Source organism: Vibrio sp. 05-20-BW147 (assembly GCF_013369385.1).
Classification (GTDB): domain Bacteria; phylum Pseudomonadota; class Gammaproteobacteria; order Enterobacterales; family Vibrionaceae; genus Vibrio; species Vibrio floridensis.
Map to the genome: position 1 here is coordinate 173,015 of NZ_SZTO01000006.1, position 57,671 is coordinate 230,685.

A 57,671-nucleotide genomic window follows, 5' to 3' on the forward strand; every position below is an offset into this window, starting at 1 on the left:
GACAAAAGCAAAGCTGATGTTTAGGTTGTGTGGAACGCGCTGGTCCAGATCACCGTTGATGGTCACTGCTTCCATGTCTTTCACGCCGTCTAGCAGACGATTACGCAGCGCTAACGCATGTTGGTAGTCTTTTTCCATATCAAGTTTGGCGATGCGGAAAGCTTCACCCATACCAACGATTTGGTGAGTCGCTAACGTCCCTGAACGGAAACCGCGCTCATGACCCCCACCGTGCATTTGAGACTCAAGACGAATACGTGGTTTGCGGCGAACGTAAAGTGCACCAATGCCTTTCGGACCGTAAATCTTGTGTGCAGAAAGCGAGATCAAGTCTACCTTCAGTTGCTGAACATCAATCGCCACTTTACCTGCTGACTGTGCTGCATCGACGTGGAAAATGATTTTACGTGAACGGCAAAGTTCACCAATGGCTTCGAGATCTTGAATCACACCAATTTCATTGTTCACGTGCATGATAGAAACCAAGACAGTATCTTCACGCATTGCGGCTTCAAGCTTGCTTAGGCTAATTAAACCATTTGATTCTGGCTCAAGGTAAGTCACTTCAAAACCTTCACGCTCAAGCTGACGGCAAGTATCCAGTACTGCTTTATGCTCTGTTTTGCTGGTAATGATGTGCTTACCTTGTTTTGAGTAGAAGTGAGCCGCACCCTTGATCGCTAAGTTATCCGATTCGGTCGCGCCTGAAGTAAACACGATTTCACGAGGATCGGCATTCAACAATTCTGCAATTTGCTCACGAGCAGTATCTACTGCTTCTTCTGCCTGCCAACCGTAACGATGAGAACGTGACGCTGGGTTACCAAAGTTACCATCCATCGTCATGCACTGAACCATTTTCTCAGCGACACGTGGATCTACAGGGCAAGTCGCCGAATAGTCTAGATAAATAGGCAGTTTCATTCTTCACTCCAATGTAAACTTTTTGGCCGCTTAAGAGCGGAAATTTACACCGATGGGCGCGGTGTTAATAGTTTTGTTAGCCAACCCATGATTCACCGCTAGGTTAATGTCCTGACGGTCAGAAATTTCGATGACTTCATTATCACTCATGAGCTCGCCAAGCGTGATGTTGTTTAGGAAGTCTGTAATGCGTGAACTCAGGTCACGCCAAAGTGTATGAGTAAGGCAGCGAGTGCCACCTTGGCAATCTCCTTTGCCCTGACACTTAGTTGCGTCAACCGATTCGTCAACGGCCGCGATCACCGTACCAATTGAAATGGTAAATGCGTCTGCGCCGAGACGGTAACCACCGCCAGGACCACGAACACTCGCGACCAAGCCCGCTTTACGCAGTTTGGAAAAAAGTTGCTCTAGGTAAGAGAGCGAAATCCCCTGACGCTCGGAAATATCAGCCAGAGGTACAGGACTTTTTTGCGAATGCAGTGCCACATCCAGCATTGCCGTTACCGCATATCTTCCTTTAGATGTCAGTTTCATATCACACCGTATCCACACTGTTTGTAATGATACGGATTTTTCCATACCCGACTAAAATGGTCAAGTATTTATTTGACTAAATTAGTCAGGTATTCATCCCTATGAATATAGGGGGTACTCGTATTACTTAAGGTTCTTCTCAACCGAGGTCAAAATGCCACGCAAAATATTGAGTTCTTGCGCTTCGGGACGGGCACGGCTAAATAGCCGACGCATTTTATTCATCACTTGGTTAGGCTGATCTGCTCGCACAAATTCGGTTTTCAATAACACTTTCTCTAAGTGCTGATAAAAGAGTTCTAGCTCATTGTGACGAGGATATTCAGCGACTTCTTGTGGCTCAAATTGACTTTGCTGGTGACGCAGATAAGCCATACGCACTTCATAACTGAGTGTTTGTACTGCCATCGCTAGGTTCAATGAGCTGTATTCTGGGTTGGCTGGAATACATACGTGATAATGGCAGCGTTGCAGCTCATCGTTGGTGAGACCAGTACGTTCGCGGCCAAACACCAAGGCAACATGACTCGTTTGCCCCTCTTGGACAAACTTTTCTGCGCATTCAAACGGTTCTAGCATCGGCCACTCAAGCGTACGGGAACGGGCACTTGAACCAACAACCAGCGCACAATCGGCCACCGCTTCTTCCAACGAGTTCACCACTAACGCATTCAATGCGATGTCCGCGGCTCCCGATGCCAAAGCGATGGCTTGAGCGTCAACCTCACATTCAGGCTGAACCAGCACAAGCTGAGATAAGCCCATCACCTTCATGGCACGAGCTGCAGACCCAATATTTCCAGAGTGTGAGGTACCAACAAGGACGACTTTTACTTTATCTAACATGCAAACTTTCAATGGCTGATTTCAAACCGCGGGATTTTATCATAGTTTTTTCCCACACCCTAGATTGGATATGAGGAGAACCGTTGTTATGCTCCCTGCACACTTTTTCATGTAAACGATTTCTTGAGCTTTGTCACATCTCGTCTAACCAAAGGTACAAAAATTAACCACTTCCTTTTTGAGTTTTCTCTGGTATACTCGCCGCCGCTTTAATTTGTTCTTTAACATCCGTTGGGAAATTCGTATGCATCCAATGCTAAACATTGCTATTCGCGCAGCGCGAAAAGCAGGTAACCATATTGCTAAATCACTAGAAAACGTTGAGAAGATTGAATCTACTCTAAAAGGCACAAACGACTTTGTGACTAACGTAGATAAAGAAGCTGAAACCATCATCATCGATACCATCAAAAACTCTTACCCAGAGCACTGCATCGTGGCTGAAGAAAACGGCCTGATCAATGGTAAAGATAAAGATGTGCAATGGATCATCGACCCACTGGATGGCACGACAAACTTTGTAAAAGGTTTGCCTCACTTCGCTGTTTCTATCGCCGTACGCATCAAAGGCAAAACAGAAGTTGCTTGTGTATACGATCCAATGTTAAACGAGCTATTTACCGCTCAACGTGGCTCTGGCGCACAACTGAACAACGCACGTATCCGCGTTAAGCAACCAAAAGACCTTCAAGGCGCAATCATCGCAACAGGTTTCCCATTTAAGCAAAAGCAACACTCTGAATCTTACTTCAAGATCATGTCTGCGATGTTTGTTGAAGTAGCGGATTTCCGCCGCGCTGGCTCTGCTGCACTTGATCTCTGTTACGTGGCAGCTGGCCGTGTTGATGGTTACTTTGAGCTAGGCCTAAAGCCTTGGGATATCGCAGCAGGCGAACTGATTGCTCGCGAAGCAGGTGCGATTATCACTGACTTTGCTGGTGGCACTGAGTATGTCAAGTCAGGTAACGTTGTTGCATCAAGTGCTCGTGGTGTTAAATCACTACTGAAACACATCCGTGAAAACGGCAACGAAGCGATTCTGAAGTAATCTCTAGCCCGTCACGCTGATTACTTTTGAATGAGCCCTCGCATTATGCGGGGGCTTTTTTATACCACCAAGAAAGTAACAAAAAAGCCACTGCAATTGCAGTGGCTTCAATCGATGATTCAAACAGAGCGTTAAGGCATCTCTTCGAATTCTGCACCTTCTTTCTCGACTTGCGGAGGCATTAAGTGCTCTTTCTGGATACCCAGTTTGAGCGCCAAAGCGGATGCCACATAGATAGAAGAGTAAGTACCAACGGTAATACCAAGTAGCAATGCGGTCGCGAAACCGTGAATCATCGCCCCACCTTGAACAAACAATGCAATCACCACAAATAAGGTCGTACCTGAGGTAATCAACGTACGGCTTAGTGTTTGTGTGATCGAGCTGTCCATGATCTCCGCAGGTTCACCCTTACGCATTTTGCGGAAGTTTTCACGAATACGGTCAAAGACAACAATGGTATCGTTGAGTGAGTACCCCACCACCGTCAGCAATGCCGCCACAATGGTAAGATCGACTTCGATTTGCATCAAAGAGAATACACCCAATGTGATGATAACGTCATGCGCCAGTGCCATTACCGCACCTGCCGCCAAACGCCATTCAAAACGCATCGAGACGTAGATCAAGATACAGATCAACGACACCAAGATCGCCAGACCACCCGCTTCTGTCAGCTCATCACCTACATTTGGACCAACGAATTCAATACGGCGCATCTCGACTGATTTGCCCGTACCTTCTTTGATCGCGCTTAGGATTTGGTTACCTAAGGTTTCACCCGCCATATCTTCACGAGGGCGAAGGCGAACCATGACATCACGAGCAGAACCAAAGTTCTGTACCGTTGCGTCACCAAAACCTTTGGCTTCAAGTGCACTGCGGATCTCTTCAAGGTTTGCCGGCTGCTCAAAGCCCACTTCAATCAGAGTACCGCCTGTAAAGTCCAGGCCCCAGTTCAACCATTTGGTTGAGAGAGTAAAAATCGACGCACCGATCATCAACAAAGAGAAGACAAATGCGAACTTCGACCAACGCATAAAGTCGATCGTTTTCTCTGCTTTTAGAATTTGAAACATAACAATTCCCAGCCTTAGATCGACAGTTTATTAATGCGTTTACCACCATAAAGCAGGTTCACGATACAACGTGTACCAATAATGGCCGTAAACATTGAGGTCAAAATACCGATAGAGAGCGTCACAGCAAAGCCTTTGATTGCACCCGTACCGACGGCAAATAGAATAATCGCGGTAATCAAGGTTGTGATGTTCGCATCCGCAATGGTGCTAAATGCATTGGCATAACCTTGGTGAATCGCTTGCTGAGGATTGCGTCCTTCACGCAGTTCTTCACGAATACGTTCAAAGATCAGTACGTTTGCATCGACCGCCATACCGACCGTTAAAACAATACCGGCAATACCTGGTAGTGTCATGGTCGCACCTGGAATCATAGACATCACGCCGATGATCAGGACAAGGTTTGCCATCAAGGCGACGTTCGCAATCAGACCAAACTTGCGGTAGTAAAGCAGTGTGAACAACATCACCGCAACCATGCCCCAAATACACGCTTGGATACCCATATCGATGTTTTGCTGACCCATTGATGGACCAATGGTACGCTCTTCAACGATTGAGATAGGTGCGATCAAAGCACCAGCACGCAGTAGCAGCGCAAGGTTATGTGCTTCAGCAGCAGAATCGATACCCGTAATGCGGAAGTTACGACCAAGAGCCGACTGGATCGTGGCTTGGTTAATGACTTCCTCATGCTTGGTCAAAATGACTTTGCCTTCTGGAGATCTGCGACCGCTGTCTTTGTATTCCGCAAACACGGTAGCCATTAGCTTGCCAATGTTTTTCTTCGAAAACGCCGCCATCTTGTTACCACCTTCGCTGTCTAGCGAGATGTTTACTTGAGGACGACCATATTCATCAACACTTGAACTTGCATCGGTAATGCTTGCCCCACTGAGAATAACGCGTTTCTTCAACACCACAGGACGACCATTACGATCTTGCTTGATCTCGCTGCCCGCAGGCGCTCGACCACTTGCGGCAGCGGCAAGATCCGCTTTGTCATCCACTTCACGGAATTCTAGCGTTGCTGTCGCACCTAAAATCTCTTTGGCACGGGCAGTATCTTGAACGCCTGGCAGTTCAACCACGATGCGGCTAGCACCCTGACGTTGAACCAAAGGTTCAGCAACACCTAGCTCGTTCACACGGTTACGTAGAATGGTGATGTTCTGTTCAACAGCGTAGTTACGAATTTCTTGCAGACGGGTTTCAGTAAAGGTAGCAATTAAGGCGTAACGACCATCTTTGTCTGACTCAACAAACGCCATGTCTGGATGTAGTTTTTCCAGTTCACGCTTCGCTTGAGCCAACTCTTCTGAATCGCGCAGCAACACTTCAACAGCGTCAGTGCCAAGTGGACGAATAGAACGGTAGCGAATTTTGGCATCACGAAGTTCGCTACGGAAGGCGTCCTCTTGCTGCCCAACCAGTTTTTCCATCGCGGCATCCATATCCACTTCCATCAAGAAGTGAACACCACCACGTAGGTCAAGACCCAGTTTCATAGGAGCAGCACCAATCGATTCAAGCCAATCTGGCGTTGCAGGTGCGAGGTTAAGTGCAACAATTTTGTCTTTGCCCAACGCTTCACTGATGATATCGCGAGCACTAATTTGCGTATCGGTGTCGTTGAAACGAACAAGAATGGATCCATTCTCTAAAGCAATGGATTTATGGGAAAGATTCTCTTTATTAAGAGCGTTAGTGACAGCATCCAGCGTTGACATATCTACAGAGGCGCCACGCGCCCCTGTAACTTGAATAGCCGGATCTTCACCGTAGATATTTGGAAGTGCGTACAAGGCAGAGATGGCAATGGCAAACATAACCATCAAGTACTTCCATAAAGGATAACGGTTCAGCACAGCGAGGATCCTCTAGCTGTTTTATAGAGATTTAAGCGTACCTTTTGGTAGCACAGCGGTAACGAAGTCTTTTTTGATCACAACTTCGTTGTTTGGGTTAAGTTCAATTGTCAAGAAGTCATTGTCTTCTGCAATCTTAGTGATTTTACCCACAAGACCGCCATTGGTCAGAACTTCATCACCTTTACCCATGGATGCCATTAGGCTCTTGTGCTCTTTAACACGTTTTGCTTGTGGACGGTAAATCATGAAATAGAAAATCACACCGAACATACCCAACATGATGAGCATTTCGAACATGCCGCCTTGTTGTGCGCCTTCTGCTGCTGCGTGAGCTTGAGAGATAAACATTAAAACATCCTCATTAACTTTTATTAATAATCCAATAAATTGGGTAACGCCACCTCATTTTCAAGCGAGTTCACTCACAAAAACAAGATGGCGTAACACTTTTTTACTATTGCGAACTTATGCCTGTTTACCGAGTGGTGGCACTTCGCGATTGCGTCGAGCGTAGAACTCTTCCACAAACTGCTCGAAGCGATCTTCATCAATCGCTTTACGAATGCTTTCCATGAGACGTTGGTAATAACGCAGGTTATGGATAGTGTTTAAGCGAGCACCAAGGATTTCATTACAACGGTCCAAGTGGTGCAGATACGACTTAGAGTAATTTTTGCAAGTGTAACAGTCACAGTGCGGATCGAGAGGGGTTGTATCCGTTTTATGTGTCGCATTACGGATCTTGATCACACCACCAGTCACAAATAGGTGTCCATTACGCGCATTTCGCGTTGGCATTACACAGTCAAACATGTCGATACCGCGACGAACCCCTTCAACCAAGTCTTCTGGTTTGCCCACGCCCATCAGGTAACGCGGTTTATCTTCTGGTAACTGAGGACAGGTGTGCTCAAGTACGCGATGCATGTCTTCTTTAGGTTCGCCAACCGCAAGACCACCGACCGCATAGCCATCAAAACCAATCTCTGTTAGGCCTTTAACTGACACATCACGAAGATCTTCGTAGACACCGCCTTGAACAATACCAAACAGGTTGTTTGGGTTTTCGAGCTTATCGAAATGGTCACGCGAGCGTTGTGCCCAACGCAGAGACATTTCCATCGACTTTTTCGCTTCAGCGTGAGTCGCAGGGTAAGGCGTACACTCATCGAAAATCATTACGATGTCAGAACCGAGGTCTTTTTGAATTTCCATCGATTTCTCAGCATCCATGAAAATCTTGTCACCGTTCACTGGGTTGCGGAAATGCACGCCTTCTTCGGTAATTTTACGAATATCACCAAGGCTGAACACTTGGAAACCGCCTGAGTCAGTCAAGATAGGACCTTGCCAGTTCATGAAATCGTGCAGATCGCCGTGCATTTTCATCACTTCTTGGCCAGGACGTAACCATAAATGGAATGTGTTGCCTAGTAGAATTTCTGCACCCGTCTCTTTGACTTCTTCTGGTGTCATACCTTTAACGGTACCGTAAGTACCTACAGGCATAAACGCCGGGGTTTGCACTGTTCCACGTTCAAATGTCAATTGACCACGACGGGCATTGCCATTTTTCTTTTTAAGATCAAATTTTAATTTCACGAAGCCTCCAACGTCAGAGAAACAGTCTGACGGTATTGTCACGGACGTTTCCGTCCCACCAGAGCGGTCGCGTTTTCCTTGCGAAAAAATGGAGTGAATCCATCCCTCTAGCCTGCTGCTAGCACTCGTTTTGCATGCAGCCAAGATTATCCCGATCTGCACCACTAAAATGAAACTTACTTCACTTTAGATAACATTTGTTGCGCTTTTTATTGCTTATTGCGTTTTCTTCTCAATGAACATCGCATCCCCGTAAGAGAAAAAGCGATATTGATTGGCCACGGCATGCTGATACGCATTCATGGTATGGTCATAACCGGCAAATGCACTCACCAGCATAATCAGCGTCGATTCTGGCAAATGGAAATTGGTGATCAAACAGTCCACCAACTGATATTGATAGCCAGGGAAAATGAAGATTTCCGTATCGCCAAAGAAAGGCATCAACTCTGTGCCGTTTTTCAACGACTCTTGCGCCGCGCTCTCTAGAGAGCGTACTGACGTGGTACCAACCGCAATGACGCGGCCACCACGTGCTTTCGTGGCTTTAATCGCATCCACCACCTCTTGTGGTACTTCTGCATACTCAGAGTGCATGTGATGCTCAAGAATATTGTCCACTTTCACTGGCTGAAATGTGCCAGCACCGACATGCAACGTCACGTACGCAAACTCAGCGCCTTTGGCTTTGATCTGCTCAAGCAGTTGATTGTCAAAATGCAATCCCGCCGTCGGTGCAGCAACCGCACCCGGTTTTTGGTTATAAACCGTTTGGTAACGCTCTTTATCCGCATCCTCATCTGGGCGGTCAATGTAAGGTGGAAGAGGCATATGGCCAATTTCTTCCAACACTTCGAGAATGGTTTTGTCTGCCTTTAAATGGAGCTCAAACAACGCATCTTGGCGTGCTACCATCTCTGCTGAGTATTGGTCTTCTTCCCCAAGAAAGACTAACGTCCCCGGTTTCGGAGACTTAGAACTGCGTACATGCGCGAGGAAGCGCTTCTCATCAAGCATACGCTCGACCAAGACTTCCAACTTGCCGCCCGATTCTTTACGGCCAAACATGCGTGCAGGAATCACTCGTGTGTTGTTAAACACCACAAGATCCCCTGCTTGAACCAGCTCCAACACATCTTTGAACGAGCCATCTTTTACAGCGCCGGTGTTGCCATTTAGCTGAAGTAGACGACTGGCGGTACGCTCCGATTGAGGATAACGAGCGATCAGTTCATCAGGTAAGTCAAAGTGAAAATCTGAAACTTGCATGCTACTGCTCTTGGTAAATTTGTCGAAATAAAGGAATTCTGTTGCGAGTAAAATTTTCGCAGTGGGCTAGTATAGAGCGAGACCAATCAATAGCAAGAAAAGTTCAGACTGAGAATGTAACAACTCGCCGCGCTCCTGACTTTGAGCTTGGAATGAAAAACGCACCACTCAATATGAGTGGTGCGTTTTCTTAGAAAAGACCGCGTGCGGCTAAGTTAAGCAATTTTTCGACGATACCTACCCAGCACAAACAGGGCGAAAAGCGTCAACGCACCAAGGCTTCCACCTTCTGCAGTGCCAGTAAAACTGCAACTGTTGGTTGAAATCCCGCCATGGCAATTGTCGCCATTTCCATCCGTCCCATCGCCATTGTCGCCTGAGTCACTGTCACCGCCTGAACCTGCATTCAAAATGAAGTCTGGTTTTAGAATGTGGCTGCTTGGAGGGTTAGTAGCCGTTATATAGCTTTGAATCCAGTCGTAATAATTGCTCACTCTGGTATAGAAACTCGGCTGCGTGACCGAGGCACAAATCGGCGTAATGAGCGGAATGCCGCTGACAATACCAATTTGTTTGCCAGTGACATCGTCAATCAAAGGACCACCACTGTCGCCTTTGCACACGTTATTGCCATATTGGGTGCGCTCATCAGGCTTCCAAGGCAACACTTCATTGGGCATGGTGCAGATTTTGGTCACGTTGGTTGGAGCTTCAATGATACCCGGTAGATCATTACCCAATTCCAATCGTTGATAGCAAGAGGTGATGGGCAAATAGGTTAGCTGTGTTTTTTGTAAGGTTTTAGCTGGCGTTGAAGCATCAGCAACTGTCGCTCCCCAACCGGAAGCAGTAACATTTTTGACACGGAGATTGGTGACAAACTCATCGTTCCAATCGCCATTGAGTCGACTTTCTATCTGGCTCATTTCTGCAACCGTTGGCAAATCAGAGAGAGGAATGCCCGTAACGGGACGATCAAGATAGAGCAATGCGATGTCACTATCTAAACTGGTGCTAACCAAGGTATAGCTACCATTACTATTGCTTTTGTATTTCGTTAAACGTGTGTATTTCGGGTGCACCACCACATGAGAAACGGCAAAGTAATTGTTTGTTGTCGAGCTATTAAGTGCAGGTGTTCTCGCTGTCACCGAAATATCGCTGGGCTTTGTCACATAATAACTCGCAACATTGTTACCTTCGCCCATGACAACACAATGTGCAGCAGTAAGTACCCACCGTTCGGCCACCATGGTCCCACCACAAATGGGGAATTCCGCCATATTACTGGCTCGGATTGTCACCCTGTAGGTTGCATCGGGGTCTTCTTCCCCCATAATGATAGCTTGAGAGTTCACACTTACGGCTAGCATCCCAATCAATAGAAACGTTTTTTTCCACATAATTTAAAGCCATTAATCGCTCAACTGCACTCATATTCGTGCAGTCCAAGCCATTGTGAAATCCTTGCCCCAAGAATATGCGAGGAATGTCCTTTCATCCCTTATTCCCTGCGCAACTGTTGCTTGGATAATGCAAAGTGACTCGCATCAAATTTGTTGCGGAAAAATGGTCTAGCTCCCAGATATTTATGCCATTTGTTTCTATAGTAAATAGAGAACGGAACTCTAGGAGGACACCATGATAAAAGTCGAAGATATGATGACTCGCCACCCTCATACCTTGTTGCGTTCACATACTCTTGCGGATGCAAAAAACATGATGGCAGCGCTCGATATCCGCCATATTCCCATTGTCGATGGGAACAAACAGCTTCTTGGCATCGTCACCCAGCGAGACATATTGGCCGCTCAAGAGTCAAGCCTCAACCGGACATCACAAGAGTCATCTTTTACCTTAGCAACTCCACTCTACGAGATGATGCACACCAGCATTATGACGGTGGAACCCAAAGCGGGATTAAAAGAAAGTGCAATTTATATGCAAAAGCACAAAGTGGGTTGTTTACCGGTGGTTGAAAAAGGCCATTTAGTCGGAATCATTACCGACACCGATTTTGTCACTATTGCGATCAATCTGCTGGAGCTGCAAGAAGAAGCCGAACCAGAAGAGTTAGAAGTCGAAGACGATTTGTAATTCCCGCGACACTCTTAGTAGCGAGCACCTTGTTTGTCCTGATAGGAAAAGAAAAAGAGCGGCTTTCGCCGCTCATGCAGTGGTTAATACCTAAAGATGGAAAGGTATTAATGGAACTGGTCTTCTTCGGTAGAGCCCGTCAGTGCCGTGACTGAAGAGTTACCACCTTGGATGGTGTTGGTCATCTTATCAAAGTAACCCGTACCCACTTCTTGTTGGTGTGCAACGAAGGTGTAGCCTTTTTCCGCCGCTTCAAATTCAGGACGCTGAACTTTCTCGACGTAGTGGCGCATACCTTCACCTTGAGCATATGCGTGTGCCAGTTCAAACATGTTGAACCACATGTTGTGAATACCAGCTAGGGTGATGAACTGATACTTGTAGCCCATATCTGCGAGTTCTTGTTGGAACTTAGCAATGGTCTCAGCATCCAAGTTTTTCTCCCAGTTAAATGATGGCGAGCAGTTGTATGCCAACAGTTGGTCTGGGTATTCCGCATGAATAGCCTCAGCAAACTTACGCGCTTCTTCAAGACACGGAGTTGCCGTTTCACACCAAATAAGATCCGCATATGGCGCATAAGCAAGGCCACGTGAGATCGCTTGGTCAATACCAGCACGTACACGATAGAAGCCTTCCTGAGTGCGTTCGCCAACAATAAAGTCCGCATCGTATGGATCGCAGTCAGAAGTAAGAAGATCTGCTGCGTTAGCATCGGTGCGTGCGATAACGAGAGTCGTTGTACCTGCCACATCAGCCGCCAAGCGAGCCGCAACCAGTTTTTGCACCGCTTCTTGCGTGGGTACCAATACTTTACCGCCCATATGGCCACATTTCTTCACCGAAGCCAATTGATCTTCAAAGTGTACACCCGCAGCCCCCGCTTCAATCATCGACTTCATTAGCTCATACGCATTCAGTACACCACCAAAGCCCGCTTCTGCATCGGCAACGATAGGCAGGAAGTAATCAATTCCACCCTCTTCTGGCGACTTACCATTCGACCATTGGATTTGGTCTGCGCGACGGAACGAATTGTTAATGCGTTTGACGACTGAAGGAACCGAATCCACAGGGTAGAGTGATTGGTCTGGGTACATGGTCGAGGCGGTGTTGTTATCCGCTGCAACCTGCCAACCTGATAGGTAGATCGCTTCTATCCCCGCTTTAGCTTGCTGCACCGCTTGGCCACCGGTTAGTGCGCCTAGACAATTCACATAGCCTTTTTTCGAGCTACCATTCACCAACGACCACAACTTGTCGGCACCACGCTGCGCGATGGTATTTGCTGGCACCATAGAGCCGCGCAATGCAACCACTTCTTCTGCTGTGTAGGTACGTTTAACATGTTTCCAGCGAGGATTGGTTGCCCAATCTTTTTCTAGAGCTTCGATTTGTTGGCGGCGAGTTAAATTAGTCATCGGTCTTTCCCTCTGTTGATGAGCGCTGATTATTAAAATTGAGTGCGCTATATTTTCCATTTCGTTAGCGGTACATCCTGCTCCGCCATTGAAGGTTCACGTTATTGGTTGTTGATTGGTTTACTCATTAATCCAGGTAGTCATAACCCGGTACGGTTAAGAAATTGGTTAGCTCGTCGCTGGTGGTCAAAGTAGCCATCAACTCGGCAGCTTCATGGAAACGGCCTGAGTCAAAACGAGTCTCCCCCACTTCTTGTTTCACGACTTGAATCTCTTCGTCGAGATAACGCTTAAACAACGCTTTGGTCACCACTTCACCGTTATCTAACGACTTACTATGCTGAATCCACTGCCAGATAGAAGCGCGTGAGATCTCTGCCGTTGCCGCATCTTCCATCAAGCCATAAATCGGCACACAACCATTCCCAGAGATCCATGCTTCAATATATTGCAATGCAACGCGGATATTGTGTCTCATACCTTGTTCTGTTCTTGCTCCATCACAAGGCTCCAGTAACTGTTTAGCAGTAATCGTCGCATCGTTTTGGCGAGTGACATCAAGCTGGTTTTTACGCTCACCTAGAGCACGATTAAACACGTCCATGGCGGTATCAGCTAAACCAGGATGCGCCACCCAGGTGCCATCATGACCATTGTTGGCTTCGAGTGACTTATCGTTTTGGATCTTATCCAATACCTTTTGATTCTCTTGTGGGTCTTTGGCTGGGATAAAAGCGGCCATCCCTCCCATCGCAAACGCACCGCGTTTATGACAGGTGCGGACAAGTAAACGCGAGTAAGCATTGAGGAACGGCTTGTCCATGGTAACCACCTGACGATCCGGCAACACACGGTCTGGGTGCTTTTTCAGTGTTTTGATATAGCTAAAAATGTAATCCCAACGGCCACAGTTGAGGCCAACAATATGCTCTTTTAACGAGAAGAGAATTTCATCCATTTCAAAGACGGCAGGCAGCGTCTCAATCAGTACCGTTGCTTTGATCGTGCCTGTATCCAAACCGAAATACTCTTCGGTGAAATGAAACACTTCGCTCCACCATTTCGCCTCATGATGCGACTGCAATTTGGGGAGATAGAAGTAAGGACCACTGCCTTTTTGCAACAACGCTTTGTGGTTGTTAAAGAAATAAAGTGCAAAATCAAATAAGGAACCTGGAATGATCTGACCGTGCCACGTTACATGCTTTTCTTTTAAATGAAGGCCGCGAACACGGCAGATCAACACCGCTGGATTTTCCGCCAGCTGATAATGCTTGCCATTGTCAGGGTTGGTGTAGGAGATGGTGCCATTGACCGCATCACGCAAGTTGATCTGGCCATCTAACACCTTATCCCACGCGGGAGACATCGAGTCTTCGAAATCCGCCATAAAGACTTTTACATTGGCGTTTAGAGCATTGATCACCATTTTGCGGTCGGTTGGCCCGGTAATTTCGACTCGACGATCTTGCAGATCGTTGGGAATCCCCAAAACTTTCCAGCTCCCTTCTCGAATATCCTGAGTCTCTGCCAGAAAATCAGGCAACTCTCCTTGATCGATCTTGTTCTGTCTCTCTTCTCGGGCAGTTAACAATTGATCGACGCGCGATGAGAATCGCTCACACAGCTGAGATAAAAAGGTTTGGGCTTCAACAGGGAAAATAGCTTGATGTTCAGGAGACAGCACTCCCGTGACTTCAAGCGTGCCTTGGGTCTGTTGTTCAGTCTGTGTGTTTTCTTTGTCGGGCGTTTGAGCAAGCATCATTATTCTTCCTTTCATTTTGCTAATAGTGAACAACAAACAACATTTGTAAGTTTAAAACCACACTTAAAAACCTACGGGCTTGCGTGTTATTTCACTTAGCATCTCGTCTTTACGCTTATAACATCCATGATGCGCAGTTGATTTACAATCTAGACATAAGTCTTACAAGCCTTTAAATAACTTACACCAACAAGCATTAGAGTAAAAGTTCAAAAGTAAACAAAAAGTTAAATTCAAAGTTTTATTCCGTTTCAAACAAGTGATTGATTTTTTACTGATATTTGTAATTTATTACGTAATTAAATTACACAACAACTTTGCTGATGAACAAGTTTTAAACGGCCGTATGAATTTTAAAAAAGGTGCGGTAACCCTTTATCATAGAGGCTCTACGCCAACGAATGGGACAATAATTAAACAGAGAAACTGGTTGAGTATGTAAAATTAACAATGTGAAATTTCACAATTTTATGAAAGGTTCATCAAAGATGGTGTGTAAAATTTTACAAGCCAAGCGTGTTGAATAGAATAAAATGCTAAAAAGCACACCATTACCAGTGTGCCTTTTGATGTTTGAAGGAAAAATCAGGCTACTACTATTTGCTAAAGCAGTTCAGAAACCACTTCAGCCAGTTGATTAAATGTTTTCGTGCGCGAAGAACTCGGTCGCCAAACCAAGCCGATATTACGATAAGCCTGCTGACCGGGTGGTTCAACGACAACCAAATTCTGGTTGTCCAACAAACCGTGATCGATAGCCATTTGAGGAATAAAGGTGGTGCCTAAACCATTGGCCACCATTTGCACTAAGGTATGCAAACTGGTCGCACTAAATGGGTTAATTTTCTCTTTGTCAGTCAGTTTGCAGGCCGACACCGCGTGCTCGGTCAGACAATGTTCTTTTTCCAATAAAAACACCGACTCATCAGGCAAGTCGTCATATTTGATTGGCACTTTAATCGCCCCGACTTGGTTTCGACTGATCACCATTTTAAAAGGATCTTGCCCAACAACGCGACTTTCCATCCCATCGATCTCAACCGGTAAAGCAAGGATCAATACGTCCAATTCACCATGACGTAAAGCCGTCAATAGGTTGGTTGTTGTATCTTCACGCAATAAAAGATTCAGTTGAGGAAAACGTTGGTTGATCTCTTGTACTAAATCGCACAACAAAAATGGCGCGATGGTAGGAATACAGCCCAGTTTCAGTTGCCCTTGCATACTATCACCCTGACACAAGTTCCCCAACTCAACGAGATCTTGCCCCTTTGCCAATAGCTCTCTGCCATGCATTACCACCAGTTCACCTGCCTGAGTAAAAACCAATGGGCTTTTTTTGTCTTTTTTCTCATAAAGCGGGCAACCAATTAGCTCCTCAAGATTTTGGATACCTTTACTTAAGGTCGATTGACTGACAAAACAACGTTCAGCGGCATCACTAAAATGTCGCGTTTCATGCAAAGTAATAAGGTAGTGCAACTGCTTCAGACTGGGCCATTTATTCATAAAATTATTAATACTTACCATCGTTTGTATGATTAACTCGATAGAATTGCTCTTATCGCTTTTTTCGATGAAGTTAATCTATTTAATTCGCTTTTTTCAATACTACAATCTGTACTATAGTTTGTCGCGTACAAACACGGACTAAACCCGAAACTTAGATTGTGGTTTAGAAACAATACATTTTTAGGAGCAAAAAAATGGTACTAGTAGGTCGTCAAGCCCCTGATTTTACTGCTGCTGCTGTTCTAGGTAACGGTGAGATCGTTGATAACTTCAATTTTGCAGAGTTTACTAAAGGTAAGAAAGCGGTTGTTTTCTTCTACCCACTAGACTTCACTTTCGTTTGCCCATCTGAGCTGATCGCATTCGACAACCGCTACGAAGATTTCCAAGCGAAAGGTGTTGAAGTTATCGGTGTATCTATCGACTCTCAGTTCTCTCACAACGCATGGCGCAACACGCCAGTTGAGAACGGTGGTATCGGTCAAGTTAAATACCCTCTAATTGCTGACGTTAAGCACGAAATCTGTAAAGCGTACGATGTTGAGCACCCAGAAGCAGGCGTTGCTTTCCGTGGTTCTTTCCTAATCGACGAAGATGGTCTTGTACGTCACCAAGTAGTAAACGATCTGCCTCTAGGTCGTAACATCGACGAAATGCTACGCATGGTTGATGCTCTGAACTTCCACCAGAAGCACGGCGAAGTATGTCCTGCTCAATGGGAAGAAGGCAAAGCAGGTATGGACGCATCACCTCAAGGTGTTGCAGCGTTCCTATCTGAGCACGCAGCTGACCTTAAAAAATAAGGTTCTTTAACACCCGAGCTCAAACGGGTGAATGGTTGGAAGTTCTCAAAGAGAGACAATAAAACAATAGATTGCGGAAACCGCAACGCGCCAATCAGTATAAAGTAAAGTCCTTCCAAAGCCCGATGCATTGCGTCGGGCTTTTCTTTTTCGCGCAAAACATCCTTCTAAACCCGGTAATTGAAGCGAAAAAGTTTACCCCTATTCTTCACCATGCTCCTGCTATGATGAACTTCTGTTCTCTCTATTCAAACGAAAAAACATGAGTTACCAAGTCGAAGTTTGTATCGATAATATCGAATCTCTACACAATGCTCTTGAAGGTGGCGCGACTCGGATTGAGCTTTGCTCATCCCTCGCGTTAGGTGGGTTAACCCCTAGCTATGGGTTTATGGCCCTCGCGGCAAAATTGTCGACGGTTCCGGTTTACGCCATGATCAGGCCAAGACAAGGAGACTTCTTATACAGCGATGATGAATTTGCAATCATGCAGCAAGATATTTTGTCTGCTCAGCAAGCAGGCCTACAAGGCGTGGTATTTGGCCTGCTGACAGCAGATGGCGATATTGATGTTGCAAGAACCCGTGTATTAGTCAAACTCGCCCACTCGCTAGAGCTTGGCGTGACTTTTCACCGTGCTTTTGATCAATGCCGAGTGCCCTTTACCGCTTTAGAGCAGATCATTGACCTTGGATGCGAGCGAATCTTGACCTCTGGGCTTGCCGCCAGTGCCCCGCTAGGTAAAGAAACGCTGACTCAGCTCGTGGCTCTCAGCCAATCACGCCTCGCTATCATGGCAGGCGCAGGAGTCTCCCCCGATAACGTTGCCGAACTGACACAGACAACGGGGGTTAAAGAGCTGCATCTTTCAGGCAAGAGCACTCGCCCAAGCAAAATGACCTTTATTGCTTCTGACAGCAAGATGGGCGCAACTGATCAAGATGATTTTATTATCCCAATTACCCATGCAGCCACCATTCGCAATACCGTATTAGCTCTCAAATCAATCAGCTAACTGCCCGAATTTCCTCCTTCAATGCTATGATTTAACAAAGCAAAGGAGGGCGTATGGGAAAGTTGAAAAAGAAGTTCTATGAACATGAACTCGAGAGTTTGCAAATCGAGCTAGTCAAACTGCAAGAATGGGTTAAGTTCAAAAAACTCAAAGTGGTTGTGATATTTGAAGGTAGAGATGCCGCTGGGAAAGGCGGAGTGATCAAGCGCATCACCGAGAAACTTAACCCTCGTGTTTGTCGAATCGCCGCACTGCCAGCGCCAACTGAGAAAGAAAAAACGCAGTGGTATTTTCAACGCTATGTCGCGCATTTACCTGCCGGCGGTGAAATCGTGCTGTTTGATCGCAGCTGGTATAACCGCGCTGGCGTAGAAAAAGTGATGGGGTTTTGCACCGATGATGAATACGAAGAGTTTCTACGTTCTTGCCCAGAATTTGAACGCATGCTACAGCGTTCAGGTATTGTGCTCCTAAAATACTGGTTCTCGGTTTCCGATGAAGAACAGGAGAAACGCTTTATCGAACGCATCAACACCCCAATAAAGCGCTGGAAATTCAGCCCGATGGACTTAGAATCACGTAACCGCTGGGCTGAATATTCAAAAGCTAAAGATGAAATGTTTGCTTATACCGACACCAAACATTGCCCATGGTGGGTGGTTCCCTCGGATGATAAACGCCGAGCACGACTCAACTGCATCAGCCATCTATTGAGCAGTATTGATTACCAAGAAGTGGTTCATCCACCCGTTACGCTTCCTGAACTCAACAAAGAAGGGTATGTTCGTTCTCCAGCAGAAGAGCAAACCTTTGTTCCTTTTAAATACTAATTGACACAATATGGCTAAAGATCTTTTTTACTCTCTCGATTTGAACTTATTGCGCACTTTCATGGTGCTCTACCAAGAAAAAAACATGCGTAAAGCATCAAAGCGATTGTTCGTTTCGCAGCCAGCAATTAGCCAAGCACTACAGAAGCTGCGACATCATTTTGGTGATGAGCTGTTTGTCAAAGTCCCCACCGGTTTAGAAGCCACTCCATTTACTGAAACCGTGTTGACGGCCATTACGCCGCATCTCGACGGACTGGCTTCAGCGCTCAATCAAACCCATGAGTTCAATCCCATCGAGCTTTCTGGTCGGATTAAAATTGCGCTTTCACCTATTGTTATGGCCTCTTTAACTGGCGCTTTGTTTACTCGCTTTATCACCCAAGCACCGAATTGTACGATTGAACTGGTCGGTTGGAATAGAGACACCTTCACTGGCCTCCAACAAGGAACTATCGATTTCGGTGTGAACTTAGAACAAAATGTTCCGCAAAATATTTCTTGTAAAAAGCTGGTCGAACTGACCGGAAAACTGATTGTAAGACGTGGTCATCCGATTGATAAACAAACAGTGACAGCAAAAGATCTCGAGCCTTACCCGATCGCTTCCATTATCACCCCAGGATGGAATGACAACTTTACCCATGCGGCGCAGCTGATGGAAAAAGAAGGCGCCACTCCAACCGTTGGTTTTCGCTCAGAAATCATGCTTGCCGTGATCGATATTGTTCAACATACCGACTACTTTATGCCTCACTCCAATTTGTTTCCCCTCGCGCAATACCCCACCCTAAGAGCGCTTAATATTTTGGTTGCTGGACAGCCGTTTACGCATGGTGTATTTAGCTACTACCACAGCAGAAATCGTAATAATCCATTGATGCATTGGATACATCACGAAATCAAAACTGTCCTTGAAAATCAGCTTAGCGATAACTTAAGCTTATCGCCAAAATAACCAACCAATATTAGATAACCAAACACTTATCAATCATTATTGCCATCAGAAATTGTCATGTGAAACAAGGAATCGATTTCTGAGGCAAATTGATGGTTACAAGCAACCCTACCATATCAATACTTGCCTCTTGCTGAAGGATTAGACGAATCCCGTTTGCTCATTAGCCGTGAGCCCAACTTCAAGATTGTAGGTATTGATATGAAAAAATCACTGATGTCGCTGGTCATTACTAGCTCACTTGTTTTAGCTGGTTGTTCCTCTAGCGCCAACAACGCTGGCCATTCAGGTACAGAAGCGACACCTGATCGACTTCCACCAGTATGGCACTCACCAGAAGACGCAGTAAACACACCGGATCGCCAACCACCGCTATGGGGTGGTCCAACTGACGAAGGCCACACCCCAGATCGCCAGCCACCACTATGGGGAGGCCCAACTGACGATACTAATACGCCCGATCGTTTGCCACCAACTTGGAATGACCCTGAGCAACCCCCGATGTGGAACTCACCGCTTTACTCTTACGTGATCGACGGCGATAAAATTACCGACGCCAATGGTAATGAGTACACAATTTCACGTGAACATTGGATTAGCAATGAATTTACTGTTCAAGATAAAGATGGCAACGTCTATTGGGTTCGAAGAGTGACGTCCGGTGAACACATTGGCAGTTTCGCGATCTTCCATAACGGCGATGTTATTTATGTCGGTGGTGACACCGTTAAGGGTGGTATCGCTCCAGCACTTGAAGCAGCAAAACCTAAGTTGGACCGTCAAGCAGTAAGAGATACGATTCGCGCGCGAATCAACCAATAACGTCTTCTCCTTTTCTTTGGCTCCCATTGTGGGAGCCTCTCTCTGAACAGGTATTTTCATGAGCAAAAAAGCAATGGCCTTTTGCTGCTTAATTATTAGTGAAGCAGTTCAAGCGGGCTTTAATGTTTCAATTGAAAAGGACTTAATTGAACTCAGTGTATCTGCCGCCATCACCGAACAAAGCTATTTGTACATTGGCACAGATAGTAATGAATGGTTAGGCGTTGGCGTTGGTTATCAACATCGCTTGTCATCAAAATGGACCACTAATGCCTACTACGAGTTTGGCTTGGAAAATGATTGGCTGATGAATGACATGCTAGAAGTTGATGGGGTGAAAACCAAAAGCCATTTTTTAGATTTTTCAACCACACGTCGCTTTGATGACTATTCAATTAAAATGGGCATCACTGGGGAGTTTACGCGCAACGGCTTCACTTGGATTACCGTAGATGATTCTGACAAATATTCGATATATGCCTCAGCGGCTCACTACTTTCAGCATATCTACCTTACTGGCCGATACGAACATCATTACGCCATTGATCGCTCAGACATGATCTACTTTAATCAGGGGCACGCCAATGAATGGGAGTTCTCAATCGGCACCATGCGCTCAATATGGGCAATTTACCCTTATCTTAAGGCCACTATTTTAAGTCCTAATGGTACCTATTACGGAAGCCAAAACACCAGTGTGAACTGGACGGTGGGCGGAAGTATTTCGTTTTAGTCGTCATGATAAGCATAGGTTATTAAATAGATAATGATTACGACTTATGCATGGACAAACTTAATCACTAATATAGCCGCATACAGGAATGGAACTCCATCTTCATACAATCAACTTTTGGGTAATATCATGAAAAAGATGGCGATAATTCTCTCTTCACTTATTTGTTCGACTGCATTTGCAGGAATCACGATTTCTCCAGATCTCAAGTTAGGCCCCTATAAAGGTGCAGGTATTCAATTGGGTATGAGTGATGTACTTGGCTTTGATGCTGTCTTTGCGGAAGTGGCAAAAACTCGTTATGAAAGCAGAGCTTACGATGAAGAGATTTACTCGTATCGTGCTGGAATACAACAAATGTTGGGTGAGTCCAAGCAGCAAGGTTTCCAAGCAAGCCTTGGATTAGCCAAATATGATGGGAGTTTCTTCAATGAGCACAAAAACACACACGGTGTCAGTATTAGCGCCAATTACGTGTTCCAAGCGAACCAACATTTGTTTTTACGCGCCGGTTTCGAAGTTGACGTGTTTGATATAAACACCACATTCATTCCTGCCGACACGTCACCCAACTTTAATCTCGGTTTTGGTTTACGCTTCTAAACACTACTTAAGTGCGTCATTGATGCCTTGATCGCCCAGATGACGCACATCTTTGCCTTTGACAAAGTAGATAATGTATTCGCAGATATTTTGACAACGATCCCCCACTCGCTCAATCGCACGAGCCGACCACATCACCTGAAGGATGTTGGGAATGTTCTTCGGATTTTCCATCATATAGGTCATGAGCTGACGAATCACCGCCTCATATTCCGCATCAATTTTGTCATCCATCTTGTGCACTTCAGCTGCGGCATCAACATCCATTCGAGCAAACGCATCTAGCACTAAATGGAGCATTTGAATCGCTTGACGAGCGAGTGGCTCTAGCGAAACATTAAACTGACGTTCTTTCGAGGAAGGACTTTCGATTGCCACGTAGGCCATTTTGGTTGCTACATCACCAATGCGTTCTAGATCCGTAATGGTCTTAATAATCGCCATAATCAAACGCAAATCTTTGGCCGTTGGCTGACGTTTCGCAATGATGCGGGTACACGCGTCGTCAATCGACACTTCCATCGCATTGACTTTATGATCATCGCGCACCACGCGCTTCGCCAAATCGAGATCATCATTGTGCAGCGCCTGCATAGCAAAAGAGAGTTGCTGTTCAACCAGTCCACCCATGGTCAATACGTGGGTGCGGATAGATTCAAGCTCAACGTTAAACTGCCCAGAAATATGACGCCCGAAATGCATAATGATCCTTATTGTTTGTGTTTGACTAACCGTAACGGCCAGTGATGTAGTCTTCCGTTTGCTTTTTCATCGGTGAGGTAAAGATGGTATCTGCATCGGAATATTCTATGAGTTTCCCCATATGAATGAACGCGGTGTAATCGCTCACTCGTGCGGCTTGCTGCATGTTATGAGTAACAATCACGACAGTATATTGAGTCTTGAGGTCGTTGATAAGCTCTTCAATTGTTAAAGTTGATATAGGATCCAAAGCAGAGGTCGGTTCATCTAAAAGCAGCACTTCTGGCTCTATGGCTATGGCACGGGCAATCACCAATCGCTGCTGTTGCCCACCAGAGAGACCAAAGGCATTTTCATGTAGGCGGTCTTTCACTTCATCCCATAACGCCGCCGAGCGTAAAGATCGCTCTACTGCGTCATCAAGCGTTCGGCTATTTTTCACACCTTGCAAGCGTAAACCATACACCACATTTTCATAGATAGATTTAGGAAATGGATTGGGCCTTTGAAACACCATCCCGACCCGACGCCTTAAGGTTGCAACGTCGACACTAGGATCGTAAACATTGCTGCCATACAGCTTAACGCTGCCTGTCACTTTGCATCCTTCCACCAGATCGTTCATGCGATTGATACAACGCAGCAACGTTGACTTACCACAACCTGACGGACCGATAAATGCCGTCACTCTCCCTTTGGGAATGCGCATCGAAATGTCGTACAGTGCCTGACTTTGACCATAGTGCAGATCCAAGTTCTCAATCGTAATGGCCGTTTTATCGTCAGGCAGATTATTCACATCTAAAGGGGCGTGATAGCCCAATGTGTCATTGAAAGAATACATCTTAGTCTTGCCCCAATGTTCGATATTTTTCGCGTAAATTATTGCGGATACTGATGGCCGTTAAGTTCAAGCCGACAATGACCGTCACCAACAAAAAGGACGTGGCATACACCAGTGGTCGCGCTGCTTCGATGTTCGACGTTTGGAAGCCCACATCGTAAATATGAAAGCCAAGGTGCATAAACTTACGTTCAAGATGAATGTACGGAAACTGTCCATCCACAGGCAAACTGGACGCAAGCTTAACCACACCCACCAGCATTAATGGTGCTACTTCCCCAGCTGCACGGGCGATGGCCAGAATCAGCCCAGTAATGATGGCAGGGGTCGCCATCGGCAACACCACTCGCCACAATGTCTCAAATTGCGTCGCTCCGAGCGCAAGTGAACCGTGACGAACCGAGCTGGGAATACGTGTTAGGCCCTCTTCTGTGGTCACAATGACCACGGGCAGCGTCAATACAGCCAATGTCAATGCAGACCAGAGCAAACCCGGTGTACCAAACGTTGGCGCTGGCAATCTTTCTGCGTAAAACAAACTGTCGATCGAGCCGCCGATGGTATAGACAAAAAATCCCAAGCCAAACACCCCATAAACTATCGAAGGCACCCCGGCGAGATTGATCACTGCAATGCGGATCACTCTGGTAAAGGCATTGTTTTTCGCATACTCATGGAGGTAAATCGCTGCAATCACGCCCAAAGGCATGACAATAATCGACATGATCAACACTAGGAACACGGTACCAAAGATGGCTGGAAATACACCACCAGCAGAGTTTGAATCTCGAGGGTTTTCTGACAAAAACTTCCAAATTTCGGCCCCCCATCGCGCCACCTTATCCAAAGGAGACATCTGATTGGGCAACCAATAATCAAGAATTTCACTTAAAGGGATCGATATCGTCTGACCCGACATTTCTTCCACCAACAAAGTGTATCCCGTGAGCTGCAAACGCAGGCCATCAAGCTGTAAATCGTAGTTGGCCAACTCTTTTTCGTAGTACTCTCGCTCCGCTTGATAACGTTGAAGGTACTCGTCAGTGAGCGAGCCATTCAACTCTTTACGACGCTTATCTAAGCGCAATTGTTCCAGTTTCCAGCTCAGGGGTTTGATATTGCTTTCCACCAGCAAAGCGATCTCTTCTCTTAAACGTGCTGCGTAGTGCAATTTCTCATCGAGCAACGGGAAAATGTTTTCGCTGGTTTGTGTATCACCATCGCGAAAAGCGATGTATCGACCGAAAAAGTCACCCCCACTGCTGCGTTCAAACACCACGATATCTTCTGGCGTCGTGGGTTCGCTCAACTGAGATTGTAAAACCGAAATGAACTCTGAAGGGTACAAGCCTCGGTTGGCCACTTTAATCTTGATCCGCACGACATCGTCTTGATCAGGCTGCCACGCCTGCAATGAGGGAGGCAACTGTGAATGCCCGACATCATTACGTTGATACACTTGCCCAATCAGAAGGCTACCTACATGGGTGTTGGGCATTTGTTGCGGCGAAGATTGTAATACTGTCCACTGATAAACGGGGGCCGGCCAAAAGTAGTTCAGTCCTTTCCAGCCGATAAGCAATAACAATGTCAACACAGAGAGCAAGCTGATGCTCACGGCACCGCCAGTTAACCATATCCAAGGTGCGCCTGAACGAATCCAATTCAGCACGGTAGGGCTCCTAACAAACATCTGTGATTAAAGGGCACGATATTTATCTCTCAATCTTTGGCGGACCCATTCCGCTACGGAGTTTACGGCAAAAGTAAACACAAACAGTAGCAAAGCCGCTAAGAACAGCAAACGGAAATGAGAGCTTCCTACTTCAGACTCAGGTAGCTCGACGGCGATGGTAGCAGAGAGCGTCCGCATGCCTTCCAAAATATTCCAATCCATCAATGGCGTATTTCCTGTCGCCATCAGCACGATCATGGTTTCACCCACAGCGCGCCCAAGCCCCATCATCACAGCAGAAAAAATACCTGGGCTCGCGGTTAACAACACCACATGCATTAAGGTTTGCCACGCCGTTGCTCCTAAGGCCAATGAACCGTCAGAGAGGTGTTTGGGAACGGAGAAAATCGCATCTTCTGCGATGGTAAAAATCGTCGGGATCACCGCAAAACCCATCGCTAATCCCACCACCATGGCATTCCTTTGATCGAAACCGATCCCATGCTGCGACAGAAACAGACGAATATCACCCTCAAACAACAATGACTCTAGTCCGGGAGCAAATTCTACTCCCATCATCACCACTAGCACCATGCTTGGCATTAAGATCACGGCATGCCAACCATTAGGAACTTTATGCCGCCAAGCAGAAGGAAGGAGCATCCAGCCCGCACCAACTACCACGGTACTTAACGGCAATACCACCATCAAAGTCACAACATTGATCAAATGCTGCTCAACAATCGGCGCAAACCACAAGCCGGCAAGAAAACCAATGATCACCGTTGGCATAGCCTCCATCAATTCGATGGAAGGTTTAACGATACGGCGCATTTTCGGTGCCATAAAATAACCGGTGTAAATAGCCCCTAATACCGCGATCGGTACCGAGAACAGCATGGCAAACAAAGCCGCCTTGATGGTGCCAAATGCAATAGGAACAAGGCTGAACTTCGCTTCAAAGTCATCGTTCGCTGACGTTGATTGCCAAACAAACTCAGGTTCAGGGTAACCTTCGTACCATACTTTTTGCCACAACGAAGAAAGAGAGATCTCCGGATAAGGGTTGTCCACCGTCGCTAAACTTAATCGCCCGGGAAAGTAAGTCAGCAAGAATTGTTCATTATTCGACATGGCTGCCAATTGTGGCGCTTGGCTATACGCTCTCAAAAAGAGCGCCAGCTTTTCACTGGTCGTATAATGACTTTGTAATGTGCCATTGGTGTAAAAACTGTAAAAGCCTTTACGGTGTGTATCGGGGAGCAAAAATTGTACTTCTGAGGCCAATTTAAAATCACGTATGTGAGTGAGTTGTCGCTTCTTCTCTTGCCGGGTATCAAACCATTGCGAAACTCGGCCATCATCGTGCGTCACAAGCAGTGAGTAAGCACCTGCCAGTAAAACCATATTGCGGACCGAGTGCTTTTTGTCCCCCAATGTTAAATCCACCACTTCTCGAACATAAAACGTGCGGTCACGTTTCTTCGCGACCATCAGTTCGGAAGCAGTACGTAGATATATCGTTTCCCCATCCGGCGTAATCAGCAACTGATCCACATGTGGGATTTGTGATGGAAACTGAAAATCGATTTGTGTCGATTCGCCATTCACATTCTGTGTCCAACGCGTCTTTAAGGTACCATCTCGCATCAACCACACTAACGTCGGTGAGGATTGTGTACTGCTAAAAGCAAATCGCTCAACATCAGCACCTTGCGCTGCGATTTGAAAATCATAGGTCGGGCGGTAAAACTCAACTTCTGGCGGCTGAACATTCTGTGCCAGTGAGCTGTTAAAACGCGGTTTAAAGAGCGTCACTTGACCTTGCTGAGTCACAAAACCATACGTATCCAATGCTGCTATACTTTGTGCAAACGCAACTGGCTGTTCTGTGATGGATACGTCCAAAATAGGTTTCGCATTGTCTAACTGCCAAAACGTTAAACGGCCTTGTTGCGTAATGGTTAAGGCTCGGAGGCCATAGTCATCAACAGCCAACGCCAAAGGCTTTTCCACAGCGATAGGCATGGAGAGCTTGTTAGGCTCCAACTTGGCGTCAGAAAAAAGCGGCAAAACCACCATAGCAAGGTAGACAAAAATCAGCACCAACGCTGCCAATACGCCAACACCACCACAGGTTACCGCCATGCGAACCAAGCGATCTTTTAACAATCTCGACTTGTCTCTGGTCTGCAATGTGAATTCGGCTCTGGCCATCGAATTTTTCTACCCTTTTTGACGTGCTGACATAATATTTCGTTAAGATGACAATTATATTACAGATCACATTAACCATATGAAAATAATACAACTATTATGATAGTCATGGTATGAAATAAATCTGTAACAAAAAACACATACTGTGCCTCCTTATTGAGTCCATTTTTAATTACATGATCAACGTCAGGCCAATTTATGAGTGCGGATAAATTCTATATAGAAAAAGAGCTTAGCTGGCTGTCATTCAATGAACGGGTATTACAAGAAGCCGCCGATAAAACCGTGCCGCTCATTGAGCGCATTCGCTTTCTTGGTATCTTCTCCAATAACTTGGATGAGTTTTACAAAGTGCGATTTTCGGATGTAAAACGCCGAATTTTGATTAATCGAGAGCAAGGTGGCAACGACATTTCAAAGCACTTGTTGTCAAAGATGCAGAGCAAAGCCTTAAAACTCAACGAACGCTTTGATGAACTTTACAATGAACTGATCCGAGATATGGCAAGACGGCATATTTTTCTCGTCAACGAAAGCCAACTCGATGAGGCTCAACAAAAATGGATCGTCAAATATTTCCAGAAAGAAGTATTGCCTCACATCACTCCGCTGATGTTGACCGATGAAATTGACGTCCTGCAGTTTTTGAAAGACGAGTATGCGTACATCGCTGTGGAGTTGAAACAACAAGAACAGGCCAAATATGCCTTGCTGGAAATCCCCACCGATCACCTTCCTCGCTTCATTATGGTGCCAGAGCAAAAAGGCAAACGTAAGAAAACCATTATTTTGCTCGACAACATCATTCGCTTTTGCCTTAACGATATCTTCCGTGGTTTTTTTGACTACGACGAACTCAATGGCTATGCAATGAAAATGACCCGAGATGCCGAGTACGACTTGCGTCATGAAGTTGAATACAGCTTGCTAGAGCAGATGTCTGAAGGCCTAAGCCAACGACTCACTGCGTTGCCCGTGCGTTTTGTTTACGAGCGAGAAATGCCTGAAGAGATGCTGAAGTACCTTTGCTTTAAGCTCAAAATCTCTCACTACGACAGTTTGATTCCTGGCGGTCGTTATCACAATTTCAAAGACTTTATCGCCTTTCCAAACGTTGGACGCGACTACTTGGAGAACAAACCGCTGCCACCATTGGCCTGCGCTGATTTTGAAGGCTACGCCAACGCATTTGATGCCATTCGCAATCAAGATATTCTCCTGCACTACCCTTATCACAGCTTTGAGCATATTACGGAGCTGGTGCGTCAAGCCTCATTCGACCCCAAGGTGGTCAGCATCAAAATCAACGTTTATCGCGTTGCGAAGAATTCACGCTTAATGAACTCATTGATCGATGCGGTGCATAACGGCAAGCGAGTCACCGTGGTCGTTGAGCTACAAGCACGCTTTGATGAAGAGGCCAATATTGAATGGTCAAAACGCCTAACCGATGCGGGCGTGCACGTTATTTTTGGTGTACCAGGAATGAAGATCCACGCCAAATTATTATTGATAACGCGACGTGAAGAAGACGATTTCGTGCGCTACGCGCATATTGGTACCGGTAATTTCCACGAGCGAACAGCCCGTATCTACACCGACTTCTCTCTGCTCACCGCCGATCAAGAACTCGCGGCGGAAGTACGCGGCGTATTTGCCTACATAATGAATCCTTTCCGCCCAATAAAGTTTCGCCACTTGATCGTCTCACCACGGAACTCTCGCTCACAACTTTATCGGCTATTGGACAACGAAATCCACAACGCCCAAGCTGGGAAAAAAGCCACCATTACCCTCAAGGTGAATAATCTGGTTGATAAAGGACTGATCAGTAAACTTTATGCGGCCAGCAGCGCTGGGGTGAAAATTCGCATGATCATTCGCGGTATGTGTTCATTGGTTCCAGGGTTAGAAGGAATCAGTGAAAACATTGAAATCATCAGTATCATTGATCGATTCTTAGAACACCCACGCGTGTTGGTTGTCCATAATGATGGAGAACCGTTAGTCTATATCTCTTCTGCCGACTGGATGGAGCGTAACATCGATAACCGTATTGAAGTCATGTCTCCAGTGCGTGATACACGCATCAAACAGCGCATTATCGATATTCTCAACATCCAATTTACTGATACAGTGAAGGCACGCCGCATCGACAAAGAGATGAGCAATAATTATGTTGAACGCGGCAATCGCAAAAAAATACGTTCTCAGATAGCCATCTACGACTATCTTAAAAATGTTGAGAAACATACGCGCAAGCAAAAGGGGCAAGTAGAACCGAATGACAACAACCAATAGTCGAGATATTGCCGCTATCGACCTAGGCTCCAACAGTTTTCATATGGTGGTGGCCAAAGTCGTCGATGAAGATCTGCAATTAATTAGCCGCCATAAGCAACGTGTGTACCTTGCTGATGGATTAGATAGCGAAATGAATCTGAGCCATTCGGCAATGGAGCGAGGGCTCGAATGCTTAGCGATGTTTGCCGAACGACTGCAAGGGTTTGAACCAGAGAATGTTCGCATTGCGGCCACGCATACTCTACGCCAAGCACACAATGCCCATCTGTTCTTACAACGCGCTAAACAAGTCCTCCCCTTCCCCATCGAAATTATTCCGGGAGAAGAAGAAGCGCGTTTGATCTATCTGGGTGTTGCACACACACAACTAGAAGTCTCCTCTAAGTTGGTGGTTGACATTGGCGGAGGCAGCACCGAACTGATCATCGGTCGCGATTTTGAACCGGAGCTACTCAACAGTAAGCAAATGGGCTGTGTCAGCTTTACCAGTCGTTACTTTTCCAACGGGAAAATTACCAAAAAGAACATCAACAAAGCGATCACCGCTGGTGAACAGAAACTGGAGTCCATCGCCAGCCAGTATCGTAAGAAAGGCTGGGAAATAGCCTATGGTTCATCAGGCTCTATTAAGGCGATTCATGAAGTACTCGTTGGTCTAGGTTTTGAAGATGGCATCATTACTCAAAATCGGCTCGGCACTTTGATCGAAATGCTGTGTAACTTTGACACCATCGATGACATTCAACTAGCTGGCCTCACTGACGAGCGAAAACCCGTGTTTGCAGCTGGCGTCGCCATTCTGATGGCGGTTTTCCAGACGCTAAAATTGTCAGAAATGCACTATTCTGACGGTGCGCTTCGTGAAGGTTTACTCTATGAAATGGAAACGGGCTTTGCACGTTCAGATCTGCGTATGAGAACAACCGAGAACTTAGCTAAGAAGCACTTGGTGGATTTGGAACATGCTGCACGTGTAAAAGGCTTGGCCGGTGAACTGCTTGAACAAGCACATAAAAAGTTGGGCATAATCCGTGAGAGTGAGCTGGCCCATTTACTGGAATGGGCAGCTCTCCTTCATGAGGTCGGATTGAGCATCAGTCTGCGTGGTTTTCATCGCCATTCAGCCTACATCTTACAACACACCAACATGCCGGGCTTTAACAGCGAGCAACAACTGTTGCTTGCTTCACTCACACGCTATCAGCGTAAATCGCTCAAACTTACCGAATTGCCCGAGTTCCATCTCTACACTAGAGAACAAGTGATCAATCTGATTCGCCTTTTGCGCCTTGCCATTCTCATCAATGGTCAGCGCAACGATGATCCACTGCCAGAATTTACTTTGGACGTGAACGATGATCATTGGTTACTCAGTGGCAAAGACAAAGATTGGTTAGAGAACAACAAATTGCTTTCTGCCGACTTACAAAGTGAGCAAGAACGTTGGTCACAAGTGAATTGGAAGCTGGAGCTTAAATAATCCCCAAAATCGCTTCGATAAATGAAAGAACCCCACGTGTTAAGTGGGGTTTCTGGTGATTAGTCACAGGAGCAAAGCTTTTCTCTTGGGAGAATGCTCAGCTACTGATGAGCAACAATCTGATCGTTACTCACGATAAGCTGTATTTTCTTATCCGGTAGCACCGAGCCCGCCAAAATAGATTTCGCCAGTGGGTTCTCGATACTTTGCTGAATCGCTCGTTTCAATGGTCTTGCTCCGTAAACCGGGTCAAAACCAACTTGTGCGATCAATTCGAGCGCTTTATCAGACACTTCCAACTGATAGCCATGCTCTTCCATGCGATTCGCCAAGCGGTTAAGTTGAATCGCTGCGATCGACTTAATATGATCTTGACCAAGTGGGTGGAAGACCACTGTCTCATCAACACGGTTCAAAAACTCCGGCCTGAAGTGCTTGGTCACCACTTCCATCACCTGTTCTTTGATGCCTTGGTAATCCAACATAGCGAAGTTTTCTTGGATGCGGCTGGAGCCTAGGTTTGATGTCATGATGACCACGGTATTGCGGAAATCCACTGTTCTACCTTGTCCATCCGTCAATCGACCATCATCCAAGACTTGCAGCAGGATGTTGAACACATCAGGATGCGCCTTTTCCACCTCGTCGAGCAAAATTACTGAATAAGGCTTACGTCGAACGGCTTCCGTTAAGTAACCACCTTCTTCATAACCCACATAGCCAGGAGGTGCACCGACTAAGCGTGCCACTGAGTGTTTCTCCATAAACTCGGACATGTCGATACGCACCATGGCATCTTCACTGTCGAACATGAAATTCGCCAACGTTTTGCACAGTTCCGTTTTCCCCACACCGGTTGGACCTAAGAATAAGAACGAACCAATCGGTTTATTGGGATCGGACAAGCCAGCGCGGCTGCGACGTATTGCATTCGCAACAACTTCCACCGCCTCTTTCTGCCCAATAACGCGTTTATGCAGCACCTCTTCCATGCGAAGTAGTTTTTCTTTTTCTGCTTCAAGCATTTTGGAGACAGGGATACCCGTTTGCTTAGAAAGCACTTCCGCAATTTCATTATCGGTGACTTTGTTTTTCAACAAGGTCATTTCCTGCATTTCTGCTTGCGTTGCTAGGTCAAGTTGCTTCTCAAGCTCTGGAATACGGCCATATTGAAGCTCAGACATGCGGCTAAGATCCCCCGCTCGTCTTGCAAACTCCATATCCATGCGTGCTTGCTCTAACGCCGCTTTAATATGCTGAGTGCCAGACAGCGCGGCTTTTTCCGCGTTCCAAATTTCCTCTAACTCAGCAAACTCACGCTCTTTCTCATTCAACTCTTCGTTAAGTGAGCGCAGACGTTTTTCACTCGCTTCATCGTGTTCATTACTCAGCGCCTGTTGCTCTATCTTGAGTTGGATGATTTTGCGCTCCAACTTATCCAGAGCTTCGGGTTTAGAATCGATCTGCATGCGAATACTGGATGCGGCTTCGTCGATGAGGTCGATCGCTTTGTCCGGTAATTGACGATCAGAAACATAGCGATGCGACAAACTGGCCGCAGCAACGATCGCAGGATCGGTAATTTCAACGTGATGGTGCAGCTCATAGCGCTCTTTTAAACCACGCAAAATCGCAATGGTGTCTTCCACTGTTGGCTCATCCACCAGCACTTTTTGGAAGCGGCGCTCAAGTGCTGGATCTTTCTCGATATACTGACGATACTCATCGAGTGTCGTGGCACCCACACAATGTAACTCACCACGTGCCAATGCGGGTTTGAGCATATTGCCTGCATCCATCGAACCTTCGCCTTTACCTGCACCAACCATGGTATGCAACTCATCAATAAAGAGGATGATATTGCCTTCTTCTTTAGACAACTCATTCAATACCGATTTAAGTCGCTCCTCAAACTCACCACGGTACTTCGCTCCAGCCACCAACGCGCCCATATCGAGTGACAACACTCGGCGACCACGCAGACCTTCAGGCACCTCGTTGTTGATGATGCGTTGTGCTAAACCTTCAACAATGGCGGTTTTACCGACACCTGGTTCACCAATGATCACGGGGTTGTTTTTGGTTCGACGCTGCAATACTTGGATGGTGCGACGAATTTCATCGTCACGACCAATCACAGGGTCTAGTTTGCCCTGCTCTGCACGTTCCGTCAGATCAATGGTAAATTTCTCTAACGCTTGGCGAAGTTCTTCCGCATTTTGATCATTCACTTTTTGACCACCGCGAATTTGCTCGATAGCTTGACTCACTTTCTGTTCAGTTAAGCCAAGTTCTTTGAAGAGCTGACCAAGTGGTCCTCTATCTTCGATTGCTGCGAGCAAAAAGATTTCAGATGAGATGTAAGCATCTTGGCGTTTTTGCGCAATCTTATCGCACAGGTTAAACATCGCGCCCATGGCTGAGGAGAGCTGTACATCACCACCAATACCGCTCACTTTGGGTAAGCGATCCAGCATTTCGCTGAGTTTTGAACGTAGGTGAGTGACATCCACATTTAAGATGGTCAGCAGTGGACGAATAGGGCTGCCGTTTTGATCAAGCAGCGCCACCATTAAGTGAACAGGTTCAATGTATTGATGATCGCGCCCTAACGCCAATGATTGTGCATCAGAGATAGCGATTTGAAATTTGCTGGTAAATCGATCAAGACGCATAGCTACCTTCCTAACCTCAACTGAAGTAAATTCTTTAATCAGTATGAAAGATGGCTACGCAAAAATCGTTTTTCAAGGGGGAACTAAAAACTAACGCTCGGTAAAATAAAACTGACGTTAGTCAAACCAGATAAAGCTCGCTTGACGCCCAGTGACACCTTCGCGACGGTAAGAATAGAAGCGTGAATCTTGATAGGTACACAAATTAGAAGAGTAAATCGCCTCAACCCCAATTGAAGAGAGACGAATACGCGCTAACTGATCCATATCTGCCAACCACTTGTTTGGTGTGGTATGAGCAGAAAACGCATTCACTGCTTGAGGGTGTTGTTGACAAAAGGCCTCCACCACATCGTCTCCGACTTCAAAAGCCTGAGGACCGATCGCAGGACCAAGCCAAATCAGCACATCTTGTGAAAATTGACGAAGTGCTTCCTCAACGATTCCACCCGCTAAACCACGCCAGCCAGCATGCACGGCTGCAACTTGTGTCCCTGAGGTATTGGTGATTAAAACGGGTAAACAATCGGCAGTCATCGCACTGCAAACGACACCAGAAGAATGGGTAAAAACCCCATCAGCATCAAGGATTACTTCGGTTGGAACTGTGGCTTCCATCACCGTCGTGGAATGAGTTTGATTGAGCCAAATCGGTGCACTCGGCATCTGAGCCTGTTCGGCTAACCATTGACGATTTCTCATTACTATTGAAAAATCATCCCCAACATGTGTGCCTAAGTTCAAACCAGCGTAAACGTCCGTCGAATAGCCACCTTGGCGAGTCGTCGATAATGCTTTGACATTCTTAGGCGCTGGCCAGTTGGGGATAATCATCAATCAATACTCGTCTGGTAAACCATGCTCTTGTGCATCACGACGTAAAGTTTCAGTCAACTCAACCATATCGTCTGGCACCGGCGCATGGAACTCCATCTCTTCACCCGAGATCGGATGCTCAAAGCGCAGCATCACTGCATGAAGCGCTTGGCGATCAAAGTTTCGGATCATTGCCGTAACCTCTTCAGAAGCGCCCGCTGGAATTCGCGCACGCCCACCGTAAGCCGCATCACCTAATAATGGATGTTGTAGGTAAGACATATGCACACGAATCTGGTGAGTACGGCCAGTTTCAAGACGCAAACGGATACGCGTGTGCTCTCGGAAATGCTCCGCCACTCGGAAATGCGTCACAGCAGGCTTACCCATGGGGCTCACCGCCATTAAGGTACGTTTTGTTGCATGGCGGCCAATCGGTTTATCGACTTTGCCCCCCGCCGTCATTCGACCAATGGCAATGGCTTCGTATTCACGCGTAATATTGCGTTTTTGAAGAGCACGCACCAAACGTGTTTGTGCCGGTACGGTTTTCGCCACAACCATCAGACCCGTGGTGTCTTTGTCCAAACGGTGAACAATGCCTGCACGCGGCACTTCCGCCACTTCAGGACAATGGAACAACAATGCGTTTAACACTGTACCGTCTGGCGTACCAGCCCCTGGGTGGACGACAAAATCACGAGGCTTATTGATCACTAAGATATCGTCATCTTCATAGACAATATCCAGTGGAATATCTTGCGCTTCCCAGCGCACTTCATCTTCCAGCTCACCCAAAACAGTAATCACTTCCCCGCCCATTACTTTCGTTCTAGGTTTGGTGACTACGCTCCCGTCCACGGTAACTTTTCCTTCAAGCAACCATTCTTTCAGGCGCGAGCGAGAAAAGTCAGCGAACAACTCTGCGATAGCTTGATCTAGGCGTTGGCCTAATTGACTATCTTTTACGGTATTTGTTAATTCAATCTGCTGAGCCATATGGAACTTTTTTAAAAACTGTGAGACTAATGCTCACTACTGTGGAAAAATAGTGTATTGCAACATTGTATCTGTTACTGACAAGAAAGTAACGGAAGCTTAAGAAATATTTAGAATCAAGGAATCGACTCCTGACATGAAACACCATACTTTAGCAGGCCTGCTCGCGGTATCAGTGTTGTTTGGCTGTTCAAGCAGTGAACAAATTGTGCCGGATGTGCCACCAGCAGAGCTGTATGCAGAAGCACAAACCTCTCTTCAAGGAGGAAACTGGCTCACAGCGATTGAGAAACTAGAAGCGCTAGATTCCCGCTACCCTTTTGGTGCTTACTCAGAACAAGTACAACTTGATTTGATTTACGCCTACTACAAGAACGATGATTTGGCCTTGGGTTTGGCGACCATTTCGCGTTTTACGCGTTTAAATCCCACACACGAAAAAATGGACTGGGTATTGTACATGCGTGGCCTCACCCACATGGCACAAGATCGCAACTTCATGCATGATTTGTTTAACGTTGATCGTAGTGATCGCGATCCTGAGCCAGTCAAACAAGCTTTTGATGATTTCAAAAAGCTGCTTGAGCGCTATCCAAACAGCCCATACGCGGAAGATTCGCAAAAACGCATGTTTGCTCTAAAAAACCGCTTAGCAGAATATGACTTAGCAACCGCCGATTACTATTTACGTCGCGAAGCATGGATTGCAGCCATCAACCGTTGCCAGGAGTTGCAGAAAACTTACCCAGATACCATTGCTGCTAGAAAATCACTCAAAATTCAGCTAGCAGCGTATAAAGAACTGGGCTTACAAGATGCCATCGCACGCACCGAAGAGCTAATACGTCTGAATCCACTCTAAAGACACGATGACAAGAAAAACTAAAACGCCGCTGACAATACAGCGGCGTTTTCATATAAACTGGAGTGACAAAGATCATAAAACGATATTGGTTACTTTTTGATACAACTCGTTATTTAAGCTGAACAACTCCCCTGAAAAGCAGTTGAATTTCAGCCATCTACTCTACCCAATCTACTGTTTTCCTATCGAAGCACAAGCTTTTTTCAAAGAAAAAACAACAAGGCTTGCGAAAGATCACATTCCTCTTGAACAATAAAAAATGCCCATAAGAATGTGATCCACATCACATTCTTTTATCCTTAAAATCGTAATCTGGAGTCAACCCATGAGGGATGCAACAGAGGAAACGCATTTATGAAACTAAACATCACTGGTAAAAACATCGAAATCACCTCTGCTATCCGCAATCACATTGAGAGCAAATTTAAAAAGCTAGAAAAATGGCAAACCGATATTATTAGTTGTCAAACGACCTTTAGTGAAGAACCTGGAAAACAGATGAAGTTCGAGGCCGTGATTAAGGTTCCTAAAGGACAGCTAATTGCTTCCGCGATTCATGAAGATCTATACGCAGCCATCAACGAGGTGGAACAAAAACTAGAACGACAATTGAACAAACTGCAACATAAGCCTGATGCACGTCGAGCTGAAAAACCAGAAGTCGTAGAAGAAGAGTAATCATCAACCAGATTGAGGGAATGGCGCCAAAAGGCGCCATTTTTTTGCTTGACGCTCAATGCTGGCTTGCTTATTGTGTTCCCACATTCACAAAAGTTTACTATTTATGCAAATCCACTCTCTGTTTATTTTTGACTTCTTTTTTCTTCGATAATGGAGAGGCCGACTCGTTTGTGAAAGAAAAGTCAAAAACAAACAGAAAGCCTCCCACATCGGGGGGCTTTTTTATTAAGGAACTGAGCGATGACAGAACAGCCACTTTCTCTCGATGAGATTCGTTTGCGATTAAATAACCTAGATGACCAATTGCTTAGCCTGCTTTCAGAGCGCCGTAAGCTCAGCATTGAAGTGGCTAAAAGCAAAGTCGAAACTTCAAAACCAGTTAGAGACGCTTCACGTGAGCAACAATTGCTAGTGAAACTGATTACGAATGGTCGTGAGAAGTATCAGCTCGACGCTCAGTACATTACCAAGCTGTTCCATACCATTATTGAAGATTCGGTGCTGCTGCAGCAATCATACCTGCAAAACCTGCTCAACCCAGAGCAGAGCCGAAAGCCTCTCGCTCGAGTCGCATTTCTTGGCTCTAAGGGCTCCTACTCGCATCTTGCCAGTCGCGAATACTTCAGTCGTAAGAATACAGAGCTTATCGAACTCAACTGCGAGCACTTTAAAGAAGTCACCCAAACCGTGGAATCGGGCCATGCCGATTTTGGCGTTTTGCCGATTGAAAACACCAGCTCAGGCTCGATCAACGAAGTTTACGACTTACTGCAACACACCACGCTCTACATTGTTGGTGAGCTGACACAACCCATTGAGCATTGCTTGGTGGCCACCAAAGATGTGCGTCTCGAAGAAATAAAAGTGCTCTACTCTCACCCTCAACCGCATCAGCAATGCAGCGAGTTTTTAAGTCGCTTAAAAGGGGTAACCCTGAAATCGTGCGCGAGCACCGCTGATGCAATGAAGAAAGTGCAAGAACTCAATCGTGATGATGTGGCGGCAATTGGCAACGCATCCAGTGGCAAACTTTACGGGCTGCAACCAATTCAGGGCAACATAGCCAACCAAACAGAGAACCACACTCGTTTTATTGTCGTGGCACGTAAGCCAGTTGAAGTGTCCACTCAGATCCCGGCCAAAACAACGCTGATCATGTCGACCTCACAAAAAGCGGGCTCATTAGTGGAAACCTTACTGGTACTGCAGCGTTATGGCATCAATATGACCAAGCTAGAATCGCGTCCTATCATGGGCAATCCTTGGGAAGAAATGTTCTATGTCGATCTCGAAGCGCACCTCGACTCTGAAGAGATGCAGTTGGCACTTGGCGAGCTCACAAAGATCACTAAGCATTTAAAAGTATTAGGATGCTACCCAAGCGAGAACGTGAAAGCGACACAAGTTAAACTGAGCTAAAAGATCATGACAACGCAAAAAGTCATTATTGCTTCGCTGAACCCAGCCAAAATCACCGCAGTGGAAAGCGCGTTCACAAGTACCTTTCCCGATAGCGCCTTTGAATTTGTGGGGGTGAATGTCCCTAGCGAAGTGGCCGATCAGCCAATGAGCGACAGCGAGACTCACCTTGGTGCTCTTAATCGAGTCAGAAATGCTAAGGCTTGCCGATCAGACGGTGCATTTTATGTTGGTTTGGAAGCAGGCATTGATGGTAACGTCACCTTCGCTTGGATGGTGATTGAATCTCACACTCATCGTGGCGAATCTCGTTCAGCCAGTTTGATGTTGCCACCGAATGTCATTGCCAAATTGGCCAATGCAAACGAGCTGGGGGATGTGATGGATGAGGTGTTTGGCACCGAGAATATTAAACAAAAAGGTGGAGCGATCAGTTTATTGACGCAAAACCAGCTCACTCGTAGCTCGGTCTACCATCAAGCGTTAATCTTAGCCTTAATTCCTTTTACCAATCCTGAGCATTTCCCTGCCAACTTAAGCTAGGATAAGAACTCAAGAGTAAAAAGGCGGTATCAACCGCCTTTTTTCGTCCCTTCCAATAACTGATTCAAGCGCGCTTTATCTTCATCTGACTTTAACTTCAGCTCATTGGAACCTCGAGTAATGGTCGCAATACCAACGCCCAACATTTGGCTGATTTGTCGCTGGGAAAGCTCACCTTTTAACAACTCACGTACAATATTAACTCTGGAGATGAGCGCTTCTCGCTCGTCAGGCGTCATTAACATCGTCAGCAACATATCATGCTGTTCTTGCTCTACGCTGATTTTCACCAAATCGACGATTTGTTGCCAGTCGTTATATTCCGGTTGTTGCGACATTACTTTTTACCTATCTCAGTATTTGGCCTCGAGTTCATGCTGGTTTAGAAACGCCCCATCAACACCAAGAATATCTCGGTAATAGGTTTCAAACATCAGGATATTTTGTACATATCCACGCGTTTCTCTAAACGGAATGGCTTCAATAAAGGCATACGCATCTAACTTACCAGCCGTTCTTTCTCGCCAGCTTTTCACTCGATGTGGGCCTGCATTATAAGCGGCAAACGCAAAAATTCGATTATTATCGTACTGTTCCAATAAACCATTGAGATAGTGGCTGCCAATTTCGATGTTCTTACCGACTTGGTACAAGTCATCAGAGCCTTCATAGCTCAATTGATACTTTTGGGCTGTGTACTTGGCGGTTGCGGGCATTATTTGCATGATGCCGCGCGCACCGACTGGAGAGGTAGCTTCGGCATCCATACCACTCTCCTGACGGGCAAGTGACATCAACATAATAGGATCAATATCGTGCTTCTCAGCATAGAAATTGAACCACCAGCGATGCGCCACCGGAAAACGAATCTCCATGTTGTCCCACATTTGCGCCGCAATACTGGCCGTCACGGTGAGATGATACCAGCGCTTTGAGGCCGCATAGACCGCAAGCATACCTTGCATTTGTTCGTCACTGCGTGACAGCAGGTATTGCCACTCACTTTTCGCTGCTGCGATTTTGTCTAAAGTAATCAGTTCTTCAATTCGAGCAAGAGATTCGTAGTAAGGCTCAATACTCTGACTATCGAGTTTCAACGTCGACGTTGGATAATTAATCGACTGCCCGATCTCTTTAGCAGCCGCGACACTATAGAAATTGCGTTGCCCAATTAATTGGCTAAGGCGCTTTTTACCTTGTGTTTGGTTACCCAATGCAATTTCACTGCGTCCCAACCAGTACTGCCAACGCAGTGAGTTCTGCTGCTCGCCATCCAGCTTACTAATCCAAGATTGTACACCTTTCCAATCCGCTTCTTGTAAGGCAAGCCTGATACGTCGTTCAAGCAAATTCTGCTTGTGGGATTTTTTTAAAACCGCATCTCGCCATGCGGCTAATGATGGAGAGTCGGTATTTATCAGCCGAAATGCCAAATACTCGGCCAACTCTTGCGCTTGTATTGTAGAAAAACGTTGAGATTTAATCACTTGGTCATAAACAGCTTGGGCCTGATGGATGTCCTTTCTCGCCAGCTTCTCCAACGCAAGTTGGCTCTGTTTGCGGTAGAAATCACTGGCTTTGTGCTTTTTGGCAAACTCCGCAACTGACTCTGGTCTATTGAACAACGCCTTCATTTCTTTGACCTGTTGCTTAGCGAGATTGCCTTTAGGCAACTTCATCAGGTAGGTCATCAATTTGCTGTTTTTTTGCTCAAACGCCAACAGCATGCGCTGTACAATAAGCTCATCACTGCGGGCACCAGCCTGCTCCCAAACGGTAAACAGATGATCACACTGTTCGGCAACGTCAAGCCCACTCAACCATAGCTGCTTTGCACCTTTGAAAGCGAATTCCTTTTGGCCTTGCTGGTACTGAGCATAATAGTAAATGCACTGATAGCTTTCTCCCTTCGGCTCTTGGCGTTGAAAGTCAATGACATCCGACCAAGCTTGCTGACGATATAAGCTGTCTAAGTAAGGCGCGCGAATGCGTTGCGAGAAAGGATAGTCACGGCTACTTTCAATAAAATGCTCAACCTCTTGAGGTGTTTTGGAAGACAACTGCGCAAGAAAAAATCGGTAATCCAAATACGGCGTGAGCGCGTAATCGTCCAACTGAGAACGAATCTCCAAATACCGCTCACTATTGTTTTCATCTAAAAACTGCTGTGCTTGTTCATATAACACGCGTTGTTTCTTTAAAGTGACCACTCCTGCGGCTGTTGCGGGTAAGCTAACGGCGCATCCCAATGTGAATACTAGTAACGATTTCGTTACCCCTCTCCCCAAACTCATTAATGTCATTTTCGCCACATCCCCGGACGTTTTTGTATAGCGTTCATTGCTCTTAAAAAGTGCCACAAAGCAAAATGATATGCACCCAATTACATCGTTCTGTTATCGTATTGTAAAGATAACAGATGTAAATAATCGTGATAGCATTTTAATGAAACACAGTTACACACTAATGCGGTCATCGTGTTGTCAATTTTATTCATTTTCAGGCCAATCTCTGTGAGCAGAATAGTGTGGAATGGCCACTGAAATTCACCTTGGACAGTAACAAATCTGCTGCAGTTGATATAAAATATTGCCTCTATGTGGATTTAAATTTAGGAACGATCGGCAATGGCTGAATACGTATATACCATGTCGCGGGTGAGCAAAATCGTGCCACCTAAGCGTCAAATTCTCAAAGACATCTCTCTAAGCTTCTTCCCTGGTGCCAAAATTGGTGTTTTGGGCCTAAACGGTTCTGGTAAATCGACCCTATTGCGCATCATGGCTGGTCTGGATACCGATATTGATGGCGAAGCGCGTCCACAACCTGGTTTGAAAGTGGGCTACCTTCCACAGGAACCGGTTCTCGACGAAAGCAAAACCGTACGTGAAGTGGTCGAAGAAGCCGTTGCCGATGTGGCGGGTGCATTGAAACGTCTTGACGAAGTGTACGCCGCTTATGCCGATCCGGATGCGGATTTCGATGCGCTTGCAAAAGAACAAGGCGAGCTTGAAGCTCTGATTCAAGCCAAAGATGGCCATAACTTAGATAACGCGCTTGAGCGTGCTGCGGATGCACTGCGTCTTCCAGAGTGGGATCAAAAAGTAGCGCACCTGTCCGGTGGTGAACGTCGCCGTGTGGCTATTTGTCGTCTACTGCTTGAAAAACCAGATATGCTGCTGCTTGACGAACCAACCAACCACTTAGATGCAGAATCGGTCGCTTGGTTGGAACGTTTCCTCGTGGATTACTCAGGCACTGTTGTGGCCATTACCCACGACCGCTACTTCCTAGACAACGCTGCGGGCTGGATTTTGGAACTGGACCGTGGTGAAGGTATTCCATGGCAAGGCAACTACACCTCATGGCTAGAGCAAAAAGATGCGCGTCTACAACAAGAAGCGTCTCAAGAAAAAGCTCGCCAGAAAACCATTGAGAAAGAACTGGAATGGGTTCGTCAAAACCCTAAAGGTCGCCAAGCCAAATCGAAAGCGCGTATGGCACGCTTTGAAGAGCTACAGAATACCGATCACCAGAAACGTAACGAAACCAACGAGTTGTTCATCCCACCTGGTGAGCGCTTAGGTGATAAAGTCATCGAAGTGAAGAATTTGACTAAGTCATTCGACGGCCGTGTTCTGATCGACGATCTTTCATTCAGCATGCCTAAAGGGGCTATCGTCGGCATCATCGGTGCCAACGGTGCGGGTAAATCAACTCTATTCAAGATGCTGAGTGGTGTTGAACAGCCTGATTCCGGTACTATCGAGATGGGCGAAACGGTGAAACTGGCGTCGGTTGATCAATTCCGTGATTCAATGAACGACAAAAACACTGTGTTCAAAGAGATCTCTGAAGGTGCGGACATCATCAAGATCAACAACTTCGAGCTGCCAGCACGAGCATACTGCTCTCGCTTTAACTTCAAAGGCGTGGATCAACAGAAAGTGATCGGCGAGCTGTCAGGTGGCGAACGTAACCGCGTTCACTTAGCGAAACTGCTCAAAGCCGGTGGCAACGTACTCTTACTAGACGAACCAACCAACGACCTTGACGTTGAAACCTTACGTGCACTAGAAGAAGCGCTGCTTGAGTTCCCAGGCTGTGCTATGGTGATCTCGCACGACCGTTGGTTCCTCGACCGTATTGCGACTCACATCATTGATTACCGTGACGAAGGTCAGGTTAACTTCTACGAAGGCAACTATACTGAGTACATGGAGTGGCTGAAAAAGACTCTTGGTCCTGCGGCAGCAGAACCGCACCGTATCAAATACAAGCGTATGACTAAATAGAAGATTATTGCTTGAATTTTGTACAAAGGCCGCTAATATAGCGGCCTTTATTTTCATTACGGTTTAGTGTCCCAATTACTATCCAGCCCGAAAACGGAAACTTTGAGAGAGTAAATATGACTGAACGACGTCGATTTTCACGCATCATCTACCAAGTCTCTGCGATCGTAAAGCAAGGGCAATATGTGCTGCATACTACGATTCAGGATCTCTCACTGCATGGACTGTTGTTACGTACTGATTCCATTCATACGTTAAAAAACAACGACAAAGTGCTGGTGGACTTCACACTTTCTGATAGTGATATTGATATCAGTCTCGAAGCCGATGTTGTGGGCTTTGATCAACAGACAATCCGACTTAAGATTAACCACATTGATATTGATAGTATCAGTCATCTGAAACGCTTGGTTGAACTTAATGTGGGCGATGATGAGTTACTGCACCGAGAGATCGAGCATTTGTCGGATCTTGGTGACGAAACCAGTTGAATTGCCTAGCCAATAAAAATATTTAACTATGTCGAAAAAAATCACCGTGCAGATCCCCACTCACAATGGGGATCAGCTTTTTTATTTGGGTAAAGGCACAATCGCAGCCTTACTGCTCTCTATCACCGCTTTACCACTGACTTTAGGCGGTGGCTGGTATCTATACCAGCAGCAAAGCTTACAGTCACAAGAATTACATGCGCAAATTAATGTACTCAATTCTGAAAAGCAGCGGCTACTTGCTGACTATCAAGAGCAGCTAGACACCAATCACTCTCTGTCGCAGACGTTGACCGAAAAAAGTAACCAAATTCAGTTACTGGGTAAACGTGTTTTCGATGTGGAGTCCGTTTTGGGCATTGCGGATGAAGAAATCATTGACGATGAAGCGACGTTGGAAGAGCGCATCGATACTGCAGCTATTGACTCCGCAGTACGAGCCACCATGTTCCGCTTGATCCCAAATGATTCCCCAATGTCTTACTTGCGCGTCTCTTCTTCGTTTGGGCGTCGAACCAACCCGATCTCAGGCAAGCGTCATACCCATACCGGTATTGATCTCACCTGTAAGCGCGGGGAAGAAATCGTGGCACCTGCCGATGGGGTGATTGAAACGGTGCGGCCAAGTAAGAAAGGCTTTGGCAACTTCATCACCATGCGTCATTCTTTTGGTTTCATGAGCTCTTATGCCCATTTGCAGAGCTTTAATGTCAAAAGCGGCCAATTTGTCAGTAAAGGCGATGTGATTGCCACTTGTGGTAACTCAGGGAACTCAACCGGCCCTCACTTGCATTACGAAGTGCGTTTTTTAGGCCGAGCCCTCAATCCACAGTACACCATGGATTGGAACCAAGAGAACTTCAACTATCTGTTTGAAAAAGAGAAAACGGTTAAATGGAGTCCTTTGGTTAAGATGATTGATAATGTGGTTCGCTTACAAGTCAATCTCACCAAATCCCCCTATCGTGACACCAGTATTGACACGGTTTCCAGTGAAGAGAATAGCGTCGACCCAAGCTTGCAAACCAACTAATGCAATAGGTAAGCCGAAAATAGAAAGAGCAGCATCTGGCTGCTCTTTTTCTATTTCTAATACGCTTAAATGTTAATCACGATGCAAGTTATCATTCGCTTGTTTGAGTAAATTTTGGCTTTCCGCCATAAACTGCTGCGAATACCCCCCAAACCAATCGCTCACTTGCGTGAAACGTTCAACAAAACGCGCTTTATCGTGCTGATCTAACATCTCTAGTGCCTCGCCAAAGCGGCGATGGAAACGCTTGATCATGTCGATGTTCTCTTGCGACGAAAGAATAATGTCGCCATACAAGTTTGGATCTTGGGCAAACAGACGCCCTACCATCGCTAACTCAAGACGGTAAATGGGCGAGCTCAGTTTCAGCAGTTTATCGAGACTTGGATTTTCCTGACTCAAATGCATGCCGTACGCAAAGGAAGTAAAGTGCCTTAACGCTTGAATTAACGTCATGCCGTGGTCGTGTTCGCTGGCCTCAATTTGGCACAAGCTTGCCCCCCAAATCTTAAACTGCTGCAGCAACCACTGATATTGCTCAGCACCTCGACCATCACAGTAGACAATCACTTGCTTGGCTAAACTCGGCACATCAGGACCAAACATAGGGTGCAAACCAACAACCGGCCCCGAGTGCACATCGAGCATGGTTTTCAGCGGCTTCGACTTGATCGAAGTGAGGTCACACAAGATGCAATCCGATGGCAGTTGGGTCAGCTTTTCAATCACCCCTTGGGTTAAATGAATCGGCACGGTAACCACCACCAATCCTGCCCCATCCAATATCTCATCAGCGCGGTGCCAATCCTTACTGCCTAAGATTTTGACCTGGTAACCCGAGAGGGTAAACATGCGAGCAAACAGCCCCCCCAACTGGCCATGACCACCAATGATCACGACAGAGCGCAAGTCCGGATTGAGACATTTAAACCCAGAATCTTTCTCACTGGCATAAGATTCACGCATGGTTCGGCGCAAAATGTCCTCAATGAGTTGTGGAGGTACACCGATTTTTTCGGCTTCTGCACGACGAGAGGCCAGCATCGCCGCTTCTCTATCGGGTGCATAAATCGGTAAGCCATGTTGGCTTTTCACATGGCCAACTTGCTCTACCAATGCCAAGCGCTGAGCCAATAGCGCCAACATCTGTTTGTCTACTGCATCAATCTGTTCACGCAATGCGTTCAGTTCAACTGCCATGATTTACCTTGCTCTATCCTTATTTGAGACGGTTTTCTAAATGCGGCACTAACTCTCTGTGTGCTTTACGCAATAGTGCCTCAGTTGCCTGCCAATTGATACAGGCGTCGGTAATAGAAACACCGTACTGCATCTCAGAAAGCGGTAAATCTGAGGATTGATTACCTTCATTAATGTGGCTTTCAATCATCAAACCAATGATCGATTTGTTGCCTTCGCGAATTTGATGAATCACATCTTCGGCGACTAAAGGCTGACGACGGTAATCTTTGCGTGAATTGGCATGGCTACAATCCACCATCAATGACGCATCCAAACCCACTTTGGCCATGTCTTGCTCACACTCCGCCACAGACACAGAATCGTAGTTGGTCTGCTTACCACCACGCAGAATCACGTGACCATTTGGGTTGCCTTGAGTCGTCAATAATGCCACTTGTCCTTGCGCATTGATCCCCATAAAACGGTGGCTGGAAGAGGCCGCTTGCATCGCGTTAATCGCCGTTGACAAGCTGCCATCCGTGCCATTTTTAAAACCAATCGGCATAGACAAACCACTGGCCATTTCACGGTGAGTTTGTGATTCTGTCGTACGCGCACCAATCGCAGCCCAACTGAATGTATCAGCCAAGTATTGCGGGCTAATTGGGTCGAGCGCTTCTGTCGCCAGAGGGATCTCCATTTCAGCCAGCTCCACCAGCAATTGACGGCCAACATGCAGACCATGCTCAATATCAAAGCTACCATCCAGATGAGGGTCGTTGATGAGCCCTTTCCAACCCACAGTAGTACGAGGTTTTTCAAAGTAAACACGCATCACAATATACAGTTGATCGCTTAACTCGGCAGAGAGCGCTTTTAGGCGACGCGCGTAATCCTTTGCCGCGTCCAGATCGTGAATAGAACAAGGACCACAAACCACCAGCAGACGATGATCTTGCTTATGAATAATATTGGCGACGGTATTACGCGACTCTTGAATGAAGCGGCGGGCGTTGTCGCTCAGTGGCAGTTTCTGTTTTAGCTGTTCTGGCGTAATCAGCACTTGTTCATCGCTGATATTAATATTGCTTAGTTCACTTTTCTGCATGACACTCAAACCTGTATATTATTTTTTACACCCTCATATCCCTGAGAGCCAAAACCTGTTTGAACACAAGTTATCAGGGTTGAATTAAAAATCAACCGTAAACAATAAAAAACATTAAGTGTAAAAAATAAATTACACACAATAAAAAAACCAAAGCACCTCGCTTTGGTTTTCAAGTTCGTCTTTTGTTAAGTTTTAGTGGCCCAGTATGCGTAGCATGTTGTCTCTTGCTTCTTTCCATTGCGGCGCCAATTTCAGTTCAGAAAGGCTGAAGCTGCGTTTCTTCAACAAGGATAATGCCAAGGGAACCTCGACGATAGGCAGTGCGTCCAAGGCTGCCACTTGTGCATCGCGTTTATTGCACATCAAAAGCATGTCACAGCCCGCATTCAATGCTTGTAAAGCTCTATCTGCAGGGCCTCCCATCACGGCGGCCCCTTCCATGGTGAGATCATCAGAAAAAATTAAGCCCTTGAAGCCCAATTGCTGGCGTAATACCTGTTTTAACCAATATTCTGAACCACTCGCTGGTTGAGGATCGTAATGCGGGTAAATCACATGCGCAGGCATCATGGCGTCTAATAGACCTGCCTCGATTTGCGTTTTGAAGATTGCCATATCCTGCTCAACAATATCGCTTCGTTGATCAAACGGGGTTTCAAGATGCGAATCTGCCACCACGCCGCCATGACCTGGGAAGTGTTTGCCCGTTGTTGCCATCCCCACCGCTTTCATGCCCTGCATGTAGGCACTGCTATGGCACAAAATAGTCTGCGTGTCTTCACCAAACGCTCGGTTGCCAATCGCTTTACATCCAAAGCCTTGGTCTAACACGGGGGCAAAACTCAGGTCGATATCATGAGCAATCAGTTCGGCCGCCATCAGCCAACCGCCCATTTGTGCCATCGCTTGCCCATTGGCTTGTTTGGCATACTCTGCCGCGGCAGGAATCAGAGAAAAACCATCACGGAAACGCTGAACTCGCCCTCCCTCTTGGTCGACGCCAATCAGAAAAGGACGTTTGACCACTTGGCGAATGGCCGCAGTGAGCGCCAACAGCTGTTCACTGTCGTGATAGTTGCGGGTAAATAAGATCAATCCGCCAACGGATGGATGCTGTAAAATTTCTTTGTCTTCTGCATTCAGTTCATAACCTGCGACATCAACCCAAAGTGGCCCCATTTTTCTCTCCAAAATAGACGGAATATCTCAAACTCATCGAGGTTATTCCGAATGAATTTGCATTACAATGGTTTGCATGATGAAAACACAATGGAATTGAGTGTGAGCACAAAAGAGTTATATATCGGTGTCATGTCCGGCACGAGTATGGATGGGGTAGATTGTGCCCTCGTGGAGTTCGACCAAGAGCAAGTCCGCTTAATTGCCCACAGTGACTACCCAATGCCAGCAGACTTACGCCAGCAACTGCTCTCCGTTTGCACTGGGCAAGCCACCAACTTAAAGCAGATTGGCGAACTTGATCACCGCCTCGGCCATCTTTTTGCCGATGCCGTGATGGATTTGCTCAGCCAAGCAGGCGTCGACGCGAGCCAGATTCGCGCTATCGGTAATCATGGCCAAACGGTATTTCATCAACCGAATGGCGAGTTTCCTTTTACCACCCAATTGGGCGACGCCAACATTATTGCCACCCGCACCAACATTGACACCGTGGCAGATTTTCGTCGCAAAGACATGGCATTGGGCGGCCAGGGCGCCCCTTTGGTTCCGGCTTTTCATCAAAGTGTATTTGCGCTGCAAGATTCCACTACCGTGGTGTTGAACATCGGCGGGATTGCCAATATCTCAGTGCTCCACCCAACTCGCCCTGTTCTTGGTTACGACACAGGACCAGGGAATATGTTGATGGATGCTTGGTGTGAAACACACACACAACAGAATTATGACAAAGACGCACGGTTTGCTCTTCAAGGAGAGGTGAATGAAGCGTTACTGAATACGCTGTTGCAAGAGCCTTATTTGTATCAAGACGCCCCAAAGAGCACAGGGCGCGAGCTTTTCAATATGAAATGGTTGAGAGCAAAACTGCAAGGGCAGAACTATCGAAGCGAAGATGTACAGCGCACCTTGTGTGAGTACACCGCCTTAACCATTAGTAAAGAAGTTGAGCGCTTTCGCTATGGTCCAACACCGCAGTTGCTGGTTTGTGGTGGCGGCGCGCGTAACCCACTGTTGATGCAACGATTGCAGCAACAGCTGCCTCAGTGGCAGGTCTCAACGACCGATGCAAAAGGGGTCAGTGGGGACTACATGGAAGCCATGGCGTTTGCTTGGTTGGCCTATCGCCACCTGCACCGCTTACCAAGCAATTTACCCGAAGTGACTGGCGCGAGCCGCTTGGCGAGCCTCGGTGTACTCTACCCCAAAGCCTAGATAAAACGCGGTGACGGGTAGATGCCTGTCACCGCGTGAAATTTTAGGCTTCTTGCACCTTGATCAAAGAGACTATCGTCTCTCCTTCTTTTGGCGAGAAGTTCGCACTGTTGTGGCAAATTTGCACACGCCCATTGGTATCCACCACAAACAGCGGCAATACGTAATTATTCGCGTGCGTCTCACGATAGTCTGCGTACGTGTAGTTTTCACTGATCTTGGTGTGACGCACTTCCGCCCCTTGATTGATCAGGCTGGCTAACTTTTTATAACTGATCGCCTCATCTAAGAATGGCAGCCCTTTGTAGCCATCGGACACCGAATGTTTGTCACCCGAGCCATTGCCATTGGACTTATCGTACAAACAGAAAATCCGCTTATCACTGAAGTCGTTGAGAAAGTGCATACACGCCATAATGTTGAAGTAGCGATCAGGACTCAGCGCCACCACATGCCCGATGCCAATTAAGTTGAGGTACTCATCAGCATGGCTCGATACCGGATTCCCAAAGTAGTGCTCTAAGCCTGCCATGCGTGCTTGACGAATGTAATCCCAGTTCGAATCCGTTAACACCACGCGGCAATCGTACTTGTTGATTGCCTGCGCTAATGTACGCGCGACATCGTTCGCTCCGATGATCAAAAAACCTTTTGGAGCGGGTTCTGACACCCCTAGTGCCACCGCCATTGGCCGAGCGGTTGCACTTTGCAGCACTACAGTGCCAATAATCACCATAAAGGTAAGTGGCACTAACAACGCAGCCTCAGACATGCCGAGTGACTCTAACTTGATCGCAAACAACGATGAAATGGACGCGGCGACAATGCCACGTGGCGCAACCCAAGCCAGAAAGGCCTTTTCTTTACCATTAAGCGAGCTGCGCAGCGTCGCAAGATAGATAGATACCGGGCGAGAGACAAACTGAATAAACGCGAATAAGACCAAGGCGCTGATGCCGAGTGTGTAAAAGTCTTCCGGCTGGATACGCGCCGCCAACAAAATGAACAAGCCAGTAATGAAGAGAATGGTGAGATGCTCTTTAAAGTGAAGAATATGCTTGATATCCACCCCTTTGGAGTTGGCTAACCACATCCCCATCACTGTGACCGTTAATAGACCCGATTCATGCTCCAGATGATTCGAGAGCGCAAACACGCCCAGCACTAAGCTTAAAACGGCAAACGGTTGTAGGTATTCAGGCAGCCAGCCACGGCGCAGTACCACCGCGAGAAACTGACCAAACAGAACGCCTAATCCAAGGCCAATGGCCAGAATCCACGCCAATACCACCAAACTGTGCGTTTCACTGCTGGAGACAATAAACTCATACACCATCACCACAAACAGTGCGCCGAGCGGATCGATCAAAATCCCCTCCCAACGCAAAATATTGGAGAGACGCGTTGATGGCCTAACGGTGCGCAACAGCGGCACAATCACCGTTGGTCCGGTGACCACGGTCAAGCTACCAAACAACAACGCAAGCGGCCAATCAAACCCCAGCAGATAGTGAGTTGCGGTACTGGTTAATCCCCATGAAACCACCGCACCGAGCGTCACTATGCTCCAAACGGTGTTACTGACACCGCGTATTTCGCGAAAGTTCAGCGTTAAGCTGCCTTCAAACAGAATCACAGCGACCGCTAATGACACCATAGGAAAAAGCAATTCGCCCAAAAGCAGCTCTGGCTGAAGCCAGCCACTCACCGGCCCAACCAATAAGCCCGCCACCAATAAAAATAGAATTGCAGGCAGTTTTAACCGCCAAGCAAACCACTGACAGGCAAGCCCTATTATCCCTATACCAGCAAGCCATAATGCGGTTGTTTCGGTTTGCATATCCGTTGCCTCATCCGTTGGGTTAATTAGTTTTGGTATTCATTCCAACCACGCTGCCATTCCATGCGGAATTTTTGTGCTTGCTCTGTCCCTTCACAAACGCCTTCATAGTATTGACCAGAGAGTCCCATCTGATAGGCAAAATCGGGGTTACAATATTCCGCTACCCCTTCAAGGTAACCTTGTTCATAGTCACTTTTGTTCACTTCACCTAACTCCGCCAACGCTTTATAGCTACGCTGAGTGTGTCCTGCGATACCATCTTGATAACCAATTTGCTGCCAATCGCCTTGCTGAGCGAGTTGCTCTGTTGAAGCGACGCAACCCGCCAGCAGAAACACGGCCAATCCTAGCGCACTTGTTTTCATTCCATTTCCTTAACTGATTGTTTGTGCAAATACATTATCATTAAAAACAGCGAATATGCCGCTCGTGCACAAAAAATAGTTTTGTTCCGACCATTGAGCAAACGTTAAAACCACTTAATTGGCCCATCGACCACTCAACTCGATATTCGACCACTGACTTCATCACCGAATGCATCTCGCCAAACCAAGCTTTACTATCCATCCTGAGCTTAATTAATTATCCAAGGACAAATTGCTATGATGTGGTTTCTTACCTGTGTCGCAGCCCTGATTGGCGGATACTTCATCTACGGTGCTTTCGTTGAGAAAGTATTTGGTATCAATGAAAATCGCCGTACCCCTGCCCATACAAAAACCGACGGCGTTGACTATGTGCCAATGTCGACCAAAAAAGTCTACTTAGTACAACTACTGAATATTGCTGGCGTTGGCCCTATCTTTGGTCCAATCATGGGTGCCCTATACGGCCCTGCGGCGATGCTTTGGATTGTTGTCGGCTGTATCTTCGCTGGTGCAGTACACGATTACTTCTCTGGCATGCTTTCTGTGCGTAACGGTGGTGCTTCTGTACCGACTATCACAGGTCGCTACCTCGGCAATGGCGCAAAACACTTTATGAACATTTTTGCCATTGTCTTGCTGCTGCTTGTTGGTGTGGTATTCGTTTCCGCGCCGGCTGGCATGATCACCAATCTGATCAATGACCAAACCAGCTTCTCTGTGAGCATGACTACCATGGTTGTGGTGATTTTTGCTTACTACATCATCGCAACCATCGTACCGGTTGATAAAATCATCGGTCGCTTCTACCCACTGTTTGGTGCGTTGCTGATTTTCATGTCTGTTGGTCTGATGACGGCGATTGCATTCTCTTCTGAGCACACCGTGATGGGTGATTTCCAAGTCAGCGACATGTTCACTAACTTGAACCCGAATGATATGCCTCTATGGCCTGCTCTGTTCATCACTATTGCTTGTGGTGCGATCTCTGGCTTCCACGCAACGCAATCACCTTTGATGGCTCGTTGTATGGAAAATGAGAAAAACGGCCGTTTTGTCTTCTACGGTGCAATGATTGGTGAAGGTGTGATCGCATTGATCTGGTGTGCTATCGCACTCTCGTTCTTCGGCACACTTGAAGGACTCGCAGAAGCGGTGAAAAACGGTGGCCCTGGCAACGTGGTTTACAGCGCATCATTTGGTCTGCTTGGCGTATTTGGTGGCGTGATTGCCTTCCTAGGTGTGGTGATTCTGCCTATCACTTCGGGTGACACGGCGTTCCGCTCTAGCCGTTTGATTCTTGCTGAATACTTCAACATGGAACAGAAAACCCTACGTAACCGCCTGTTGATGGCCGTACCACTGTTCGTACTGGGTGGCATTCTGACTCAAGTCGATTTCGGCATCATCTGGCGTTACTTCGGTTTTGCCAACCAAACCACCGCTGTCATGATGTTGTGGACCGCATCAGCTTACCTACTGCGTCACAACAAGCTACATTGGATCACCACAGTGCCCGCTTTCTTCATGACAACGGTTTGTGTGACCTTTATCCTCAACAACAGCGCGCTGGGCTTTGGTTTGCCAATGCAACTCTCCACCATTGCTGGCGTACTCTTCGCGGCAGCGGTAACCGGTTACGTGATTAAAACATCAAAAGGCAAAGGCGAAACGGACCTTGCCGATGAGGAAAAACCTCAAGGCGTCACGGAAACCGCGTAATCAATCCACCTTTGCTTGCTAAACCCAACAGAGCCTGCCAAGTGTAGGCTCTGTTTTTATCCGCTAAACTCAGGCAGACTAACGCTTTCTCACTTTCGGTGTTGTCAAAAATCGTGACTCACAAACGCTGATGCCACCGACAACAAACAGTAGCCACGAAGAGGCAATATGGAACTGGTGATTTCACTGCTACAACAGATGTGTGTCTATCTTGTTTTAGCCTATATGCTCAGCAAGACCCCCATCATCTTACCACTGCTGAACATCTCATCGCGTTTGAGCCACCGTGTTCTTTGCTACTTATTGTTTTCCGCCTTCTGTATCTTGGGCACCTACTTTGGTTTACACATCAATGACGCCATAGCCAATACTCGTGCAATTGGGGCTGTCATGGGCGGCTTGTTTGGCGGGCCGATTGTGGGCTTTGCGGTGGGATTAACCGGCGGCTTACATCGCTACAGCTTAGGGGGGTTTACCGACTTGGCTTGCGCGATTTCAACCACGGCTGAAGGCTTGATTGGTGGTTTGCTGCATATCTATCTGATTAAGAGAAACAAAGGCGCACAGCTATTTAATCCCTCTGTGGTGTTTAGCATCACCTTCGTCGCCGAAATCATGCAAATGATCATTTTGTTGGTGGTCGCTAAGCCCTTTGATCAAGCCTATAACCTCGTCTCCACCATCGCTGCACCGATGATCATTGCCAATTCGGTCGGTGCCGCGTTGTTTATGAGCATTTTGCAAGACAGAAAAACCATCTTTGAAAAGTACTCCGCCACCTTTTCGCGTCGGGCATTGACCATTGCGGATCGCTCTGTGGGTATCTTGCACACGGGCTTTAACAGTGCCAACGCAGAAAAAATCGCCCGCATTATTTATGAAGAAACCAATGTGGGCGCGGTTGCGATCACCGACCAAGATAAGATCCTCGCGTTTGTCGGCATTGGGGATGATCACCACAAGCCTAATACGCCCATTTCGTCGCAAAGCACTCTTGATTCGATGAGTCAAAACGCCATCATTTATCTCGATGGTAGCGAGCGTCCATATCAATGCTCTCTCGCTTCCGACTGTAAATTAGGTTCGGCACTGATCATTCCACTGCGGGCAGGTAAAGAGGTGGTGGGAACCATTAAGCTGTACGAGCCGAAGCGCAAGTTGTTTTCAACCATTAATATGTCGATGGCCGAAGGCATTGCCCAACTGCTTTCCAGCCAAATTCTCTATGGCGATTATCAGCAACAACAAACGCTGCTGACGCAATCGGAGATTAAGCTGCTGCATGCTCAAGTGAATCCGCATTTCTTATTCAACGCGCTAAACACGATTAGCGCGGTGATTCGTCGCGATCCTGACAAAGCACGCGAACTGATTCAAAATTTGTCGCACTTCTTTCGCAGCAACTTAAAACAGAACATCAACACCGTCACACTGAAAGAAGAGCTGGCGCATGTGAATGCCTACCTCAGCATTGAAAAAGCACGTTTTGCTGACCGCCTAGAGATAGAGATTGATATCACACCAGAGCTGTTCGACATCAAACTGCCCAGCTTTACCTTGCAGCCTTTGGTGGAAAACGCCATTAAGCATGGTATTTCAAATATGCTGGAGGGAGGACGGGTATGCATTTACAGCCAATCTTGTGAGCAAGGTGATGTCATCGTGGTCGAAGATAATGCAGGTAGCTATCAGCCCCCAGCAGAAAATCATTCAGGACTGGGAATGGAAATAGTCGATAAACGGCTGACGCACCATTTTGGGCGTGACTCAGCACTAAAAATCGAGGCGAAAGAGCATCAATTTACTAAAATGAGCTTTATCATTCCCCGCAGCCATCACACTGCAATTTAGCCAACAAGGTAGTAAACGGATGTTGACCGCACTGGTAATCGACGATGAACCTTTTGCTCGCGAAGAGCTTACAGACCTGCTTAGCGAAACAGGTGACATTGATGTGATTGGCGACGCCGCCAACGCGATTGTCGGCTTAAAGAAAATTAATGAGTTAAAACCGGATGTGGTGTTTCTCGATATTCAGATGCCGCAAGTCACGGGCATTGAACTGCTGGGCATGATGGATCCAGACACCATGCCTTACGTGGTGTTTGTCACCGCCTACGATCAATACGCCATCCAAGCCTTTGAAGATAATGCGTTTGATTACCTACTCAAGCCCGTTGATCCGGAACGCTTACGTAAAACGGTTAAACGTCTAAGTAAAGCCGCCAGTCATTCCGCCTTGAGCCAGCACATCGCCAGTTTAGCCCCTGAGACCCTCGATCAAATTCCCTGCATTGGCCACAACCGCATTGTGATTATGGCGACAGAGAGCGTCGAATGCGCCTACAGCGACATCAGTGGTGTGCATGTGCGCTCAGCCAGCCAAACCGCCAGTACTCAGCTCACGTTAAAAGTTCTGGAAGAAAAAACCTCATTGGTGCGCTGCCACCGCCAATACCTGATCAGTATTAAAGCCATCAGCGAGATCAAACTGCTGGAAAATGGTTTAGCGGAAATCATCACTAAAACTGGATTTGAAGTGCCCGTCAGTCGCCGCTACCTGAAATTGCTCAAAGAGATGCTGGGACTCAGCCATTAAAAATGGCGATACTGAGATCGCCATTAGTAGGGTCTATTGACCTTAGGTATTCAAATCAGGGTGACTCGTTAGTCAATCTGCTTAATTTGCAGCTCTTTAGGCACTTCAAAGAACATGTTCTCTTCACGGCCTAGCACTTCTTCAACCGATTGAGCACCCAACTCTTTAATGCGAGTTAGGATTTGATTGACCAGTTCTTCTGGTGCAGAGGCCCCTGCCGTTACGCCCACTTTGACTTTGCCATCAAACCATTGTGGCTCAATGTCTTGCGGACAATCTGTTAAGTAAGCAGGTGTGCCTAATTTTTCCGCCAACTCTTTTAGACGGGTCGAGTTTGAGGAGTTCTTTGACCCCACCACCACCACCACATCAACATCTTTCGCCAATTCACGCACCGCATCTTGGCGGTTTTGTGTCGCATAGCAGATATCGTCTTTGCGTGGACCTTGAATTTCTGGGAAAACACGACGCAGTTCATCAATCACATCCGCGGTTTCATCCACCGATAAGGTCGTTTGGCTCACGTAGTGCAAGTTGCTCGGATCTTTAACAATGGCTTTCAAGCCAAGTACATCTTCCGGTTTTTCTACAAGGTACATGCCACCCTGCAAGCTGGCATATTGACCCATGGTGCCTTCTACCTCTGGGTGACCCGCATGACCGATCAGCACCACTTCCATATGCTTACGGCTGGCTCTCGCCACTTCCATATGTACTTTTGTCACCAGTGGGCATGTCGCATCAAACACAGTTAGCGCACGCTCTTTGGCTTCCTGACGCACCGCTTGAGACACACCATGAGCAGAGAAAATAACAATATTGTCGTCTGGCACTTCATGCAGCTCTTCGACAAAGATCGCGCCGCGCTGCTTTAAGCCTTCCACCACAAAACGGTTGTGCACCACTTCATGGCGTACGTAGATAGGCGGTTGATAGAGTTCCAGTGCACGCTCAACAATACTGATGGCACGGTCGACACCCGCACAGAATCCACGTGGGTTCGCTAACAAGATTTTCATTTCATTGCTCATGGTAGTTTTCTTTTCGCTGGCTATTCTACTGACAAAATTTCAACTTCAAAAGTCACATCTTGGCCTGCAAGTGGATGATTGAAATCCACCGTCACTGAATCACCGGCTATTTCAGTAATAATGCCAGGGATCTCCATGCCATCCGGCCCACTGAACGCCATGATGGTGCCGACTTCCACTTGCGCTTCGCCAACAAATTTTGTGCGGTCCATATGGTGAATATGGTCTGGGTTAGGCATGCCAAAAGCGTCCGCCGCTTTTAGCTCAATCGCTTTGTTTTCCCCAACGGTGAGGCCGAGCAAACACTGCTCAAAATTCTCACTTAAACTGCCATCACCCATAACAAACTTCGCGGGTTTGCCCATATTGTGCGTGCTGTCTGCGACAGAACCGTCATTCATTTTGATCGTAAAATGCAGTGTGACTGCGGAATTATTATTGATTGTACTCACGTTACTGCTTCCTTGAGGTCATTATTGTTTTTCTTGGTGTATACCCTAAATAGTGGGAGTTGCGGCTAGGCGACAAGATAATTCATCCCTATGAGCATAATGCGCTATGTGATTAGGGCGGCCGGCGTACCGGGAAATTATCGCAGTCAACAACGCTGCTGCTTCAAATATGACGGGTATACTAAAAAGCGTCGC

50 protein-coding genes and 1 other annotated feature (1 of these 51 cut by a window edge) are annotated in these 57,671 nt (G+C 46.7%); of the genes, 22 read left to right on the forward strand and 28 right to left on the reverse strand.

The window, feature by feature from the left end; genetic code table 11:
• From FC652_RS07125 to trmJ, 3 genes are all read right to left on the reverse strand, one after another.
• A protein-coding gene (locus FC652_RS07125; RefSeq protein ID WP_176298038.1) for an IscS subfamily cysteine desulfurase crosses the window boundary here: on the reverse strand, positions 1 to 924 show its 5' portion. It extends 291 nt beyond the left edge of the window; only the first 924 of its 1,215 coding nucleotides appear in the window; its start codon is at positions 922 to 924; its stop codon lies beyond the left edge, outside the window.
• A 30-nt stretch (positions 925 to 954) separates the two neighbouring features.
• The gene (gene iscR, locus FC652_RS07130) at positions 955 to 1,461 is read right to left on the reverse strand and encodes a Fe-S cluster assembly transcriptional regulator IscR (RefSeq protein ID WP_103155548.1); all 507 of its coding nucleotides are present in this window, start codon (positions 1,459 to 1,461) and stop codon (positions 955 to 957) included.
• A gap of 123 nt (positions 1,462 to 1,584) precedes the next feature.
• On the reverse strand, positions 1,585 to 2,307 hold the full coding sequence (gene trmJ / locus FC652_RS07135; protein WP_045621496.1) for a tRNA (cytosine(32)/uridine(32)-2'-O)-methyltransferase TrmJ: 723 nt from the start codon (positions 2,305 to 2,307) through the stop codon (positions 1,585 to 1,587).
• A gap of 244 nt (positions 2,308 to 2,551) precedes the next feature.
• Here trmJ and suhB point away from each other — a divergent pair, with 244 nt between their 5' ends.
• Positions 2,552 to 3,355 (forward strand): inositol-1-monophosphatase, encoded by an 804-nt coding sequence (suhB, locus tag FC652_RS07140; RefSeq protein ID WP_045621498.1) that lies wholly within the window; start codon positions 2,552 to 2,554, stop codon positions 3,353 to 3,355.
• A 131-nt stretch (positions 3,356 to 3,486) separates the two neighbouring features.
• Here suhB and secF read toward each other — a convergent pair whose 3' ends face one another.
• From secF to FC652_RS07170, 6 genes are all read right to left on the reverse strand, one after another.
• Positions 3,487 to 4,434 carry a protein translocase subunit SecF gene (secF, locus tag FC652_RS07145; RefSeq protein ID WP_045621500.1) on the reverse strand — a complete coding sequence of 316 codons (948 nt, stop codon included), beginning with the start codon at positions 4,432 to 4,434 and terminating at the stop codon, positions 3,487 to 3,489.
• 14 nt (positions 4,435 to 4,448) lie between these two features.
• The gene (secD, locus tag FC652_RS07150; RefSeq protein WP_176298039.1) at positions 4,449 to 6,305 is read right to left on the reverse strand and encodes a protein translocase subunit SecD; all 1,857 of its coding nucleotides are present in this window, start codon (positions 6,303 to 6,305) and stop codon (positions 4,449 to 4,451) included.
• 21 nt (positions 6,306 to 6,326) lie between these two features.
• Entirely contained in the window at positions 6,327 to 6,656 is a 330-nt protein-coding gene (gene yajC / locus FC652_RS07155) for a preprotein translocase subunit YajC (protein ID WP_045621504.1), read from the reverse strand.
• Positions 6,657 to 6,773: 117 nt separating this feature from the next.
• Complete coding sequence (gene tgt, locus FC652_RS07160) at positions 6,774 to 7,910, reverse strand: tRNA guanosine(34) transglycosylase Tgt (RefSeq protein ID WP_013572355.1); 1,137 nt, start codon at positions 7,908 to 7,910, stop codon at positions 6,774 to 6,776.
• Between the two features lie 216 nt (positions 7,911 to 8,126).
• Positions 8,127 to 9,179, reverse strand: coding sequence for a tRNA preQ1(34) S-adenosylmethionine ribosyltransferase-isomerase QueA (gene queA, locus FC652_RS07165; RefSeq protein WP_011149594.1), 1,053 nt, complete (start codon positions 9,177 to 9,179; stop codon positions 8,127 to 8,129).
• A 215-nt stretch (positions 9,180 to 9,394) separates the two neighbouring features.
• The gene (locus FC652_RS07170; protein ID WP_176298040.1) at positions 9,395 to 10,582 is read right to left on the reverse strand and encodes a trypsin-like serine protease; all 1,188 of its coding nucleotides are present in this window, start codon (positions 10,580 to 10,582) and stop codon (positions 9,395 to 9,397) included.
• 238 nt (positions 10,583 to 10,820) lie between these two features.
• Between FC652_RS07170 and FC652_RS07175 the strand changes: the two genes are divergently transcribed.
• Positions 10,821 to 11,276 (forward strand): CBS domain-containing protein, encoded by a 456-nt coding sequence (locus FC652_RS07175; RefSeq protein WP_176298041.1) that lies wholly within the window; start codon positions 10,821 to 10,823, stop codon positions 11,274 to 11,276.
• Positions 11,277 to 11,383: 107 nt separating this feature from the next.
• On the opposite strand, the gene aceA is transcribed toward FC652_RS07175, so the two are convergent.
• The 3 genes from aceA to FC652_RS07190 all read right to left on the reverse strand — a co-directional run bounded on the left by aceA (position 11,384) and on the right by FC652_RS07190 (position 15,971).
• Complete coding sequence (aceA, locus tag FC652_RS07180; RefSeq protein ID WP_026050315.1) at positions 11,384 to 12,697, reverse strand: isocitrate lyase; 1,314 nt, start codon at positions 12,695 to 12,697, stop codon at positions 11,384 to 11,386.
• A 127-nt stretch (positions 12,698 to 12,824) separates the two neighbouring features.
• Positions 12,825 to 14,459 carry a malate synthase A gene (gene aceB / locus FC652_RS07185; RefSeq protein ID WP_176298101.1) on the reverse strand — a complete coding sequence of 545 codons (1,635 nt, stop codon included), beginning with the start codon at positions 14,457 to 14,459 and terminating at the stop codon, positions 12,825 to 12,827.
• Positions 14,460 to 15,065: 606 nt separating this feature from the next.
• Positions 15,066 to 15,971, reverse strand: coding sequence for a hydrogen peroxide-inducible genes activator (locus FC652_RS07190; RefSeq protein ID WP_176298042.1), 906 nt, complete (start codon positions 15,969 to 15,971; stop codon positions 15,066 to 15,068).
• A 197-nt stretch (positions 15,972 to 16,168) separates the two neighbouring features.
• On the opposite strand from FC652_RS07190, the gene FC652_RS07195 reads away from it, so the two are divergent.
• The 7 genes from FC652_RS07195 (at position 16,169) to FC652_RS07225 (ending at position 21,738) form a co-directional block, all read left to right on the forward strand.
• Positions 16,169 to 16,777, forward strand: a complete 609-nt coding sequence (locus FC652_RS07195) for a peroxiredoxin C (protein WP_176298043.1) — start codon at positions 16,169 to 16,171, stop codon at positions 16,775 to 16,777.
• Between the two features lie 262 nt (positions 16,778 to 17,039).
• Positions 17,040 to 17,792, forward strand: coding sequence for a copper homeostasis protein CutC (locus FC652_RS07200; protein ID WP_176298044.1), 753 nt, complete (start codon positions 17,040 to 17,042; stop codon positions 17,790 to 17,792).
• A 53-nt stretch (positions 17,793 to 17,845) separates the two neighbouring features.
• On the forward strand, positions 17,846 to 18,622 hold the full coding sequence (ppk2, locus tag FC652_RS07205; RefSeq protein WP_176298045.1) for a polyphosphate kinase 2: 777 nt from the start codon (positions 17,846 to 17,848) through the stop codon (positions 18,620 to 18,622).
• Between the two features lie 10 nt (positions 18,623 to 18,632).
• Positions 18,633 to 19,580: a LysR family transcriptional regulator gene (locus FC652_RS07210; RefSeq protein ID WP_176298046.1), complete on the forward strand. Its 948-nt coding sequence runs from the start codon at positions 18,633 to 18,635 to the stop codon at positions 19,578 to 19,580.
• Between the two features lie 201 nt (positions 19,581 to 19,781).
• Positions 19,782 to 20,402 (forward strand): hypothetical protein, encoded by a 621-nt coding sequence (locus tag FC652_RS07215; RefSeq protein WP_255199142.1) that lies wholly within the window; start codon positions 19,782 to 19,784, stop codon positions 20,400 to 20,402.
• Positions 20,403 to 20,460: 58 nt separating this feature from the next.
• A complete protein-coding gene (locus tag FC652_RS07220) occupies positions 20,461 to 21,135 on the forward strand; it encodes a hypothetical protein (RefSeq protein ID WP_176298048.1) in 675 nt (224 codons plus the stop codon).
• A gap of 129 nt (positions 21,136 to 21,264) precedes the next feature.
• Positions 21,265 to 21,738 (forward strand): hypothetical protein, encoded by a 474-nt coding sequence (locus tag FC652_RS07225; RefSeq protein WP_176298049.1) that lies wholly within the window; start codon positions 21,265 to 21,267, stop codon positions 21,736 to 21,738.
• Positions 21,739 to 21,741: 3 nt separating this feature from the next.
• Here FC652_RS07225 and phoU read toward each other — a convergent pair whose 3' ends face one another.
• From phoU to FC652_RS07245, 4 genes are read right to left on the reverse strand one after another with little or no spacing between them, the layout of a single operon-like run.
• Complete coding sequence (gene phoU, locus FC652_RS07230) at positions 21,742 to 22,440, reverse strand: phosphate signaling complex protein PhoU (protein WP_176298050.1); 699 nt, start codon at positions 22,438 to 22,440, stop codon at positions 21,742 to 21,744.
• Positions 22,441 to 22,465: 25 nt separating this feature from the next.
• Complete coding sequence (gene pstB / locus FC652_RS07235; protein ID WP_176298051.1) at positions 22,466 to 23,284, reverse strand: phosphate ABC transporter ATP-binding protein PstB; 819 nt, start codon at positions 23,282 to 23,284, stop codon at positions 22,466 to 22,468.
• 1 nt (position 23,285) lies between these two features.
• Positions 23,286 to 24,956, reverse strand: a complete 1,671-nt coding sequence (gene pstA, locus FC652_RS07240) for a phosphate ABC transporter permease PstA (protein ID WP_176298052.1) — start codon at positions 24,954 to 24,956, stop codon at positions 23,286 to 23,288.
• A gap of 27 nt (positions 24,957 to 24,983) precedes the next feature.
• Positions 24,984 to 27,176 (reverse strand): ABC transporter permease subunit, encoded by a 2,193-nt coding sequence (locus tag FC652_RS07245; RefSeq protein WP_176298053.1) that lies wholly within the window; start codon positions 27,174 to 27,176, stop codon positions 24,984 to 24,986.
• Between the two features lie 198 nt (positions 27,177 to 27,374).
• On the opposite strand from FC652_RS07245, the gene ppk1 reads away from it, so the two are divergent.
• Together ppk1 and ppx are read left to right on the forward strand one after the other, a co-directional pair.
• Positions 27,375 to 29,477, forward strand: coding sequence for a polyphosphate kinase 1 (gene ppk1 / locus FC652_RS07250; protein ID WP_176298054.1), 2,103 nt, complete (start codon positions 27,375 to 27,377; stop codon positions 29,475 to 29,477).
• On the forward strand, positions 29,461 to 30,960 hold the full coding sequence (gene ppx, locus FC652_RS07255; RefSeq protein ID WP_176298055.1) for an exopolyphosphatase: 1,500 nt from the start codon (positions 29,461 to 29,463) through the stop codon (positions 30,958 to 30,960). Before ppk1 ends, ppx begins: the two co-directional genes overlap by 17 nt.
• A 101-nt stretch (positions 30,961 to 31,061) precedes the next feature.
• Here ppx and clpB read toward each other — a convergent pair whose 3' ends face one another.
• The 3 genes from clpB to rluD form a co-directional block, all read right to left on the reverse strand.
• Positions 31,062 to 33,635: an ATP-dependent chaperone ClpB gene (gene clpB / locus FC652_RS07260; RefSeq protein WP_176298056.1), complete on the reverse strand. Its 2,574-nt coding sequence runs from the start codon at positions 33,633 to 33,635 to the stop codon at positions 31,062 to 31,064.
• A 117-nt stretch (positions 33,636 to 33,752) separates the two neighbouring features.
• Positions 33,753 to 34,469 carry a peptidoglycan editing factor PgeF gene (gene pgeF / locus FC652_RS07265; RefSeq protein WP_176298057.1) on the reverse strand — a complete coding sequence of 239 codons (717 nt, stop codon included), beginning with the start codon at positions 34,467 to 34,469 and terminating at the stop codon, positions 33,753 to 33,755.
• Positions 34,470 to 34,472: 3 nt separating this feature from the next.
• Complete coding sequence (rluD, locus tag FC652_RS07270) at positions 34,473 to 35,450, reverse strand: 23S rRNA pseudouridine(1911/1915/1917) synthase RluD (protein WP_176298058.1); 978 nt, start codon at positions 35,448 to 35,450, stop codon at positions 34,473 to 34,475.
• Between the two features lie 136 nt (positions 35,451 to 35,586).
• Here rluD and FC652_RS07275 point away from each other — a divergent pair, with 136 nt between their 5' ends.
• From FC652_RS07275 to yjjX, 4 genes are all read left to right on the forward strand, one after another.
• Positions 35,587 to 36,312 carry an outer membrane protein assembly factor BamD gene (locus FC652_RS07275; RefSeq protein ID WP_176298059.1) on the forward strand — a complete coding sequence of 242 codons (726 nt, stop codon included), beginning with the start codon at positions 35,587 to 35,589 and terminating at the stop codon, positions 36,310 to 36,312.
• A 357-nt stretch (positions 36,313 to 36,669) separates the two neighbouring features.
• A complete protein-coding gene (gene raiA, locus FC652_RS07280) occupies positions 36,670 to 36,993 on the forward strand; it encodes a ribosome-associated translation inhibitor RaiA (protein WP_011078575.1) in 324 nt (107 codons plus the stop codon).
• Positions 36,994 to 37,101: 108 nt separating this feature from the next.
• Positions 37,102 to 37,223 (forward strand) — a sequence feature (Phe leader region).
• A 13-nt stretch (positions 37,224 to 37,236) separates the two neighbouring features.
• The gene (gene pheA / locus FC652_RS07285) at positions 37,237 to 38,415 is read left to right on the forward strand and encodes a prephenate dehydratase (RefSeq protein ID WP_176298060.1); all 1,179 of its coding nucleotides are present in this window, start codon (positions 37,237 to 37,239) and stop codon (positions 38,413 to 38,415) included.
• Positions 38,416 to 38,421: 6 nt separating this feature from the next.
• Positions 38,422 to 38,958, forward strand: a complete 537-nt coding sequence (gene yjjX / locus FC652_RS07290; RefSeq protein WP_176298061.1) for an inosine/xanthosine triphosphatase — start codon at positions 38,422 to 38,424, stop codon at positions 38,956 to 38,958.
• A gap of 29 nt (positions 38,959 to 38,987) precedes the next feature.
• Here yjjX and trpR read toward each other — a convergent pair whose 3' ends face one another.
• Both trpR and sltY read right to left on the reverse strand, forming a co-directional pair.
• Positions 38,988 to 39,296 (reverse strand): trp operon repressor, encoded by a 309-nt coding sequence (gene trpR / locus FC652_RS07295; protein ID WP_176298062.1) that lies wholly within the window; start codon positions 39,294 to 39,296, stop codon positions 38,988 to 38,990.
• A gap of 15 nt (positions 39,297 to 39,311) precedes the next feature.
• Entirely contained in the window at positions 39,312 to 41,261 is a 1,950-nt protein-coding gene (gene sltY / locus FC652_RS07300; protein ID WP_176298063.1) for a murein transglycosylase, read from the reverse strand.
• Positions 41,262 to 41,585: 324 nt separating this feature from the next.
• Between sltY and ettA the strand changes: the two genes are divergently transcribed.
• The 3 genes from ettA to FC652_RS07315 all read left to right on the forward strand — a co-directional run bounded on the left by ettA (position 41,586) and on the right by FC652_RS07315 (position 44,777).
• Complete coding sequence (ettA, locus tag FC652_RS07305; RefSeq protein WP_130249056.1) at positions 41,586 to 43,253, forward strand: energy-dependent translational throttle protein EttA; 1,668 nt, start codon at positions 41,586 to 41,588, stop codon at positions 43,251 to 43,253.
• Between the two features lie 116 nt (positions 43,254 to 43,369).
• Positions 43,370 to 43,744 (forward strand): PilZ domain-containing protein, encoded by a 375-nt coding sequence (locus tag FC652_RS07310; protein ID WP_176298064.1) that lies wholly within the window; start codon positions 43,370 to 43,372, stop codon positions 43,742 to 43,744.
• Positions 43,745 to 43,772: 28 nt separating this feature from the next.
• Complete coding sequence (locus FC652_RS07315) at positions 43,773 to 44,777, forward strand: M23 family metallopeptidase (protein WP_176298065.1); 1,005 nt, start codon at positions 43,773 to 43,775, stop codon at positions 44,775 to 44,777.
• 72 nt (positions 44,778 to 44,849) lie between these two features.
• Here the strand turns inward: FC652_RS07315 and tyrA are convergent, their stop codons facing one another.
• From tyrA to nagZ, 3 genes are all read right to left on the reverse strand, one after another.
• Entirely contained in the window at positions 44,850 to 45,977 is a 1,128-nt protein-coding gene (gene tyrA, locus FC652_RS07320; RefSeq protein ID WP_011149565.1) for a bifunctional chorismate mutase/prephenate dehydrogenase, read from the reverse strand.
• Between the two features lie 19 nt (positions 45,978 to 45,996).
• The gene (locus tag FC652_RS07325; protein ID WP_176298066.1) at positions 45,997 to 47,067 is read right to left on the reverse strand and encodes a 3-deoxy-7-phosphoheptulonate synthase; all 1,071 of its coding nucleotides are present in this window, start codon (positions 47,065 to 47,067) and stop codon (positions 45,997 to 45,999) included.
• A gap of 195 nt (positions 47,068 to 47,262) precedes the next feature.
• On the reverse strand, positions 47,263 to 48,249 hold the full coding sequence (nagZ, locus tag FC652_RS07330) for a beta-N-acetylhexosaminidase (RefSeq protein WP_176298067.1): 987 nt from the start codon (positions 48,247 to 48,249) through the stop codon (positions 47,263 to 47,265).
• A gap of 51 nt (positions 48,250 to 48,300) precedes the next feature.
• On the opposite strand from nagZ, the gene FC652_RS07335 reads away from it, so the two are divergent.
• A complete protein-coding gene (locus FC652_RS07335) occupies positions 48,301 to 49,464 on the forward strand; it encodes an anhydro-N-acetylmuramic acid kinase (RefSeq protein WP_080608668.1) in 1,164 nt (387 codons plus the stop codon).
• 43 nt (positions 49,465 to 49,507) lie between these two features.
• Here the strand turns inward: FC652_RS07335 and FC652_RS07340 are convergent, their stop codons facing one another.
• Both FC652_RS07340 and FC652_RS07345 read right to left on the reverse strand, forming a co-directional pair.
• Entirely contained in the window at positions 49,508 to 51,304 is a 1,797-nt protein-coding gene (locus FC652_RS07340) for a sodium:proton antiporter (RefSeq protein ID WP_176298068.1), read from the reverse strand.
• A 26-nt stretch (positions 51,305 to 51,330) separates the two neighbouring features.
• The gene (locus FC652_RS07345) at positions 51,331 to 51,672 is read right to left on the reverse strand and encodes a DUF2799 domain-containing protein (protein WP_011149558.1); all 342 of its coding nucleotides are present in this window, start codon (positions 51,670 to 51,672) and stop codon (positions 51,331 to 51,333) included.
• A gap of 237 nt (positions 51,673 to 51,909) precedes the next feature.
• On the opposite strand from FC652_RS07345, the gene FC652_RS07350 reads away from it, so the two are divergent.
• The 3 genes from FC652_RS07350 (at position 51,910) to btsR (ending at position 55,993) form a co-directional block, all read left to right on the forward strand.
• Positions 51,910 to 53,394 (forward strand): carbon starvation protein A, encoded by a 1,485-nt coding sequence (locus tag FC652_RS07350; RefSeq protein ID WP_011149556.1) that lies wholly within the window; start codon positions 51,910 to 51,912, stop codon positions 53,392 to 53,394.
• A gap of 168 nt (positions 53,395 to 53,562) precedes the next feature.
• A complete protein-coding gene (locus tag FC652_RS07355; RefSeq protein WP_176298069.1) occupies positions 53,563 to 55,245 on the forward strand; it encodes a sensor histidine kinase in 1,683 nt (560 codons plus the stop codon).
• A 19-nt stretch (positions 55,246 to 55,264) separates the two neighbouring features.
• On the forward strand, positions 55,265 to 55,993 hold the full coding sequence (gene btsR, locus FC652_RS07360; protein WP_011078592.1) for a two-component system response regulator BtsR: 729 nt from the start codon (positions 55,265 to 55,267) through the stop codon (positions 55,991 to 55,993).
• A gap of 68 nt (positions 55,994 to 56,061) precedes the next feature.
• Here btsR and ispH read toward each other — a convergent pair whose 3' ends face one another.
• A complete protein-coding gene (gene ispH, locus FC652_RS07365; protein WP_011078593.1) occupies positions 56,062 to 57,024 on the reverse strand; it encodes a 4-hydroxy-3-methylbut-2-enyl diphosphate reductase in 963 nt (320 codons plus the stop codon).
• A 20-nt stretch (positions 57,025 to 57,044) separates the two neighbouring features.
• Entirely contained in the window at positions 57,045 to 57,476 is a 432-nt protein-coding gene (fkpB, locus tag FC652_RS07370) for an FKBP-type peptidyl-prolyl cis-trans isomerase (RefSeq protein ID WP_060532465.1), read from the reverse strand.
• Positions 57,477 to 57,671: the final 195 nt, after the last annotated feature.

Coding starts and splice junctions, on each gene's coding strand:
- trmJ (WP_045621496.1), bottom strand. CDS start 2,307: ATGTTAGATAAAGTAAAAGTCGTCCTTGTTGGTACCTCACACTCTGGA.
- FC652_RS07220 (WP_176298048.1), top strand. CDS start 20,461: ATGAGCAAAAAAGCAATGGCCTTTTGCTGCTTAATTATTAGTGAAGCA.
- queA (WP_011149594.1), bottom strand. CDS start 9,179: ATGCAAGTTTCAGATTTTCACTTTGACTTACCTGATGAACTGATCGCT.
- aceB (WP_176298101.1), bottom strand. CDS start 14,459: ATGCTTGCTCAAACGCCCGACAAAGAAAACACACAGACTGAACAACAG.
- aceA (WP_026050315.1), bottom strand. CDS start 12,697: ATGACTAATTTAACTCGCCGCCAACAAATCGAAGCTCTAGAAAAAGAT.
- FC652_RS07175 (WP_176298041.1), top strand. CDS start 10,821: ATGATAAAAGTCGAAGATATGATGACTCGCCACCCTCATACCTTGTTG.
- FC652_RS07310 (WP_176298064.1), top strand. CDS start 43,370: ATGACTGAACGACGTCGATTTTCACGCATCATCTACCAAGTCTCTGCG.
- FC652_RS07345 (WP_011149558.1), bottom strand. CDS start 51,672: ATGAAAACAAGTGCGCTAGGATTGGCCGTGTTTCTGCTGGCGGGTTGC.
- trpR (WP_176298062.1), bottom strand. CDS start 39,296: ATGTCGCAACAACCGGAATATAACGACTGGCAACAAATCGTCGATTTG.
- pstB (WP_176298051.1), bottom strand. CDS start 23,284: ATGTATTCTTTCAATGACACATTGGGCTATCACGCCCCTTTAGATGTG.
- suhB (WP_045621498.1), top strand. CDS start 2,552: ATGCATCCAATGCTAAACATTGCTATTCGCGCAGCGCGAAAAGCAGGT.
- raiA (WP_011078575.1), top strand. CDS start 36,670: ATGAAACTAAACATCACTGGTAAAAACATCGAAATCACCTCTGCTATC.
- ettA (WP_130249056.1), top strand. CDS start 41,586: ATGGCTGAATACGTATATACCATGTCGCGGGTGAGCAAAATCGTGCCA.
- FC652_RS07225 (WP_176298049.1), top strand. CDS start 21,265: ATGAAAAAGATGGCGATAATTCTCTCTTCACTTATTTGTTCGACTGCA.
- yjjX (WP_176298061.1), top strand. CDS start 38,422: ATGACAACGCAAAAAGTCATTATTGCTTCGCTGAACCCAGCCAAAATC.
- pheA (WP_176298060.1), top strand. CDS start 37,237: ATGACAGAACAGCCACTTTCTCTCGATGAGATTCGTTTGCGATTAAAT.
- FC652_RS07190 (WP_176298042.1), bottom strand. CDS start 15,971: ATGAATAAATGGCCCAGTCTGAAGCAGTTGCACTACCTTATTACTTTG.
- yajC (WP_045621504.1), bottom strand. CDS start 6,656: ATGTTTATCTCTCAAGCTCACGCAGCAGCAGAAGGCGCACAACAAGGC.
- ppk2 (WP_176298045.1), top strand. CDS start 17,846: ATGGGAAAGTTGAAAAAGAAGTTCTATGAACATGAACTCGAGAGTTTG.
- clpB (WP_176298056.1), bottom strand. CDS start 33,635: ATGCGTCTTGATCGATTTACCAGCAAATTTCAAATCGCTATCTCTGAT.
- rluD (WP_176298058.1), bottom strand. CDS start 35,450: ATGGCTCAGCAGATTGAATTAACAAATACCGTAAAAGATAGTCAATTA.
- pgeF (WP_176298057.1), bottom strand. CDS start 34,469: ATGATTATCCCCAACTGGCCAGCGCCTAAGAATGTCAAAGCATTATCG.
- ispH (WP_011078593.1), bottom strand. CDS start 57,024: ATGAGCAATGAAATGAAAATCTTGTTAGCGAACCCACGTGGATTCTGT.
- nagZ (WP_176298067.1), bottom strand. CDS start 48,249: ATGGGGCCACTTTGGGTTGATGTCGCAGGTTATGAACTGAATGCAGAA.
- FC652_RS07210 (WP_176298046.1), top strand. CDS start 18,633: ATGGCTAAAGATCTTTTTTACTCTCTCGATTTGAACTTATTGCGCACT.
- FC652_RS07170 (WP_176298040.1), bottom strand. CDS start 10,582: ATGTGGAAAAAAACGTTTCTATTGATTGGGATGCTAGCCGTAAGTGTG.
- phoU (WP_176298050.1), bottom strand. CDS start 22,440: ATGCATTTCGGGCGTCATATTTCTGGGCAGTTTAACGTTGAGCTTGAA.
- btsR (WP_011078592.1), top strand. CDS start 55,265: ATGTTGACCGCACTGGTAATCGACGATGAACCTTTTGCTCGCGAAGAG.
- FC652_RS07195 (WP_176298043.1), top strand. CDS start 16,169: ATGGTACTAGTAGGTCGTCAAGCCCCTGATTTTACTGCTGCTGCTGTT.
- FC652_RS07215 (WP_255199142.1), top strand. CDS start 19,782: ATGAAAAAATCACTGATGTCGCTGGTCATTACTAGCTCACTTGTTTTA.
- tyrA (WP_011149565.1), bottom strand. CDS start 45,977: ATGGCAGTTGAACTGAACGCATTGCGTGAACAGATTGATGCAGTAGAC.
- sltY (WP_176298063.1), bottom strand. CDS start 41,261: ATGACATTAATGAGTTTGGGGAGAGGGGTAACGAAATCGTTACTAGTA.
- ppx (WP_176298055.1), top strand. CDS start 29,461: ATGACAACAACCAATAGTCGAGATATTGCCGCTATCGACCTAGGCTCC.
- FC652_RS07325 (WP_176298066.1), bottom strand. CDS start 47,067: ATGCAGAAAAGTGAACTAAGCAATATTAATATCAGCGATGAACAAGTG.
- secF (WP_045621500.1), bottom strand. CDS start 4,434: ATGTTTCAAATTCTAAAAGCAGAGAAAACGATCGACTTTATGCGTTGG.
- FC652_RS07355 (WP_176298069.1), top strand. CDS start 53,563: ATGGAACTGGTGATTTCACTGCTACAACAGATGTGTGTCTATCTTGTT.
- FC652_RS07350 (WP_011149556.1), top strand. CDS start 51,910: ATGATGTGGTTTCTTACCTGTGTCGCAGCCCTGATTGGCGGATACTTC.
- FC652_RS07340 (WP_176298068.1), bottom strand. CDS start 51,304: ATGCAAACCGAAACAACCGCATTATGGCTTGCTGGTATAGGGATAATA.
- FC652_RS07335 (WP_080608668.1), top strand. CDS start 48,301: ATGAATTTGCATTACAATGGTTTGCATGATGAAAACACAATGGAATTG.
- FC652_RS07245 (WP_176298053.1), bottom strand. CDS start 27,176: ATGGCCAGAGCCGAATTCACATTGCAGACCAGAGACAAGTCGAGATTG.
- FC652_RS07275 (WP_176298059.1), top strand. CDS start 35,587: ATGAAACACCATACTTTAGCAGGCCTGCTCGCGGTATCAGTGTTGTTT.
- FC652_RS07315 (WP_176298065.1), top strand. CDS start 43,773: ATGTCGAAAAAAATCACCGTGCAGATCCCCACTCACAATGGGGATCAG.
- ppk1 (WP_176298054.1), top strand. CDS start 27,375: ATGAGTGCGGATAAATTCTATATAGAAAAAGAGCTTAGCTGGCTGTCA.
- iscR (WP_103155548.1), bottom strand. CDS start 1,461: ATGAAACTGACATCTAAAGGAAGATATGCGGTAACGGCAATGCTGGAT.
- FC652_RS07200 (WP_176298044.1), top strand. CDS start 17,040: ATGAGTTACCAAGTCGAAGTTTGTATCGATAATATCGAATCTCTACAC.